This is a genomic window from Mesorhizobium sp. M0166, assembly GCF_040322255.1.
In the GTDB taxonomy this organism is placed as follows: domain Bacteria; phylum Pseudomonadota; class Alphaproteobacteria; order Rhizobiales; family Rhizobiaceae; genus Mesorhizobium.
The window spans coordinates 1-49,090 of record NZ_JAMYTD010000043.1 but is presented as its reverse complement, the minus strand read 5'-3'; the positions used below and the strand labels follow the sequence as shown (position 1 = coordinate 49,090).

Below are 49,090 nucleotides of genomic sequence, written 5' to 3'. Positions count from 1 at the left end.
AAGCGTCATCTTTTTTGGTAAGCGAAGCCTAACCAGCCTCAAGGCGGGATCTTGTCCTGTGCCGATGGCGGTGAGCGCGCGGTTGGAAATGATACGAGACCGGACTCCGGTGCGACTTACAGGTCGAGGTGCAGGTCCGCTCCGGCAGATATTCGCGCTGCATGGGGCGGAATTTTTCCGCAGTGCTTTGACTGGGCATTATCGCAGTGGGACCTGCCTGCGACCTACCATTCGATCACCGGCCGCGCGATCATCAGCCAGAAAATTCCGAGCACGGCAGCGAAGGCGGGGAAGCCGAAGGCGAACCACAGCCAGAAGAGCCGATGATAACGCGGCGGCAACGGCGCGCCTGCAGCCGCGGCTTGCGATGCCAGCTTACGCATCTCCATTTGCATCCAGACGACCGGGAGCCAGAACATTCCGGTGAAGATATAGAGCGCGATCGAAAGTACGATCCAGCCCTCCGACAGCGAGTAGCCTGCCTGCCAGGCGAGCGCGGCTCCGGTCAAAGGTTGCACGACCACAGCCGTCGCGGTGAAAAGGAAGTCGGCAAGGACGACAATGCGCGCCACCGCCGCAACCGTCGCGGCATTGCCGGTCCTGTGGGCGAGCAGCATGAAGAAAGCAATACCGGCGCCGGTGCCAAGCAGCACGGATGCGCCGATGACATGCAGAAATTTCAGCAGGAAATAGAGCATCAACGCTCCTCCAGCACTGCCAGGGCAACAAAGTGCAGCACCAGGATCGGCAACACCTTGAGGAACGGCCCAAGTGGGTCGTTCCACAGATCGGGGCTCAGGAAGCTTCCGACGACCAGGTAGAAGAGCGAGAGCGCGATGCCGCCATAGAGGCCTTTTCGCGTCGCCGGCCGCCAGGCTATGAGCGCGCCGACGATGATGTCGGCAAGAGCACCGGCGATCACGGTCGGCGCCGACAAGATACCGGCGCCCGTGCTTTGCATCAGATCGACGCCGCCGCTATAGCCGGTGGTCAGCGACACAATCCCCGTCATGATCCAGAAGACGGGCAGGACGACGAAGACCGCCGGCTTGATGAAATACAGCCGGGCAAACCATTTTTCCTGCACCGTTGCCGGATTGAGCGCGAGAAAACCCGCCAGGGTTTGCGGGCGTATGCCGGTCGCGGCGGTCCAGTCCGAGGGATCTCCAACCGCTCCTCGGGCGATCTCTCTGGCCGCGTTGGTGCGCATCGGTGGACGCCAGCCGAACATCGCGGCAAGGTCGCCGAGACGGTAGAGAAGCCTTGCAACAGCCGCCGGCAAGACAAGTCTGGCTGCCGGAGTCCAACCGAGCCATCGGCGATAGCTGCCGACGACCTCGTCCATGCTCAGCTGTTCGGGACCGACAAGTTCCAGCACGACGCGAGACGGACTGGCGGGATCGAGAAGGAAGACGACGGTTGAGACCACGTCATCGAGTTGTACCACCTGGAGCCGACCGGTGCCGGGCATGGAGGGCAGCACCGGCAGCGAGGCGAGACCCCGAAACAATGCGCTGGCCCCAAACACCGGCCGGCCGAGCACCACGGATGGGCGCAGGATCACCCAATCCAGATCAAGCGCCATAAGCGCCTGGTCGCCGGCCAGTTTCGTCGCCGAGAACGTCGAAGGCTGCGCCCGATCGACACCTATGGCCGAGAAGTGGATCACCCGGGCAACCCCTGTCCGCGCACAGGCGAGGAAGAGTGCTGCCGCCGCATCGCGATGTACTTCGCGCGTCTTTTCGCGAGGGCTGTCCTGCAGGACGCCCGCACAATTCACGACGGCGTCGACACCCCGGAGATGCGGCAGCCAGTCTTCGGGCTGCAGCGCCACCGTCATGTCCAGCACCAGCAACTGATAATTGTCGGCCCGGTTTGCGCCGGGGCTGCGGACCAATCCGATCACCTCATGCCCATCGGAAAGAAGGCGTGCGACGACGGAGGCACCGATCAGGCCGGTGGCGCCGGTAACCAGGACTTTCACTGGACCCCAATCTCCGACGGCAGGAAAGTATCCTTCATTCCGGTCTATCGCCCGCGATGCCCCCCTTCATACCGGAAAGTTCTTCCTTCGCGCATAACAACCGCGGCTGCGCCGGATCGGAGATGTCGAGCTTGTCCCAGGGAATGCGGTACATGCTGTCGCGACTGCGCAGTCGAAAGGCGTCGAGGACCGCAACGCCGATGGCCGAAGCGGACAGACGCTCGAAGGCCGCGTAGATGCCGACATGGTACTCGGTAATCACCAGGTCGTCGCCATCCGGTTTGGCGCGTATCTCCTCGATACGGCCGATGCTTTTGCCGCGCTGCGAAAGCACATTCCTGCCAGCCAATTGCTCAAGATTGACGGTCGCCATCATCCAGCTCCCGGAATACGCCCAATGACATGATCGCGCAGCCAGTCCTGCCAGTCGAAAATCGCCGTTTCGCGGACGTCGATATCGAACTCGATGTCGACGCCGATGTCGCGCACCTTATTCCAGGCGATGTGGTGTGGCTCGGCATGGCGCTTGCCGCCGAGCCTGGCCGCAAGCCGTGCCATCCAATGCCCGGGCCGCTCGCCCAGTCGGCGCGCCAGCGTGATCGAGCCGAGCTCGACCGCAACAATCTTAGGCGGCTTGCCTTGCCTGAGCTCGGCCACCAGCCCGTCAACCTTGCCGATCTTGACCTGCTCGCGGTCTACCACTTGCTTATCCAGGATGTCGCGCAGCAAATCCATCATGTGCCTCCGAATATCTGCAAAGGAATGGTCACGATCGCGAGCACAAAACCGAGCCCGATGATGAAGATGACCGCGGCATTGGCAATCATGCCATTGCGGTGCTCGCCGACATAGCGCTCGTCGTTCAGCAGGAAGAGGAACGGCACCACGGTCAGCGGCAGGCTGGCGGCTGTCAGTGCCATGGAAAAGATAGTGAGCTTCAGCGGATCGAGGCCCAGCGCGATCGGAATGGCGGCGAGAAACAACGAGATTGTATAGACAGTGCTGAAGCCCGGGTCGTCGCGCGGTTTCAGGTTCTCGCCCCAGGTCCAGCCGAAACCCTGCGCCACGAGATAGGCTTGCTGCAGGCCGATTTCGAGCGCGGCACCGAAGCAGGCAATGCCGAGTGAAGCAACGAACAGGACGAACCCCCAGAAACCGAAGATTTGAATCAGCATCAGCGGCAATTGGTGGTAGTCGTCGACCTGCTCAATGCCGTGCGCTGCCAGCACGAGCGCCGCCACGATCAACACGCCGATCGAGATAGTGCCGCCAAAACTCATGCCCAAGCCGGCAATGGCCCGATTGGCTCCGAGATAGCTTTCGTCCCACTGGTCCTCGATGGCTCCAGACGAATAGAACATGAACAGATAGGGCGAGATCGACGCACCAAGAATGCTGACTGCCATGAACCAATAATTGGCCGCGTCGTGGTCCGGCAGGGTAGGCACGGCACCGGCCGCAACCTGCCCCCAATCGGGCTTCAGCATGACGGCGCCAACCACGAAGCACAGCGTGACCAGGCCGAGGAACGCGACGCCCTTTTCGATGAAGCCGAACGTGCCTTTCCAGAGGAACAGCCATGCCACAAAAGCGACCGGCAGGGCCCACCACTGAAAGCCGATGCCGGTGGCGAGCTCGAGCGCAATGGCAACACCGCCGATTTCGGCTGCCATGACCAGGAAGTTGACCAGCAAGGTCGCAAGCAACGGCCACAGAAAGGCGTTGAAGCCAAACCGTTCCCGGATCCCGTCGGCGATGGTGTGATGGCTGACCGCGGCGAAGCGTCCGGCCATCTCGACCAGGAAGATGATGCAGATCGTGCCCAGGACGACGGCCCATATCAGCTGGAACCTGAACGCCGCGCCGGCCTGAGCTGCGGTCGCCATCGATCCGACCTCGAGAAAGCCGCCGACGCTGGTGACGACGCCGAGCGATATTTCGAGCAGCTTCTTCATGGTTTCGGTGCAAGATATTTCGCGTAGGACGTGCTCAGATCAACGGCGGCGGCCCGCAGATCCTGCTGCGCATGTTCCACTTCCGAGCGGTTGCCGTTCTGCACGGCCGTCGCCGCGCGCATTACCGCTGCTGAAACTTGTCCAATCGCCGTCGTCAGGCCGGCTTGCCGGCTGGGCTCAGGCGACTTGGCGGACTGGATTTGCGCACCGGCATCGGCGAGCGCCTTGCCAACCGATTGCAGAGTGCGCGACGTGTATTTCGGAGGGGCTGTCCCAGCGACCCAGTTCTCCAGAACCAACGATGCGGTCTGTGTGGCGGAAGCCGCGATTTTCGACTGCTGCTCGACCTGGCCGGAAGGCGAGCATGCCGTCAGTACAAACATTAGCAGCAGCAAGCACAGGCGGTGTGGTCGAAGACCAACGGCCGTAACGGCATTTACGATACGTGCTCGTAGCGTTGCTGCCACACGATTGTTCTCCCCGCACCAGGCGACTTCGGCGTGAAGTTTGATCTAGAGCGCTGGGGGATGACGTCAACTGAACCGCGATGAACGGCGCTGGCACCGCGGAACAAACCAGCGATCGCCGGATTAGGGATGAGGAGGCGAAGGCCATGGACAGGGAAGAGCGTATCAGGCAGCGAGCCCATGAGATCTGGGAGCGCGAAGGGCGTCCGCAAGGACGCGAGCACGACCACTGGGATCAGGCCGTGCAGGAGATCGAAGCTGAGGGATCCGAGGCCGAACGCGGCCCGGTCGTGCCCGATCCGACGGTCGAGGCCGGCTCCGATCCGGAGGCACGCGGCAGCAAGCGGCGGGGGAAGTGAGGCCCGATGCCTCGTCTCGTCGCCTGGATCGTTGTCGTACTGGTCGTGCTGTTCGCCGCCTGGCTGATGATCGGGCGCGACAGAACCGGCGGCGCAGGTCAGCCCACGCCGCACGCAATTGATCAAAATGGATAGGAGCCGACATGACGGGAACCGATACTCATCCTGAACAAGACCCGGCGGAAGGATCGCGAGCGATAGTGGAAAAGCAGCTCCGCAAGGAGCAAGGCGGCGAGGGCCAAAATCGCAAAGCCGAGCCAGCTTCCGACAAATCCGGCAGCAAGACTAAGACGCCTTCGGAAGCGCGCAAGAAAGGCTCAGGCTTGGATTGAGCCGGCTGACGGCGGGCTCACGCTGCCGTTTGCCTCGAAATAATAGGGATAGCGCTCCTGGACGACTTCGAGCACCTCGAAGATGCGGCGAAGATGCGTTCGCATTGCTTCTTCCGCCGCAAGCGCGTCGGCCTGCTCGAGCGCATCGACAATCCGCCGATGCTGGCCGAGGACCACCGACATGCTGTCGAGGCGCGGAAAAGACAGGAAACGGAAGCGGTCCATGTGCAGCTTCGCCGCGCTGATGTCGGCCCAGATTCTGCGAAACCCGGCATGGCTGGCGATATGCTGGTGGAACAGCTCGTCCGACTTGAAGAAGCGCCTGTCGTCGGCGATGGAGGCGAACGTCTCCTGGACCGCCAGTTCGCCTTTGAGCACGGCAAGCAGGTCGGCACGGCGCGGGCTCTCGACCGCGCGCTTGATTAGGCCGACTTCGAGCGCTTCGCGCAGGAACTGCGATTTCTCGAGATCGGCGATCCGCAGCGGCGCCACCATGCTGCCGCGCTGCGGATAGATGTCGATCAAGCCAAGACCGGCCAGCCGGGCGAGCGCCTCCCTGACGGGTGTGCGGCTCACGCCGAGGGCCTCCGACATCGCCTTTTCAGAAATCAGCTCGTGCGGCTTCAGGCGGAAGGTCAGGATTTGGTCGAGCAAAACCTCGAACGTCCTGGCCGCAACTGAAGCGCCGGGGGCGGTTTCGCCGAGCCGCCCCTCGGTGATGGTCCGCATTCCCAAAAGCCCTGCCATCGGCAATCCCCTTAAAGGCTCTGCAGCTTCAAGCCGTTCATGAAATGCCTGCGCAAGCAGCAGCGCCGGCGTTATTCCTTGCGCGGAGAACCGCCGATGCGCGCCAGCAGGCCGCCATCGACGCGCACGACCTCGCCGGTGACGAAGGAGGCATCGTCAGACATCAGGAAGGCGACGACTGCGGCAATCTCTTGCGGCTGGGCGGTACGGCCGAGCGGATGCATGTTGTCGAGGATACGCAGGATCTCGTCGGGCTTATCGTTGAGCTTGACCGCATCCCGCAGCATCGGTGTGTCAACCGCGCCCGGAGCGACGGCATTGACGCGCACGCCGAGCGGCGCATAGTCGACGGCCATCGACTTGACGAGGCCGATCAGGCCGTGCTTGGCCGTGGTATAGGCCAGAACCCCTTCCTGGCTGGCCAGACCCTGCACCGAACTCATATGGACGATGGCGCCGCGGCTTTGGCGCAGCAGCGGCATCGCCGCGCGGGAGAGCAGGTAGGCAGCCTTGAGGTTGACGTTCATCACCTCGTCCCAAAGCGCCTCGTCCGTAGTCTCCACCGTTCCATAACGCTGGATGCCGGCATTGTGGGAGAGCATGTCGAGCCCGCCGAACGCGGACCGGGCAAGCTCGACGGCGCGGCCGCACGCTTCAGTGTCGGCGGTCGAGCCAAGCACGGTAAGCACGGTCACGCCGCGCGCCGAAAGCTGCGCCGCGACCTCATCCAGCTGATCGCCCGCCCGGTCGAACAAGATCAGGTCGACGCCTTGCTCGGCCAGTTTTTCGGCGACGGCACGTCCGATGCCCATGGCCGCCCCGGTGACCAGTGCGCGTTTTTTGAATTCAGTCATTTATCCTCCCAAGAACAGCTGCGCAGTGACTACCATGGTAGTGGCCCGGCACCGCTTGACGTGCTCTTTCCACCGAGCCGGCCCAAGCGCGTCCGGCGTCATGTCGATCCTTGCATGAAAGCCAGCGTTTCCGCGCGCGTCGGTGCTCCAAGACGTCCGCCAAAGCGCAGGCATTTCAGTGCGGCGGCGGCGCTGGCCACTGCTATGGCCCGCTCTTCGTCCCACCCTTCGGCCAGACCGAGAGCGAAGGTGCCGTGAAACACGTCGCCCGCCGCCAGGGTGTCGACGGCTTCGACCCGCGGCGACGGCAGATGACGGACATCATTGCTGTCCGAGTAGCGGAACGCGGTGCCGTTCGCCCCATCGGTGACGGCCATAAAGGCGCCGGTCCGTTCGCCGAGAATGGCGACGGCAGAGCCGGCGGATATCTCCGGACCGCAAAGGATGCGTGCCGCCGGCAGCGATGCAACGACATGCGAGGCGAGCGGCAGCAGCCGGTCGAGCACCGGTCGCGATGCGACATCGGCGTCAAGGATCGCCGGAATGCCGTATTCACGAGCTTTCGCCAGCGCCAGGGCGGCGGCTCCGGGCCAGCGGACGTCGACCAGCACGGCGTCGAAGCGGGAAAAATCCGCCGGCGGAAGACGGTCCGGATCGGCTTGCGTGGCGGCATCGTAGAACGGGACAATCATACGCTCGCCGGCGGCATCGACCAGGATCGTGGCAATGGCCGAGCGGCCACCTTCAACCCTGCGCACCAGCGAACAGTCGACCCGCTCCGTCTCCATCTGGCCGATGACATCGCGGCCGACGGCATCGTCGCCGACACTTGCCCATAGCCAGACCTGCCCGCCCTGGCGGCTGGCCGACGCGGCGGCGCTCGCTGCCATGCCGGCCGCGATCTGCACAGCCTCGCTTGGCAGGAACTTGCCGGCGCCGGAGGGCAGGACATCGAGGCGCAAGATCGTGTCGTAGGTGAGCGCGCCGACGCAGAGCAGGCGGGGCGCCGTCATTGCAGCCGGTAGCCGCGCTGATGGGCAATCGCCGTCATCACGCCTCTCAATTCGGCAAGGCCGCGAAGGCGGCCGATCACAGGGTAGCCGGGATGGGTGTGCCGCGCAGCGTCATCGATCAATTCGTGGCCATGATCCGGGCGAAACGGCAGCAGCGCCTCCGGTTCCCCGGCGTCGCGGCGGCGTTGCTGCTCGTCGAGCAAGATCGTGACCACCGACACCATGTCGACATCGCCGCTCAGATGCTCGGATTCCATGAACGAGCCGTCCGGGTCCTTGCTGACGTTGCGCAGATGCACGAAATTTATCTTGTGCGCAAAGCGCCTGGCGATGGCGGACACGTCATTGGCCGGGTTGGCGCCCAGCGACCCCGTGCACAAGGTAAGGCCGCTATTAGCCGATGGCACTGCGTCCAGGATAAAGGCGATGTCGTCCGCGTTCTTGACGATCCGGCACAGGCCGACGAGATCGCGCGGCGGATCGTCCGGGTGTATCGCCAGCGTGACGCCCGCCTCTTCGGCCGCCGGCAGCACGTTTTCGAGAAAACGGACAAGGTTCTCACGCAGCCGGTCGTGCGACAGGCTCGACTGCTCGGCCACCACTTCGCGCAATTCCGCTATGTCGTAGCGCTTGAAGGCGCCTGGCAGACCGGCCATGATGTTGGCAAGCAAACGCTCTTTTGACGCATCCGGCGTCGTCTCGAACCATTCGCTCGCCCGTTGGAGAACATCGGACGCATAGTCGCGCTCCGATCCCTTACGCTGCAGCATGTAGCAATCGAACGCGGCAAGCTCGTGCATGTTCATGCGGAGTGCCCGTCCGCCGCCCGGCAACGGCGCAGCCAGGTCGGTGCGGGTCCAGTCGAGGATCAGCATGAAATTGTAGCAGACCGTACGCACACCGCAGGCGCCGAGATTGCGTAAGGTCTGCCTGAAATTGTCGTAGAGCCGGTCGAGATCGCCGCGGCCGAGCTTGACGTCCTCGTGCACGGGCACACTCTCGACGACGCTCCATTTGAGGCCCATCGCCGGATCTGCCTCGATAAGCGCCTGGCGCTGCCTGATGGCGTCGATCGGCCAGACTTCGCCGTAAGGGATGTCGTGCAGTGCCGTCACGATGCCGGTTGCGCCGGCCTGCCTCGCGTGGGCAAGCGTTGCCGAGTCGCTCGGACCAAACCATCGCCACGTCTGCTCCATTCGACCTCCAGCTGCGGAATTTTCCGATGAGCGTGGTGTATTGGATGCTACCATGGCAGTCAATTGCTTGCAGTCCAGTGCCTGGGTCGGCGTCCGGGTGGCCGCCCTTTAAAAGAGTACAACGATACGTGGCGTTCAGATTGAACGGCTACGCAAGGTCCGCGTTTCGGCTGGCCCAAATCGCGCCGCGTTCGAACATCGTGCCCATTTGCGGCACGGCGAACTCGTCGGCGGTGTGGCCGAGCGCGCTGTAGAAGACGCGGCCCTTGCCGTAGCGGCGCTTCCAGACAACCGGCATGACGACGCCGGCGATGAAATCGAGATGTTCGCCGGTGAAAGTAGTCGTCGCCAACACCTCGTTGGTCGGATCGACATGCATGTAATACTGCTCTGAACGGTAGGCGAAGCCGTCGACGCCCTGCATGACCGGATCGTCTGGCCTGGTGATGTCGACGTGATAGTCGATGATGTTGCCGGGATGGGCTACCCACTGACCGCCGGTCATGAACTGATATTCCGGTTCGTTGCGGAAACTGTCGCACATCGTACCGTGAAAGCCCGCAAGGCCGGTGCCGGCCCCAACGGCGCTGGTCAGGTTTTGCAGCTCCGGCTTTTCGATCGTCGACATGGTGATCACCGGGACTATGAGATCGAGCTTACTCAGCTGCGGATCGGCAAGCGCCGAAGTCCCCTGCTCCAGCTGCACGTCGAAGCCGTTGCCGGCCAGCATCTCCTTGACGATTTCGGCGCTTCGGGCCGGGGTGTGACCTTCCCAGCCGCCCCAGAAAATCAGTGCAGTCTTGCTCATCGCATTATTCCCTATTCCAGAATTCCGAAAGGCAGGTCGGCGCGCATCGGCGCCGGCCGGGCGCAGCCATATCTGAGATCGACACGCTGCCCTGTCTCTGCTGAAGAGATGATCGATTCCATGATTTCCAGGACATGGAGGGAAAGATCGAGACTGGCGCGGTGTTGCCTGCCCGAGACGATCGCCTGCGCCATGTCGGCAAGGCCGAGGCCCCGGTAGTTGCCGTCGCCATAGGAATGGATCTGATCGGCCACCGTCCAGTCGCCCTTGCGCTGGCTGGTCCTGATGTCGCCCTGGAACTGGTTGGGATCGGAGACGATCATCGAGCCCGTGGTTCCGTAAAGTTCGATGTGATTGTGTTCATGCTTCCAGACGTCGAAGCTGGTGGTGATCGAGACCGCGGCGCCATTCTCGAATGCGAGCAGGCCGGAAATATGGGTCGGCATCTCGACCCGGATGGTTTCGCCCTGGCGCGGTCCAGAACCGATGGTGCGGGTGGCGTAGGATGACTTCGCCTGCCCGCTCACGGATTTTACCGGACCCAGGAGATTGACCAGGCAGGTCAGATAGTACGGTCCCATGTCGAGCATTGGCCCACCGCCAGACTGATAGTAGAAATCCGGATTGGGATGCCAGAGCTCGTGGCCGGGCACCTGCATGAAGGCAGAGCCGGCGACGATGGTCCCAACCGTATCCTCATCGACCAGCCGCCGCGCCGTCTGGTGGGAGCCGCCAAGAAAAGTGTCGGGGGCGCAGCCGATACGCACGCCCTGTTGGCGCGCGGCCGCGACCAACCGCTCGGCGTCACTGAGCGTCGTTGCCAGCGGTTTCTCGGAGTAAACGTGCTTGCCTTGCCCGACAGCTTGCAAGCCGACCGGCACATGATGCTGCGGCGTCGTCAGGTTGAGCACGATCTCGACGCGCGGATCGGCCAACAGCGCGTCGACCGGCATGGCAGCCAGGCCGTAGGCCGCTGCCTTGGCCTCGGCCGCCGTAGGGTTGATGTCGGCAACGCCGACAATATCGAGCACCGGGAATTGTGGCGATGCCTTCAGGTAGGCATCCGAAATGTTGCCGCAGCCGATAATGCCGACACCGATCCTCCGCATGGGCTTCTCCTCAAAAGGCGGCATTGATGAAACAGCAGAACTCGTTTGTCACCCCCCTTTCGGCCGGACGAGGTTCTCCCGTGACAAGGATTTACCTCGAGAGCGTCAGAACGCCGCCCGATCACAATCGCGCGCCCATGCGCGAGGCGCTTGCTTTCGAGGTCGAACGGCCGGTACTCAGCAACATCGCTTCATGTAGCTTGCTCGACATTTTTGATGCCGGCTTTGAGCACAGCACCGATTTTCACCCGTAGAAGGACGCACATGATCCGCCCACAAGGAACCATCGCACCGATCCTGACGCCGTTCGAAAACGACGGCCGCATTGCCCGCGACCTCTGGATATCACACGCCAAGTGGGTGCTGGATCAGGGAGCGCATTTCCTGTCGCCGTTCGGCACCACGGGCGAGGCATTGTCCGTCTCGTTGCGCGAGCGCATGCAAGCGCTGGAGTGGCTGGTCGAGGCCGGCATTTCGCCAAGCAGTCTGATGCCCGGCACCGGTGTCACGGCAATTCCCGAGACCGTCGAGCTGACGGCGCATGCGGTCGGTCTCGGCTGTGCCGGGGTGATGGTGCTGCCGTCGTTCTTCTATACGGCCGCCGGCGACAACGGACAGGCCCGCTACTATGGCGAGCTGATCGAACGGGTGGCGAACCCGGCGATGAGGATGATCCTCTACCACATCCCGCAGAATTCCGGCGTACCGGTGAGCCCGGCGCTGACCGCCCGGCTTAGCGAAGCGTTTCCCGATGTCGTGGTGGCTTACAAGGACAGCGCCGGCGATTGGAACAACACCGCAGCGGTGATTGCGGCAGCCCCAAGGGTCGCGGTGTTTCCGAGCTCGGAAGCACAGCTGACGAAAGGCCTCGCCAACGGTGCTGCGGGGTGCATCTCGGCGACGGTCAATCTGAATGCGGCAGCGATCCGGGCCCTCTACGACGCAACGCTGGCGGGAGAGGACATTACTGACGCGGATGCCGCCATCAAGGCGTTCCGCAAAATCATCCAGGACGCCGGCCTCATCTCCGCGATGAAGGCAGTGCTGGCGATACGGTCTGGCGACAGACGCTGGCTGAACCTGCGCGCGCCGCATGAGAACGCGACGCAAGCCACCGGCGAAGCTTTGCTCGCCACTCTCGGCCCGCTAGCCGACCATATCGGCCGGAGCTGACTATCGGGCCGTGTTCAGGGCGGCAGCAGCGCGTATCAGCGCCTTGAACGCATTCTCATCTATGTCTTCGCCCTCACGGATATCGATGGCGCGCCTGGTGTTGCCTTCGAGGCTGGAGTTGAAGAGGCCTGAAGGGTCCGGCAGCGAGGCGCCCTTTGCGAAGGTTACCTTCACGACGTTCTTGTAGGTCTCGCCGGTGCAGATTATTCCGGCGTGCGACCACACCGGAACGCCTCGCCACTTCCACTCCTCGATCACTTCCGGGTCAGCCTGCTTGACGAGAGCGCGGACATGGGAAAGCGTCTTGCCTCGCCAATCGCCCAGCTCACTGATCCTCGCATCTATCAGCTGAGAGGGAGAGCTCTCTGCATTTCCTTCCATCGAGCCACTCTTCATCATCATTGTCGCTTCCCTAGGGTTGTTGCCGCTCGCCCGTCGCATGAATACCGCTAGTCGGCACCGGACTGGCATTCCCGCTCACATTCGCTCGCCAGGCAATTGGCTGGCTTGCTTTACCCAGTCGGCGAGTTGAGCTTCGTCGAGCTGGTCGTCCTCGTAGATATCGAGGTAGCGCACGTCCTTGTGCTTGGACTCGCCGGGTGGGACGGGACGCAGCGACGCGCCGCGGAAGAAAGCCAGCTTGATGTACTTTGTGAAGCAATGGAAGTTGAGGAACCAGCCTTGACCCTCTACGCCATAGAAGGGCGAGTTCCATTTGACGGCCTTGCGGAGGTTGGGAACGTTGCGCTCGATGAGTGCGTCGAGGCGGCGCCCGACGTCGCGTTTCCAGCCCGGCATGGCCGCGATGTAGGCCTGCACAGGAGCGTCACCATCACCCTTCGGGATCTGCGGGTTGCCGCCTGCGAGGAGGACCGGCTTGGCGGCTGCAGGCTTGGCGGCTGCAGGCTTGGCGGCTGTAGGCTTGGCGGCGGGCTGCTTCACGACCGCCGCTGGCTTGATAGACGTCTTGTTGGCCATGCGTTCACTCCAATGCGCCAGAGCCCCCGGCGCTGCGCCACTTGGGCGAGTAAGGCAGCACGAACATGTACAGTCCGGTAAGCAGGAGCAAGCCGAGTGGAAACAGCGGCAAGAGGTATACCCAGTAGGCGGGTTCCTTGCCTGCTCCCAGGCTGATGAAGATGGCGGCGACGACCACCGCAAAGATAATCGACAGCCAGCGGTGGATCTGCCGAACCCATTTGTTCCAATCCATTGAGACCTCCTCTGAAGACGAACCGAGCGGATCGGGCGGCCCGTTTGACGACTCCCGCCGGGCAGCCACACCACTGAACGCACGCTTTACCAGCGCGCCAGCTGAGTGATTTGAACGAGATTGCCGCAGTTGTCGTTCAGCTGGGCGATGGTCGAGCCGGTTACTTCGGTCGGCGGCATCGTGAACTCGGCGCCGCGCGCTTTGATGCGCTCGTAATCGCTCTTGACGTTATCGGTGAAGAACATGACCGCGGGCTGGCCCTGCTGGTAAATGGCTTGCTGGTAGGCCTTTGCGGCCGGGTTGTCATTGAGCGCGAGTTGCAGCTCGGTCCCGTCCGGCTCGTCGGGTGATGCGACGGTCAGCCAGCGAAACGGCCCATTGCTGAAATCGGCCTTTTTCGTAAAGCCGAGCGTTTCGGTGTAGAAACCCAGAGCCTTTTCCTGGTCATCCACGTATACTTTGGTCAACTTGATCTTCATTGGCTTGCCTCCATTATCGCCCCGCCATCTGCCGCTCTGTAACAGAGCCCCTGCTTGAATAGCGCCCGCGGATCTCAGTCCGTCCGCGCCAGAACCTGCTCCAGATCGTCAAAGAACCTCGGCCAGCCGACTTTGGCACCCCGGAAGTAAGGCTGCTGATCCGGCCGGAAGCCCGACTGTTCCATGCGCAAGCGGGCTCCGGTGCTCGTGGGGGTGAGGGTCCAGGAGACGACACTCTTGAGATCCTTGGTATCCCATGTGTAAGTCAGCGTTCTGTTCGGCTCGACCGTCTGCACCTGACACTCGACGGAGCCCCAGGCTGCGTGAAGATTGAAGCGGTGGTTCGCGACAGGTTTGAAGTCATTTTTCATGAGCCACTCCTCGATCAAGTGTGGTTGCGTGAGCGCGCGCCAGATCTTCTCGGGCGGATAAGCGATTTCCCGTTCGACAACGACGGAGAGTGTTTCGGTCGACGTTCGGTTCACTGGTCCATCCTTTTGAGGAGGTCTTCGAGGTCGTCGAACCGGCTCTGCCAGAATCCGGTCATCTGGCTCGTCCAGTCGAGCAAGGGGGCAAGCGCTGCAAGCTGCGCACTATAATGGGTCTGCCGTCCTGCATGGCGGTCGCGCACCAGCCCCGCCTGCCTCAAAACGCCGAGATGCTTCGACACGGCCGGTTGCGAGATCCCGGCCTGAGCCGTCAGAGCCCCGACCGTCTGCTCTCCTTCGCGACACAGTCGCTCAAAAATAGCGCGCCGAGTCGGATCGGCAAGCGTTCTGAACAGTACATCGTGAGCGTTTGGCATTGGGATCGATAACCCTTCGGCTATTGATCGATGTATAACCACCGGGATATGTATGAGTCAAGCGCGAACCGGCATAATTCTCGTTAGTCACCCGCTTCGCTCACGCAGCCAGTTGCTTATTCGCTGTGCTCTGCACTGGAATTGTCACGCGTTATGCGCTACATGACCATCTACATGGTCAGGAGCGTGACATGGACGCGGTCAATCTGGCGGACGCCAAGGCACATCTGAGTGAGCTCGTCGACCGGGTCGAGGCTGGAGACTCGATCGACATAACCCGGCGTGGCAAGCCGGTCGCCAGGCTCACGGCCGTGGCCCGCCCTCGCAAACGGATCGACGCCGTCCTGCTCCAATCCCTGACCGCAACCATGCCTCTGCAGGCCCAGGCTGCCGCCGATCTGGTGCGATCGATGCGAGATGGCGATCGCTATTGATGTTCTATCTCGATACTTCGCTGATCGTCGCGGCGCTATCCAACGAAGCCATGACCGCGCGCGTTCAGGGCTGGCTGGCGGAGCAGGACCCAGCGCAACTTGTGATCAGCGATTGGACCATCACCGAGATGTCATCCGCCATGGCGATCAAGCTTCGGACCGGACAGATCGACCTGGAGCAGCGCGCAGCAGCGCTCGCGATGTTCAATAAGCTGGTCGCTGAGAGCTTCACCATGCTGCCGGTGACGGGCGGGCATTTTCGGGTCGCCGCGAAATTCGCCGATCAGCATATCCTCGCGCTTCGTGCTGGCGACGCCCTGCACCTCGCGACGGCATCGGAGCATGGCGCCACGGTGTGGACCCTCGACCAGCGGCTCGCCGAGGCAGGACCGATACTCGGCGTGCCGACGCAGTTGCTGGCATGATCAAGGCTCCTCCTTCAAAATGAATAAACCGATTGGCTGCAATTCTTGACGTTGACAACTTCTGGATATACATTTCTTGCAGAGTATATCTAATGGAGGAAGTGGCATGCAGGTCGCCAAATGGGGAAACAGTCTTGCGGTCCGCCTTCCCGACGCTGTGGTCGAAGCGCTTGAACTCAGGGAAGGCGATGAGATCGAAATCCATGTCGCTGACGCCCGCCAGCTTGGCGTCGCGCGAAAGCCCGGGCGCGAAGAGTTGCTGAAGCGTCTCCGCGCCTTCCGCGGTCGGCTTCCCGCTGACTTCAAATTCGATCGAGACGAGGCAAATGCCCGTTAGTTTTTTCGATACCAATGTCCTTCTTTACATCGCGTCAGACGATACGGCGAAGGCGGATCGGGCCGAGGCGGTCATCGCTACTGGCGGGGCGATCAGCGTGCAGGTTCTCAACGAACTCACCAATGTCGCGCGTCGGAAGATGCAAATGTCATGGGACGACACACATGCGCTGCTGACCATGCTGCGCGGCCTGTTGACGGTTCATCCGCTCACGCTCGAGACGCACGAAACAGGATTGAGGCTCGCCGAGCGGTACGGCCTTTCCACCTATGACGCGATGATCGCCTCCGCGGCGGTTCACGCTGGCTGCGACACACTTTGGTCGGAGGACATGCAGCACGGAATGGCGCTCGACGAAGGCTTGCGCATCGTTAATCCCTTTCGCGTTGCGAGCTGATCACGCTCATTGAAGGGGGCTGGCCGGGAGCGAACTGGCGGCTTTCGATGTTGCCGGGCGGCGCGTCCAGCACGGAGAGCGATGCTGTCAACCACAAGCGTCTGCGCGGGCGAGGAGAAAGGCCGCTTCGCGTACGTTGCGGGTGAGCTTGGCCGCAGCCTCGAATTCGGCGCGGGCCTCGGCCAGCCGGCCGGCCCGAAACAGAAAATCGCCCCTCGCCGCCGGCAATGGCGCATAATTGCGCAAGGCGGCGGCGTCGGCAATCTCGTCTACCAGCCGCAGGCCCGCTTCGGGCCCGAAAGCCATGCTGTGGGCGATCGCCCGATTGAGATCGACCACCGGCGAGGGCATCACTGCACGCAGCCGGTCATAGAGCGCTGCGATGCGGGGCCAATCGGTATCGCCCGAACTGCGCGCCCGCGCGTGACAGGCTGCAAGCGCGGCCTGCAACACATAGGGGCCATCGCCCCCGAGGGCTTCGGCACGTGCCAGCGCGTCAAGGCCCCGGCGGATCAGTAGCTGGTCCCAGCGCGCGCGGTTTTGCTCGGTCAGGGTCAAGAGGGCGCCGTCCGGCCCGATGCGTGCCGGCAGGCGCGATGCCTGGATTTCCATGAGAGCCAGCAGGCCGAACACCTCGGCATCCTCGGCCATCAGCCCCGCCAGCATGCGGCCCAGCCGTTGTGCCTCCAGGCACAGGCCCGGCCGGACAAGGTCGTCGCCTGCCGTGGCAGCATAGCCTTCGTTGAAGATGAGATAGATGACCTCCAGCACCGAGGACAGACGCGCCGCACGCTCGGCGCCGCGCGGCACCTCGAAGCTGAGCCCGGCCTTTCCGATCGTCCTCTTCGCGCGGACGATGCGCTGGGCGATCGTCACCTCGCTCGACAGGAAAGCACGGGCGATCTCGTCCGTCGTCAGGCCGCCGATGACGCGCAACGTGAGCGCCGCGCGGGCGTCGGCGGAAAGTATGGGGTGGCAGGCTGTGAAGATGAGGCCCAGCAGCTCGTCGCCAAGATCGTCGTTCGTGGCCATTTCGTTTCCCTCGGCCGTACCGCCGCACTCGCCGTCCAGCTCCCGCGCGATCTCCTCATGCTTGCGCTCGCGCATCTTGTCGCGACGGATCGCGTCGATGGCGCGGTGTTTGGCGACTGTCATCAGCCAAGCGCCGGGATTGGCCGGAACGCCGGTCCTGGACCATTCGGACAGGGCTATGACGAGGGCGTCCTGCACCAGTTCCTCTGCAAGATCGACATTACGCACGAGGCGAGCCAGGCCTGCGATGAGCCGGGCCCGTTCAATGCGAAAAATCGCCTCGATCGCCTGCTGCGTCTCGCCTGCCGTCATGCTGCCTTATCGGCCAAAGCCATAACGAAGGCAAAACAGGTTGCGGCCGACAGGTTCAGTTGGCGCTGAGCTTCTCGCGCGTCCGGTCATGGATTTCCGTGACCTCCGGCGTCAGATTCCCATTGCCAATCAGCCATCTCGTACAACGGCCGGATCTCAATCTCGCTCGGTCCCGGCATGGGATTGGGGCAGCGCTTCACCCAGGCGACCGCCTCGTCCATGTCCTTGACTTCCCAGAGCCAAAAGCCGGCGACCAGTTCGCGGGTCTCGGCGAAAGGTCCGTCGATGACCGTCCGGCGTGGACCATCGAACGCAACGCGCTTGCCCTGCGAGGAGGGCTTGAGGCCGTCAGCGTCGAGCAAGATACCGGCATTGCGCAGCTCGTCGTTAAACCTGCCCATCGCCTCCATCGCCTTCTTCGCCTCGGGCGTGGGGACAAAGCCCTTTTCGCTGTCCTCGGTAGCCTTCACGAGCACCATCACACGCATTGTCTGTCTCCTTGTTGAGCCGGCCTCACCGGCCGGCATCGAAACGACGAACGGAGTTTAGGAAATCGACATTGTCCTGCAAATTTTTTTCGAAGTTGAGGAGAAAGACGCCGACGGCCGCTCCTCTGGTCGGGGATCGCGATGGCGCGATATCGGGATTGGGCGCAACGCTGGTCGCCGATTGTAAGTAGTTGAGTGGCCCGCCTAAACCATTTCGGGACGTTTTGAGGCCTCGCGGATCGCCTTGTGCACGCTGCGCTGCAAATCCATGAAGGCTGGGGTTTCCATGACCTCTTCCCGGCGCGGGCGCTCAATGTCGACATTGAAGGTCTGCATGATGCGTCCCGGCCCGATCCCCATCACGACGATGCGGTCCGACAGGTAGACGGCTTCTTCCACATCATGGGTGACGAAGAGCACGGTGAGCCTGTGCTCCTCCCAGATCTGCGTCAGGAGTTCCTGCATCTGATGCCTGGTCAAGGCATCGAGCGCGCCAAAGGGCTCGTCCATCAGAAGCATTTTGGGTCGATAGGAAAGAGCACGCGCTATGGCCACCCGTTGCTTCATGCCGCCAGAAAGCTCAGACGGATAGCGATTGGCGCTGTGCGGGAGCTTGACCAAATCGAGATGCTCGCGCGCTATCCTGCGGCAGGTCGCGCGATCATGACCCGCGGCCTTGAGCGCGAACTCGATATTCTGCTGCGCCGTCAGCCAGGGAAGCAGGGTGTAGGACTGGAAGACGACGCCGCGGTCGAGGCCCGGCTGCAGGATCGGCGCACCATCGATGGCAAGATCTCCCGCGTCGAAATCCTGCAGTCCGGCAACGATCGACAGCAGCGTGCTCTTGCCGCAGCCCGACGTGCCCACCAGCGAGACGAACTCGTTGTCGGCAAGATCGAGATTGATATCGCGCAGCACTTCCGTGCGCCGCGCGCCCGTGCCGAAGCTCTTGTGGAGACCCCCGATCCGCAGTTTGGGCAAACTCATCGGCCCGGCCTCATTCCACGTGGCCCTCCTGCCGGAACAGCACTTTTCCCAGTGCCTTCATGACCTGGTCGGTGATGAGGCCAAGCACGCCCAGCAGCAGGATGTAGCCGATGATGGTGTTTGTCTGGAAATAACGCTGGGACACGGTGATGCGGTAGCCGAGGCCTGATGTCGCCGCGACAAGTTCCGCCAACACCAGCCAGGTCCATGCCCAGCCGAGACTGATGCGCAACGTGTCCCAGATGCCTGGCAAGGCGCTGGGAACCACGATGCGCGTCAGGATCTTGCGATCCGGCAGGCCGAGCGTCCTGCCAAGGCCGATGAAATCAGCGGGAACCCGTTTTACATTGTCCATGATCATCAGCACCTGCTGGAAGAAGGTGCCGATGAAGATGATGAGGAACTTCTGGGCATCGCCGGTCCCCGACCACAGGATGGAGAGGGGCACGAAAGCGACCACCGGCATGTAGCGGATGAAATCCACAAGCGGCTCGATCGCCGCTTCCCAGGTCCTGAAGCTGCCGATCAGCACGCCAATCGGAATCGCCAATGCCGAGGCGATGAGGAAGCCAACAGAAATACGGTATATCGAGGTCCTGAGATCCAGCCACAGCGTGCCGTCACCTGAGAGCTTGCCGAGCTGGGTCACCACGCTTCCCGGCGAGGGCAGGAAAATCGGCTTTACCAGCCCCAGCCCCGTTGCCGCCCACCAGGCGAGGCCGAGGCCGGCAAAGACGGCCACCGCTATCATCAGGAAGCGCGAGCGTGCGATGGGCGCGCCGATCCCGGAGGATCGGCGACGGCGCATCGGCTGTTTGATCACCGGCCCCGGCGCTGCGTGAGACGGGCTTGGCTTGGTCGCACGCTGCTCGGACATTTGCGTCACCACCGCGAGCCGGCCCTCGTCATTTCGCGGCCTTGACGAATGACGGGTCGATCATCTGCTCCGGCGTCACGTCCGCCTGAAGCAGCCCGGCGTTCTTGGCGGCTGCCTCGACATCGGCGAATGTCTTGGTGGAAAACTCGCCCGTCAGCGCATCCTTGTTTTCGGCGAGAGTATAGTAACGCACGCCATCAAAGGCGGTGTTGAGGTCTTCGACGCTCGAACCGACCGCCTTGGAGATGATCGCCCGGCCGTCGGGCGTGTCGGCATTGTATGCCTTCAGGGCCGCATCCCAGGTCTTGATCATGGCAAGCACCTGGCCGGGACGCGACTTGATCACCTCATCGCGCACCACGAACACGTCGCTGATCAGGCCGGGATCTTCGCCTGCGGTGAAGAGCAGCTTGACGTCCTTGTTCTGTGCCCTGGCCGCGGTGAGATAGGGCTCATAGGTCACCGCGACCGGGACCTGGCCGGCGATCAACGCACTGCCGGCATCCGCCGCCGGCATTGGAACCGGCTGGACATCGGCGATGGACATGCCGTTCTTGGCGAGCGCGTATTTGAGCAGGATGTCGCTCGTCGTGCCTTCCTCGAAAGCGACCTGTTTGCCCTTGAGGTCGGCGACGGAGGCGACGTCCTTGCCGGCGATCATGGCGTCTGCCGTCATGCTGACGTCGAGCAGAAGTACGATCTTCACCGGCAGGCCGGCCGCAACCATGCCCATAGCCGTGTGGGTCGCGATGTTGGCGGCATCGAGCTGGCCGCTGGCCAGGGCGGCGTTGATGTCCTTGTCCTCGGCGAAGTTCACGATCTGTACGTCGGACAGCCCGCTTGCCTTGAACAGGCCCTTGGCTTCGGCGACGTGCCACTGGCCGTAGCCAAGCCATGGCTCGATGCCGATCTTGAATGTTCCTGCCTCAGGCGTCGCCGGAATTGTCGCGTCGGCCGCGTAGGCGGCCGGGGCAAACCCGACGGCAGCAGCCATGACGAGTGCCCGAAATTGTCCTGCTAGGTTACGTATCATCTTGTTCCCCTTGATGATCAGGCCGCTTTTTGAACCAAACATCCGGCCTGGTGAGAATGCGGGCTTCTGCTCTTGCGGCACCGTGCCTCGGCATCTTAGCTGTCCGTTCAACGAAAGTGCGACGACACTTCAACGTCAGCAACAGCGGATGTCAAGGCTAAATACATACATGCATATACAAGTTAGACCCCTCCTTGCGACTCTGATTCGCTTCACTGCGATCAGGTTTTTTTGGATGGAGAATATCGACTGCCAAGCGAGTAGCGGCTGCCAACGTAAGTCAGCTTGCTGATCGTGGCAACGACGGCGCCCGTCCATGTCCGGCGATGCAGAAACAGGCAGCAGCTGCCGACATCGATGCCCAGATACCGTGCCGTCTCGGCATCGGCAGGAGTCGCCGAGATGATGTGCTCGACCTCCGTCACCGGGGTTTTCTGCATGAGGTAGTCGTAGGTCGCTGTCCTGGAAAAGTCCTGCTTGTCATAGTCGGGTATCAGGCCCGGGTTGACGAAGCGCTCTTCCAGTTGCACAGGCAGGTCGTTCTCGAAGTTGACGACGATGGAATGATAGACCGACACGCGCTTTGCGAACTCGAACGAAAGCGCGAGCTCCTTTGTCGGCGTGATCTTTTCGAGCACGATAACCTCGGAACGATGCCTGTTTCCCCGCGCGACAATTTCCGCCGCGATGTTGTTGATCTCGATCAGTGCGGATTGCGGTCGAGGTGGCGCGATGAATGTGCCGACGCCCTGGAGCCGGATCAGAAAACCCGCAGAGGTCAACTCCCGCAAGGCACGATGGACCGTCATCCGAGACACGCCGAGTGTCGCCACGAATTCATTTTCGGACGGCAGCTTGCGGTCCTTGCTCCATCGCCCCGATCCGATGTTCGTCAGGATATAGTCCTTGACCTTCTCGTAAAGAGGGCTGGCGGTGTCGGGCAAAGTGATCATTTCAAAAATCCTTTCCGGCAAGGTTCGGAAATCACACGCGCCCGGCAGACCGCATCCGGATGATTGTTTTCAAGCCATCGCCCTGCCCCGCCAACAGCCGCTCATAGGCTGCGGGGACATCATCCAGGCCGATCTCGCGGTCGATCAGTTCGACCATGGGCTCGGTCAATTCGCCGAGCATCCGAATGGCGTCGGGAAGCTCATCGGCAAATGCGTGGCATCCCAGCAACGCTATTTCGCGTTCAACCAGGATGTTGGGATCGATATCGAGGCGGCCATGGAATATGCCGACCATCGCAACGCTGCCGCCGGCATCGAGAACGCCGAGCAACTGGCTGAGTGCTGCGACGCTGCCGGTCGCTTCGACGGCAGCGAGCAAGGGGGCATCCGCGGTGGCGGCGGCAATGGCGTCCCGATTCAAGTCGACGATGCTGGCGCCGGTCACCCGTGCCACGCGGGCGCATCGGCCGGGGTTGCGATCGGCGACGAGCACGGTACCTGCGAATGTCCTGGAAAGCAGCAGTGCGGCAAGCCCGCCGATAGTCCCGCAGCCGACGACAAGAACGGAGCCGGCCGTTTTCGGCAGACGCCGCACTGCGTGCAACGCTACAGCCAGCGGCTCGGCCATCGCCGCGACCCGTTCGTCAAGCGCGGCATCGATGGTATGCAAGAGGCGCGCGGGCAGGACCGCCTGTTCGGCAAATCCGCCGTCGCATATCTCGCCGACGAAGCCCAGCGACGTGCAGAGATGCCGCCTGCCTGCATGGCATTGCGCGCACTCTCCACACCAGAAACGGGAATCGGCGACCACTCGGTCGCCAAGAGCGACGGTGTCCACGCCCTCGCCGATGGCGATCACCGTGCCTGTCAGCTCATGGCCAGCCGTCGAAGGCGACCGGCTTATCCATTGGCCAGTGCGGAAGTTGTGGAGATCGGAACCGCAAATGCCTGCGGCATCGACCCTCAGCTTCACCCAGCCTGGCTCGGGAGCGCCCGGCGCGGCGATATCCTCGACGCGCAGGTCGCCGGGTCCATGGAGTCGCGCCGCCCTCATCGTCATCGTTTCCGCTCAGCCGGCGAGATAGCGATCGCGGATCTCCGAAACCGCGTTCTCATGCGAGCTGAACCCTTCGTAGCGGGCGAGCCTGCGGGCATGCAGGGCGAGTTCCGGATAGGCCGCCGAGGTCACATAGCCGACCGACGATCTCTTGACGAAATCCGTCACGGAAAGCGGCCCAAAGGTTCGCGCCCACCGACTGGTCGGCAGCACCGCATTGGGTCCGAGGACGAAGTTGGCGAGGGTCACCGGCGTGTGCGGTCCCATGAGGATCTCGGCGGCCTCTGTGATACGTCCGAGATGCGCAAATGGCTCGGTTGACAGAATCTCGAGGTGCTCCGGCGCATAGTCGTTGATGAAGCGGTAGCTGTCCTCCAGCGACTCGGTCAGCACGATGCCGCCGCGCTTTCCAGTCAGCACCGCGCGTGAGAACTCCACACGCTGTTCGCTCATCCGGGACCAGTGTTCCGGTATCGCAATCAACGCGGCTTCGGCGACCTTGCGGCTGTGCGTCACCAGATAGGCCGAGGAATCCGGCCCGTGCTCGGCCTCGATCAACAGGTCAAGAGCAGCCAGGCCGCCGTCGACGCTGTCATCGGCAAAAATGATCGCTTCGGACGGACCGGCGGGGAGACCTGTGTTGATGATCGGGGACAACACGCTCTTTGCCGCCACCACCCACGGGCTCCCCGGCCCGACGATCTTGACGGCAGGCTTCACGGTCTCGGTTCCATAAGCAACAGCGGCGACCGCATGGGCGCCGCCGCACTTGTACACGGTCTCCACGCCGGCGAGGCGGGCAGCAACCAGCGTTGCCGCGTCGACGGAACCGTCCGAAGTCGCAGGCGTCACGATCGCGATCTGGGGAACCCCGGCAATCACCGCCGGAACCGACGTCATCATCGTCACCGAAGGGAACGCGCCTTTGCCGCGCGGAACATAAAGCGCGACCGAAGCGATCGGTGTGTATCGGTCGCCCGCATAGGCGCCTGGCCGAACTTCCTTGAGCCACATCGTTTCCGGGCGCTGCTCCTCGTGGAAATGCCGGATATTCTCGATGCCGAACCGGATACTCTCCACGACATCCTTGTCGACCTTGTCGAATGCCGCGTCGAACTCCGCTTCCGAAACTTTCAGTCCACCGTCGGCAACATCGGCTTTGTCGAGTTCGCGTGCAAACCGGAGCAGCGCCGCGTCACCTTCATCCTTGACGGCCTGGATGATTGGACGGACCTTTTCGATGAAGGAAGACAGGTCTCCTTCGGCGCGTTTCAGTAAACTGGCCCGCTGATCGACACCGAGGGATGACAGGCGGTGGAAGCTGACGTCAGACATGGCGGCTCCTTTTCTTAGAACGCAATTACGATTAGCGCTTGTCGATCACTTCTGGGACACGTCTCCAGCCCCTGAAGCTTTCAAATCGATGCGAGAAAGCCTCCATCCACGGGAATGGACTGGCCGGTTATGTAGGCTGCCGCATCCGAAGCGAGGAACACCGCGATTCCGTGCAGGTCCGAGAGATCACCAAAGCGGCGCTGGGGAATCTTGGCGAGCATCGATTGCTGCCATGCCTCGTTGCTGTAGAACACGTCTGTCATCGCTGTCCTGAAATAGCCAGGCGCAATGGCGTTGACCCGGATCCCAAGATCGGCCCACTCCGCCGCAAGCGCCCGCGTCATGCCGAGGAGGCCTGATTTCGACGAGCCGTACGGCACCGCTGTGGGAACCCCGACCTCGGAGGTCAGCGAGCAGAGATTGATAATGACGCCGGGCCGTCCGGCGTCTCTCATCTGCCGCGCGGCGGCTTGGGCGCAGAAGAAGGCGCCTTTGAGATTCGTATCGACAATCCTGTCCCACAAGGCCTCGTCGACATCGAGCGAAGGCCGGACCTCTTCCGTACCTGCATTGTTGACGAGAATATCGAGACCTCCGAGCAGGCTGCCGGCCTCGGCTGTCGCCGCCCGGCAGCGGCCGACATCGGTGACGTCCAGGGCGATGGCATGCGCGACCCCGCCGGCAGTGCGGATTGCGGCCATCGTCTCCTCGAGCGAGGCGACGCTGCGCGCCGTGACCGCGACGTCGGCGCCAGCCGCGCTGATCGCCTCGGCGATGCTGCGCCCGATGCCGCGGCTTGCGCCGGTTACAAGCGCCTTCCTGCCTGACAGATCGAAGAGAGATGCGTTGCGCATGTCATCCTCCTTGCTAATGTCGCGCCTGAACCGATCGCGTCGAGACTATCCGAATGCAGCTTATCTATACAAGCATGTACATCATGGCTGTAGTGCGCCATGCGGAACTTTGCTTGTCGGCACGGCAGCGCACTGGCCGACATCGACCGGTCTATGTGGTTCGCCACAGCCCATCTGGAGTTCATCGGGAGGGATAGATGAAGCGCGCAGTAGACCACGACGCGATGAGCGTGGTTGGCTATACAAGCCCCTGGAGTGCCAAAGCAGGCCAGCGGATCAGCCTCAGCCTGTCATGCGATCGGCCGATAAAGGCCGCACGAATTTGCCGGCTCGACAAGCCGGCTCCGGAATTTCTCGCCTGGCCCATCGAAACGATAGGTGAAGCACAGCGTCGGCATTTCGACCAGGGGTCGTTCCTGTTCGTGCGAGCCGGCGAACTGGCCAAAGTACAAGCCCTCCACGGCATATGTTTTGACCTGTTCCTCACGCGCAACGAAAGTGCGCGCACAATCTTGGAGGCAGGCGCCCTCGGGCTGCGCCTCCGCGACGGCGCACTTGTCGTGGAAATCGGCGGCGAAACCTTTGTCGAGAGGAAGGCGCCAACTGGTGTGTGGCTCACTGTCGAGTTGGATCTGCGGCAGGAACAATCGCGTCTGCGCATCAAATCCCATGATCTTCTCGCGCCTTACGAACTCCATGAAGGTTTTGGCGGCCCTCTACGGAACCTCCAGGCGCGCGGCATCCATTTCGGCGCAAGTGCCACCCACCACGAACCTACCCTCAACGCGAAATTTGCCGCGATCCGGCTCGACACCCCACAGGGGACTGTTGCCTGGGATTTCCCGACGCTGTTGCGAACGCCGCCGATCCTGTCGTCGGGCGGAGCAGATCCGCTGCTCCTAGATGTGATCAATCAGCCAGCCTTCTGCGTGACTTCGGCACGCTGGGACGGATCGAGCTTCGAGCCTCGCTTGGTGCCGTCGCACTACGACGCTATCCATTGCCACGACGACGACATCGGCCCGCTTGAGTGGCCGGCATCGCACCGCGTGACGATCCCTGAAAACGCACACCCAGGCGTCTACGCGTTCCAGATCGAATGGGAGGGAGGCTACGAACGCGTGGTGTTCTTCGTCACCTCTTCACAGGTTTCGTCGCCGCTGTTGTATCTCGTGCCGACGGCCACCTATCTCGCCTATGCGGACGAATATCTCCCCGACCATCTTTATGAATGGAAAGGCGACGACCGGGGACATCGCTTCGCGATCGCCAACAATCTGAAATCTCTTTACGACTACCATTCCGACCTCAGCGGTGTTTCCATCTGCTCCTACAAAAAGCCGAAAGTGACGCTCAGGGACGATTACGATTATCCGCTCTGCGGCTGCCCACACAATTTGCCGGTCGATCTGCACTTCCTCCGATTCTGCCACGACAATGGAATCGTGTTTGACGTCATGACAGATCACGATTTGCACGAATGCGGCATAGACGGTCTGCGTCGACATCAGGCCGTCGTCACCGGCAGTCACCCCGAATATATGTCGATCGAGATGGAGCAGGCACTGCGGCAGTTTGTGGCCGAAGGCGGCAGCCTCGCCTATCTCGGCGGAAACGGCTTCGCTGCCACTGTGGCTTTCAAGGATGACCTGATGGAGCTGCGGCGCTCGCCGCTGGAGGCAGGCCGTACCTGGGATGGCCCGGTCGCCGAACAGGCGCTGTCGATCACCAACGAACCAGGCGGCTATCTCCGCTCCCGCGGCCGAGGCGAATTCTCGCTGATCGGCGGCGCGATCTCACTGATGGGCTTCGAAGGCGCGCACCCCTTCACGCGCACTGAGGAAAGCCATGAAGCAGGATGCGCATGGCTGTTCGAAGGCGTTGAAAATGCAACCTTCGGCACCGACGGCATCGTGCTGGGCGGTGCCGCGGGCTACGAAGTGGATGCGACGGATCCAGCTCTCGGCACGTCCGCTGACACCGTCGTGATCGCGCGTGCGACCGGATTTCCCGACAGCTTCTTCCAGGATCCGACGCGCTGGTATGAGGGTGGGGATACCCAACGCATCGCCCGCCGCTGCGCCGAAATGACCCTGCGAAAGCTCGCAGCAGGCGGCTTGATCTTTTCGGCAAGCTCGGTTGCCTGGTGCGGCGCGCTGCCATCTACAGGCGCCATGAACGACGTCGGCAGGATCACGCTCAATCTGCTTAACCGCCTCGGCGCTACGAAAGGAGAACCCGGCCGAGAAAATCAGTAAGCTGATTGGTGCCGTTACAGAAAGACCTCAGCCGCAACCTTCATGTGCGCTGCTTTGACGAACGGCGCTGAACCAGAATTTGGCGCGGCATCAACGACACCCTCGCCGGCGAGGCAAGCTCGGTATCCCTTCTTCGGCGGCGCGCAAGCATTGTAGGACTATCCCGCAACGAATTGTCGGATCTGACCGATCTGGCCCGTCCTTGGGTCTCACCCGCGCAAGGAAGAAGCGATGAGAGACCTGATCTTGAAGATGTCCATCTCGATCGACGGCTTCGTGAGTGACCTGGATGGCCGAAACACATGGATGTTCGGCGCCGATCAAGAGGCGAAGGCCTGGGGCGTAGAATTCATATGGAACTCGAGCCTGCACATCATGGGCAGCCGCAGCTTCCGTGACATGGCCGCCTGGTGGCCGAACCTCCACCGACCAGTTCGCGGCGCCGATGAACCAGATCCCCAAAGCCGTCTTCTCACGACAGGGACCGGAGTTCCTGAAGAACGGGAACACGACGGCGGCGCTGGATGAGGCGCGCGCCGTCAACGCGGGAACCGGACAGCCGGCGAAGTTGCAGCCCGGTGGTGAAAGTTGGGCGGAGGCCTATGTGGCGAGCGGTGACCTGGCGGAGGAAGTCGCGAAGCTGAAAGCCCAGGAGGGCAAGCCGATCATCGCGCACGGCGGAGTGAGCTTCGCCCGCAGTCTCGTCGCCCAGGGATTGGTCGACCAGCTCGCCCTGTTGGTGGCCCCCGTGGCGCTGGGCAAAGGCCTGCCACTGTTCTCCGACCTCGCCGCGCCGATGTCTCTCAAGCTGGTGAGCTCGAAAGCCTTCCCGGGGGGCGCGGTGGCGCAGATTTACCGGCCAACGTGAACACGTCAGAGAATGTGTGCAACCAACGAACCGACGAAGTAATGGGCAACGTATGAATGAATGCGATCCCTTCGGATCGTCGTCGACCGATAGGAGGCTGTGCATGGCGAAGCTCGTGTTCGGAATGATGCAGTCGCTCGACGGCTATGTCGCTGGCGCCGAGGGCGGGCCCGGGCTGCCGATGCCGGGCGAGGCGCTCCATCGCCACTTCAACGCCCATGTGCGCGGGATCGCCGGCAGCCTCTACGGCCGGCGCATGTACGAGGTAATGCGCTATTGGGACGAGGATCAGCCGGGACAGGACCAGGTCGGGCGCGATTTTGCGGCGGCCTGGCGGGCGCAGCCGAAATGGGTCGTCTCTCGCACCCTGAAGTCGGTCGGGCCGAACGCGACGCTGGTGGACGACGATCTCAAAGGGTTCGTTAGGGCGCTTAAAGCCGAACACGAGGGCGAGATCGATGTCGCCGGACCGGAGCTGGCGGGTAGTCTGACCGAGCTTGGCCTTATCGATGAGTACCGGCTCTACTTCCGTCCCATCGTGCTTGGTCGCGGTAAGCCATTCTTCGCCGGCCCCCGGCCACCGCTGCGTCTGGTGGCCAGCGACCGGGTTGGCGAGGACGCGATCAGGTTGGCGTACGTTCCCGCCTGATCACAACCGACACCCTAACGTTCGTCGGACCGAATTTGAGCTCACTCCCACTCTATGATTTCCGGTCATGGTAACGTATTGATCTAGCAGCGCAAATTTTTTCCGCGCAATGCCTCCGGGCCAGCGCGAACCATGGCTACGACCGCGCGACTGAACCTGTCGAAGGCAGCATAGTCGGTGAGCTGTGTCGTACGGACTCGAAGGCCGAATTGCCTCGCAGCGTATTTTGCTCCGTGATCATGGGGGCAACGTGGCTGTACCAGCCTTCGAGCAAGGCGTGGACGGTAAATTCGCCGGATTCTTGCACTATGTCGCTCGGCAGGCAAATGACTAGCTGGCATTCGGCAATTCGCGGCCCGTTTTGATTGCAAGTGGCTCCAGCTAAGTTGAAATATTTTTAGAACGACGCGAACCGAAACTGCATTCCCAGCCCTCTTACCTTTCGAGCGTGCCGTTGCGCTTGCAACTTTGGAGGGTTTACCGTGCTTTATGTCAAGAATGTACCTGGATGGGAACGCGCGGTTCGTGTCGTTGCCGGTTTGGCTATGATCGCCTGCGGCTTGCTGGGCTTAAGTGGGCTTATGATCGGCTATGCGATTGCTGGCGTCGGCGCCAGCACACTGCTCACCGGCTTCATCGGTTTTTGTCCCATGTGTGCCATGGCGGGCCGCCGCTTGGATGCCGCGAACCGCTGCCTCGACACTGCGAAGTAGGACAGCCGCATGCACACGCCGAAGTATGACCTGGCTCTGGTTGACGACGCGCGCAATGGCGACAAGCAAGCCATCTTGGCTTTGCTGGACCTCGCACAGCGAGACATTCGGCGCTATGCGCGGCGCAGCTGCAGCGCTTCCGACGACGTTGACGACGTGGTGCAGGAGACATTGTGGCTACTGTACCGCCGCGTCGGAACGCTGCGCGCACTGGGCTCGATATCGGGCTGGCTGCTGGCCGTGGTACGCCGCGAATGTTTGCGCATGGCAATGCGCGCGATGGGAAAGCCGGACAATCTGGACGACGCGTTGCTGAATCCGGCCAACGAGGACCGCCTGGCACGTTTGTCGCAGGACGAACTCCGGCTTGACCTTTCACGCGCGATCCAATCCCTGCCCGAACACTACCGCGAGGTGATCATACTGCGCGATATCGAAGAGATGACGATCGACGAGGTCGCCGCTTCACTGAACCTCACCCGCGAGAGCATCAAGGGTCGACTGCACCGTAGCCGGGCCCTGCTACGTGAATACCTCTTGGATTGATTGAACCACTATGAATTGGAGAGATAAATTTCTGTGAACCCATGAACCTGTCATCTACCGCCTCGCCCAAGACAATGTTCGCCAGCAATGGTCTTGTCGAACATCTGGTCCGCGGTATTGTCGGCATCAGCGCTCTGAGTTACGCGATATCGATCTCTGGGCCACATCCATTTTATTCGCTGGCCCTGGCTGGCGTATCGATGGTGGCTTTTCGCGGTTGCCCCATCTGCTGGACGATCGGTCTCGTCGAGACAACCTACCGTAAGTTCAAACGCCACCATGCGGCACCGTGAATGACCATCAGTAACGATCGCAGCGTGTTGAATGTCATGATTGACTATCCAACTGACAAGAAAATTCCCATGAGCAAAACATTTGTCGTCAACGGCGGAGCAAAAGCAGGCCAGTGTGGCGGAGTAAAAACAGGGGCGAGGGACGTCCGATCATTTTCGGATCAAGTCCGAAACGTTTCGCGAGCGCCTCGGCCGTCAGGGCCGCACCCAGAACCGCATTCGGGCTACGACGATTGATCTAGCTGGGTTTTTTCTTGTTTTCGGCCTGAAAAACCGACACAGGGGCCGCTAAAAAGCTACGTATTGATATTAAAGGGAAAATCACCACAAAAATATTTCTGACCTTTCACCAACTATCGGGACCGGTCGGACGATTTATGCCCCTCACGTCGCCCTGCGGGCAGCATAACCCGCCTCCGAAAGTACCGTCACCCAACGCTCATCACGATCTCGGGACGGCTGCCACCGGGTCGCCCACGGCACAGACCCTGACCGCTGCGAGGCGGGTTCGGGGCACGATAATGAAAGCTCGGATCCTGAAGTCTATTCTTCGAGACTTTGTATCACCCTGCCCGCCCCTTGGAACGATGCCCTACCCCGTGAAAGCTTCTTTGCGACCCCGCCAACGCGAGCCCGGTACCTGTCCTCCTTCCTACTACAGAACGAGGATAGACATGACTTCGAAGAAACCAAGGCGGGTGCGCATCCTGATGATGCCATATCAAGAGGATGAGGACAGCGGTCCCGTGGACTACGCCGGTCCCGCAACGGTGTTAACCGGCCTGCCGCGAACCATCAGGCGGCATGAACTCAGATTGATAGTCCCGCTCGCCGACAGCAATATCTATGAGATGGAGAAACGAGGCGAATTCCCACGCCGCTTCAATCTTACGCCCCGTTGCGTGGTGTGGGATCTGGAAGAGGTGGAGGCGTGGCTCGAACAGCGCCGACAGACCTCTCTCGCCGGACGCGCGAAGGTTGCTCTTGGCCCGGATGTCCGTCAGCGGAAGACGCGACCGATGAAAGCGCAGGAGGCAGACGTCTAGTCGGAGCAATTGGAGGCTACCGCAGTGTTAACGCGCTTCCAACGCTAGCTGTGGTGAGAGCGTCCTCAGACCCGAGAGCCCATCCGGAACGGACCGCAAAGATTTGTTTGGGGCAGGCCGATGTCGGCAAACGTCCACTTTGTGGGTGGGCTCGAGGAGTTACTGGCCGATTCCGCTAGCTAAGCGGGCTCGGCGACGGCAGCGCGTCTAGTCACACGCCATAGAAACTGCGCGCCGTTCCGCCGAAGAGCTGCCCATGTTCATCTACACTCAATCCTGCCGTCCAGTCGCGAGAGGCGTCGTACCAATCGCGAAAACTGCACTCTGTGAGCACTGTGGGCCAGTTCGATGCCCACATGGTTTGCTCAGGGCCGAACACGTCCAGCACAATGTCGACATAGCGGCTGAAGAGGTGGGGTTGCCACCGGCCGTCTACCTTGTGGCCGAAACCGGAGAGCTTGATGGTACAGCCTTCCGCAGCGAGCGCTGACAGGTGCCCGATCCAGTCCTGCTCCTCGCGGCCACCATGCGGCCAATCCGGGCGGGGGTATGCGAAGTGATCAATGCAGACGCGCAGTCCAGGTGTCCTCGCGAGCCGGTCGCGCAACGCTCGTAGATTGCTCGAATTGACCAATGCATCATAGGTCAGGCGGCTGGCTGCCAATGCGGCAAAGCCATCATCTAAATCTGCGCTCGCCAACCAAAGCGGATCAGAGCGCGTCATTGCCCAGTTTCGCATCCCGACAACTTCAGGCTGCGATGTCAGCCAGCCCAAACGCTCCGTCGCGTCAGGTCTTACGAGGTCTACCCAGCCAATGACGCCCGCGATCCATTCATGCTCCCCGGGCCAACGCCACCATGCCGGCGGTTTCTGTTTCGTCTTCGATCGCCTGAACGATGATCGAGCGATTCACGCCCGCCTCGCGGAGCAACGGCAGATAGTCCTCGACGGTGAAGTCATGCACGAGTTCCGGCATGCCCTGCAGCCACCGATAGTCGCCATCAGCGAGGCGCCAGAGATGGTGATGGGCGTCAATGATGAGATCGGACAAGATCGTCGGCTCCGGGCTTGATGGCAGCTAAGGCTTAGCCGCGATACCTGAGCGCGTCTACGAAGGCGGTGAAAGCGGGAGAGGCCTGGCGGCGGCTCGGGTAGTAGAGGTGGTACCCCTGCCAGTTGGGCGACCAGTCGGCGAGCACTTCAACCAGCTCTCCGCTGTCGAGGTAGGGTTTTGTCAGATCCTCGGGCACGTAGGCGAGGCCGTGACCATCCAGCGCGGCCCTCAGCACCGGCACCACGCTATTGAACACCAACTGGCCCTCGACTCGCACGTTTAGTTCCCGTCCGTCCTTTTTGAACTCCCACGCATAGATTCCGCCGGCCGTGGTGAGGCGCATGTTTATGCAGCGGTGGTTGGTGAGGTCTTGGGGGACTTCGGGTTTGGAGCGTCGTTCAAAGTAGGCAGGCGTCGCGACCACGGTGAATCGCCAGTCGGGCCCAATTCTGACGGCGATCATGTTCTTGCTGAGTGCCTCCCCTAAACGCACCCCGGCATCAAACCGCTGCTCCACGATGTTGGTGAGGCCATTGTCGATGGCAAGTTCAACGCTGATGTCGGGATATGTCCGCAGGAACTGATTGAGCATCGGGCGGAAGATCGTGTCGATCACATAGTCGCTGCAGGCAATGCGGATGTTGCCCGCCGGCTTGTCACGCAATTCGCTGAGGGCTTCGATCTCCGCCTCGATCTGCTCGAAGTGCGGTCCGATCGACCGCATTAGTCGCTCGCCTGCTTCGGTCGGAGAGACGTCGCGGGTCGTTCTCGACAGTAGGCGGATGTCGAGGCGCTCCTCTAGGCCACGGATGGAGTGGCTGAGGGCTGACGGAGTAACCCCCATCTGCGCCGCTGCCTTGGTGAAACTCCGCTCCCGAGCGACCGCAAGAAATCCGATCATTTCGTTGATGTTGTTCCGCGCCATTGCTGAATCCTGTTCACAGCCACATGCAGATTACTCGTACTAATCCACGGTAAGCAGTTCGCCTAGATTGTCCCTGCGCGAAACGTGGCCTCGACGAACTCGATTGTGGGAATTCTCCCAAGGAGAGCGAAATGGACATCATGCGAGCAGGCTCGCGGCCTTCAGGAAAAGGTCCGACAGACTGGTTCACCGGCACAGTCCGTGTCGACCCCATGTTCAACCCCAACGCCGCGGAACGTGTCCAAGGCGCCAGCGTAACGTTCGAGCCTGGCGCTCGGACCGCCTGGCATACCCATCCGCTCGGCCAAACCCTGGTCGTCACCGGCGGCCTCGGGCGCGTGCAACGCTGGGGCGGGGACATCGAGGAAATCCGGCCTGGCGATGTCGTCTGGTTTCCGCCGGGCGAGAAGCACTGGCACGGTGCTGCCCCAGACGTCGCCATGACCCATCTCGCGGTCCACGAAATCCTGGACGGTAAGGCCGTCGACTGGCTCGAGAAGGTCACCGACGGGCAGTACGCCGCGTCAAGCAAGTAGCCAAAAACGAAAGGAGGTAGTTATGGCCGACACACCCGCACCAGCAAAGAACCCTTTTAGCGACATCGCACCCGCGCTGGGGCGATACACCGATGAAGTCCTTTTCGGCGATGTGTGGAAGCGTGAGGGGCTTTCGCCGCGCGACCGCAGCCTCGTCACCATCACCTGTTTGATCTCGAACTACCGGCAGAACGAGTTGCCGTTCCATCTGAAGCGCGCGCTCGAGAACGGCGTGACGCGCGATGAGATCGTCGAGACCATAACACATCTCGCATTTTACGCGGGCTGGCCGCCTGCGAGCACCGCGCTGGGCATTGCCCGCCGCGTGTTCGAAGAAGCTGGCGTGTAGCGGACGACGACATGAAACAAGGCCACCCAACCATTCGCGGCATGCGAGCACCTCTGGGCGTCGTGCTGACCGCTGGGTTGCTGACAATGGCGGGTTCGGCCTCCGCGCAAGAGGAAGGCGGTCCCATGAAGATCAAGTTCACGCTCGACGGAACGCTTGTCAGCGCGACGCTTGAAGATAGCGCCGCAACGCGTGGCCTCGTCGCCCAGTTGCCGCTCACGCTGACGCTTGAGGATTACGCGTCTACGGAAAAGATCGCAGGTCTGCCCGAGAAGCTGAGTACCGAAGGTGCGCCCGAAGGGATCACGCCCAAGGCAGGCGATGTCACGTACTACGCGCCCTGGGGCAACCTGGCCCTCTTCCAGAAAGATTTCCGCTACTCGGCGGGCCTGGTGAGACTGGGCCGGATTGAGGAGGGCTTCGAGGCGTTGCTCAAGCCCGGCAGCGCGGACGTGACCATCGAACTCTTGAGGAACTGAACATGCTTGGAACAATGCTCTATGCCCCCGGTGACGTGCGCGTGGAAGAGCGCGACGAACCGAAAATCCTGAACCCAACCGATGCCATCATCCGGCTGTCGGCGACTTGCATCTGCGGCTCGGACCTGTGGCCATTCCGTGGCCTCAACGACGTCAAGGCTCCAATGGCGATGGGCCATGAATATTGCGGTGTCGTTGTCGAGGTGGGCAGCGAGGTGAAGACGGTCAAGCCGGGCCAGTTCGTCGTCGGCTCGTTCGTCCTTTCCGACAACACCTGCCCGCATTGCCGCCATGGCTTCCAGTCGTCGTGCGAGCAGCGCGAATTCATGACCGGCGGCCAGGCCGAACTGGCGCGGGTCCCGCTCGCTGATGGCACATTGATCGCAACGTCTGAAATGCCGTCGGACGACCTGATCCCCAGCCTGCTTGCGGCTTCCGATGTCCTCGGCACGGGCTGGTATGCGGCCGATGCAGCACGCGTGCAGTCGGGCTCGACCGTGGTCGTCGTCGGCGATGGCGCCGTAGGCTTGATGGGCGTTCTGGCCGCCAAGCAACTTGGCGCCGGGCGGATCATCGCCATGAGCCGGCACAAGACGCGTCAGGACCTGGCGCTCGAATACGGTGCCACCGACATCATTGCCGAGCGTGGCGATGCCGGTGTCGTCCGCGTCAAGGAATTGACCAAGCGCATCGGCGCCGATGCTGTGCTCGAATGCGTCGGCACCCAGGAATCGATGCAGACGGCGATCAACTGCGCGCGGCCTGGTTCAATAATCGGCTATGTCGGCGTACCGCACGGCGTGCAGTTCGACGGCCAGTCGCTGTTCTTCTCGCAGACCGGCATGATCGGCGGTCCTGCCCCGGTGCGCCGTTTCCTGCCGCACCTGATGGACCTGATCCTCACCCGCAAGATCAACCCCGGCAAGGTGTTCGATCTCGAACTCCCACTGGCGGACGCGGCCCAAGGCTACCGCGCCATGGATGAACGCCGCGCCATCAAGACGCTCCTGCGCACGTGAGCGGGAGGTGTGACAAGCATGTGGAATGAACAAGAGCTGGACCGCATCGCTGATGCAGACGACCTGCATATCGCACCGTTTCGCGACGATGGAAAAACGTATGGCACCCTGACCTGGATCTGGTCGGTGGTTGTCGATGGTGAACTCTACGTGCGCGCCTACAACGGCACGGCCTCGCGTTGGTACAAAGCGGCGGTCAAACAGAAGGCCGGACGCATCACCTCTGCCGGCCTCATCAAGGATGTCGCCTTCGTAACCGTCGACGGTGTGGTCAACGACCGCATCGACGATGCTTACCGCGCCAAGTACGGCTGGAGCAGCTACCTCGCACACATGATCGGACCGCGCGCCCGAGCTGCGACAGTCCGTATTGCCCCACTTTCCTGACTGGAACTCGCTCTAGCCTAGAGACGACGGAGGATCAAAATGCAGAAGCGTAAACTCGGACAAGATTTCGAGGTCTCGGCCCTTTCACTGGGCGCGATGGGTTACGGCAAGTCGCGTGACATTCCCGATCGACCGGAAATGATCGCGCTGCTTCGCGCCGCCTATGACCGAGGCATGGATTTCTTCGATACGGCCGAGTCCTACGGGCCCTGGACCAATGAGATCATGGTCGGCGAGGCCTTTGCCGGCATGCGCGACACGGTGAAGATCGCGACCAAGTTCGGTTGGGACATCAATCAGGATACCGGGGAGCATTATGGCGGCGTCAACAGCAAACCGACGCAGATCCGGCGTGCGGTCGAGGGCAGCCTCAAGCGGCTTCGGACCGACTACATCGATCTCTACTACCAACACCGGGTCGATCCCGACGTGGCGATGGAGGACGTTGCGGGCGTCGTGAAGGACCTGATTGCCGAGGGCAAGGTGCTGCATTTTGGCCTGTCGGAGGCAGGCGCCCAGTCGATCCGGAAAGCTCATGCCGTTCAGCCGGTGACGGCACTGCAGAGCGAGTACTCGTTGTGGACGCGAGATCCGGAGAAGGAAATCCTTCCTACGATAGAGGAGCTTGGCATCGGCCTCGTCCCGTTCAGCCCGCTCGGCAAAGGCTTTCTGACCGGGACGATCAACGTCAACACCCAGCTCAGCGAAGCGGACTTCCGCAGCAAGATTCCGCGCTTCTCGCCGGAAGCACTTCAGGCCAACCAGGCGCTGGTAGACCTGATCCGCACTGTCGGCGAGCGCGTTGGAGCCACCCCGGCACAGGTAGCGCTGGCGTGGCTTCTCGCCAGGAAGCCATGGATCGTACCGCTGTTTGGTACACGCAGGCTCGAGCGGTTCGAAGAGAACATCGGCGCGCTCGAGGTGCGGCTCTCGGCTGAGGACCTCGCCGAGATCGAAACTGCCTCTGCCTCGATCAAGATCGAAGGCGACCGCTACCCGGAAGCAATGCTGAAGCGATCCGGGCTGTGAGCGGCGCTCAAGCCGATGGGAGATCACAGTCGATTGCCGGGCCGGCCGAACCTGGCGGGTTCCGGCTGCTGTTCATTCTGGCGGTACTACTCGGTTTCGCCTCGATCTCGACTGACCTCTTTCTTCCTGCGCTGCCCACCATGCAGGTGGCCCTCGGAACAAGCGAGGGAACCTTGCAGTTCGCGATCTCCGGGTACCTGCTCGGTTTTGGTTTCGGGCAGCTATTTTGGGGCCCGGTCAGTGATCGTTTTGGCCGTCGCGGACCGGTAGCGCTGGGTATCGTCATTTTCGTCATAGGCTCGGCAGGCTGCGCACTGTCGACCGACGCTTGGCAACTCATCGGCTGGCGTATCGTCCAGGCGCTGGGCGCCAGTGCCGGCGTCGCCCTGGCTCGCGCGATGGTTCGGGATCTCTATGAGCGGGATCGCGCCGCCAAGGTGCTCTCGACACTCATGACGGTGATGGTGGTCGCGCCACTTCTTGGACCGAGCGTCGGTGCACAGATTCTCGCGGTGTCCTCTTGGCAGGCCATCTTCTGGACGCTCGTGGCAATCGGTACCGCCACGGCCCTTGCCATCCTCACCGTCCCCGAGACGCTGCCGCGCGCGGAGCGTCACTCCGACACCATAGTGCAGGCCGTCGCCGGCTATGGCGAGGTGCTGCGCAACCGCGTGCTGGTTGGCTATGCAGCGGCGGTGGGCTTCTACTACGTGGGCGTATTCGCCAACATCGCCGGCGGCGCCTTTGCCTATATCGCCTACCATGGCCTCAGCCCCGAGCTTTACGGACTTGTATTCTCGTCCGGTGTGCTGGGCTTGATGGCGACAAACTTCATCAATTCGCGCCTCGTCGTTCGCTTTGGCAGCGATCGCATGCTTTTGGCAGGTGCCGTGGGGGCTGCGGCGTTTGGTGCTGCTCTTGCGCTGGTTACCGCCACTGGCATCGGCGGCGTTGTCAGCCTGATCGTCACGCAGTTTTTGTTCACAGCGATGAACGGACTCATCCTGGCCAACGCAGTCGCCGGCGCTTTGTCGAGTGTACAGCGACGCGCCGGAGCAGCGTCTGCAGTTGTCGGCGCGATCCAGTACGGGAGCGGAATGGTAGGCTCAGCGCTAGTCGGGGTTCTTGCCAACGGAACGCCAGTTCCAATGGGCAGCGTCATGGCGCTGGCTGGCATCGGTTGTTTGGTCAGTGTGGTGCTGGCGAGGAAGATTGCTCGGAGCGGGTAGTAGCTCTCTCAGGGTCGAGAAGCAGACCCGCCTATGTGTGCGCCATTCTACGCTACTGCCCTCTCACTCTCTGAAGCTGCTTTACATCGCCCGAGGATCGGACTCAGATCGGACCTGCAAATTCGAGATGGAACCCAATGCGGCTCAACGGGCGTCGGGACGGAGTGAAAGGCATCAAAACGGCAACGCAAATCGCCGCCGAAACTACGCTATTGCCGCCGTTCTCCCCCTACTCCCACTCGATGGTGCCCGGTGGTTTGCTCGTCACGTCGTAGACGACGCGGTTGATGCCGCGCACCTCGTTGATGATGCGGGTGGCGGCGGCGCCCAGGAATGCCATGTCGTAGTGGTAGAAATCCGCGGTCATGCCATCGACCGAGGTGACGGCGCGCAGCGCGCAGACGAATTCGTAGGTGCGGCCGTCGCCCATCACGCCGACTGTCTGCACCGGCAGCAGCACGGCGAAGGCTTGCCAGATGGCATCGTAGAGGCCGGCCTTGCGGATCTCGTCGAGATAGATGGCGTCGGCCTCGCGCAGGATCTCCAGCTTTTCGCGGGTGATGCCGCCCGGGCAGCGGATGGCGAGACCGGGACCGGGGAACGGATGCCGGCCGATGAAGCTGTCGGGCAGGCCGAGCTCCTTGCCGAGCGCCCTCACCTCGTCCTTGAACAATTCGCGCAGCGGCTCGACCAGCTGCATGTTCATGCGTTCGGGCAAGCCGCCGACATTGTGGTGCGACTTGATCGTCACCGACGGACCGCCGCTGAAGGAGACGCTTTCGATGACGTCGGGATAGAGCGTGCCTTGTGCCAGGAAATCGGCGCCGCCGAGCTTCTCGGCCTCCTCCTCGAACACTTCGATGAACAGCCGCCCTATGGTCTTGCGTTTCTTCTCGGGGTCCGACTCGCCCTCGAGCGCGCCGATGAAACGGTCCGAAGCGTCGACCAGGATCAGCGGCAGATTGTAATGCTGGCGAAACATCTCAACCACGCCGGCCGCCTCGTCCTTGCGCATCAGCCCGTGGTCGACAAGGATGCAGGTGAGCTGGTCGCCGACCGCCTCGTGGATCAGCAGGGCCGCGACCGAGGAATCGACGCCGCCCGACAGCGCGCAGATCACCTTGCCCTTGCCGACCTGTTTGCGGATCGTCTCGACCGCGTGCTCGCGGTAGGCGCGCATCGTCCAGTCGCCTTCGATGCCGGCGATGTTGTGGACGAAGTTTTGGAGCAGCCTGGCGCCGTCCGGCGTGTGCACCACTTCGGGGTGGAACATGAGACCGTACATCTTGCGTTCGACATTACCGAAGATGGCGAAGGGCGAGCCCTCCGATTTTCCCAGCACCTCGAATCCCTTCGGCAGGGTGATGACGCGGTCGCCATGGCTCATCCACACCTGGTGGCGCTGGCCAGGCGCCCACAGGCCCTCGAACAGCGGGCTGTCCTTGGCGATCTCGACGAAGGCGCGGCCGAATTCGCGATGATCGGAGCTTTCGGCGACGCCGCCCATCTGCACGCACATCGCCATCTGGCCATAGCAGATGCCGAGTACCGGCACGCCGGCATCGAAGACGATCTGCGGCGCGCGCGGACTGCCAATGTCGCCGGTCGAGGCCGGACCGCCGGACAGGATCACCGCCTTCGGATTGATGCGCTTGAACGCCGCCTCGGCCGACTGGAAGGGCACGATCTCGGAAAAGACGCCAGCCTCGCGGATGCGCCGGGCGATCAGCTGGGTGAACTGGCTGCCGAAATCGACAATCAGGACGGTGTCGGGATGATTGGCTGTTTTCATGGCGAGCGTTTAGAGAAAGAAACGAGTCGGCGCAATGGGTTGTGAGGTCGCGCGGTCACTTCGATTCCGGCGCGTCGTCCTGAACGCCAGAGGCTTTGTCCAATGCATCAGTTTGCGTTTTATCGAGTGACCGCAAGGCGCCCATCAGCGCCGCGAAGCGCTCATGGCCAAGCCGGGCAACATAGCTCCGTTCGATCTTCAGCTTGATGCGGTCGCCATCGCGCAGGGCGTCCAGGCCCTTGCGCGTGTAGCGAACAAGCTTGCCGCGACCGTCTTGCGGATCGGGCAGACGCTGCAACACACCTTCCGTCTCCAAGCCGTCGAGCAATTGCTGAACCGCCTGCTTTGAGATCGCCGAGCGCTCGATCAGCGCCGACTGGCGCATGCCGCCGCGCGGGATGTGTCCAAGCAGGCCGGCACGCGCTTCGGTGAACCAGTGATGGCCGGCAGCGCGCATCGCCGCGGCGAATTCGGTCTGCCAGGCGCGGCTCGCCTGCCACAGCCGCCAACCTATGTGATCCGGCAGCTTTTCGGATTTTTCGTCAAGGCTCTTGACCAAATTCTTCTCGCCCGATAGATAGTCAAGCATCTTGACTACTAGTTCACTCTAAGTGGCGATGCCGGTCAAGGCAATCGGCGACTTCAATTCAGGAGGAAATCATGGCAGCACTTCAGAAGGAAACCCTTGCGATGCTCATTCCGGACATGACCCATGTCTTGGAACGAAACGGCAAGGAGGCTTACGTCTATTTTGAAAGCGAGGGTGACGCGCACATGCTGCTCGACGATGGCGAGGCGCGAAGCGGGCGCTGGTGGATGCTCGATAACGGTTATGTCGCCGACTGGGACACCGGCGCGACCGGACGCTGGACCCTCGATCACGAGCCCGGGTCAGTCACTTACGTCAATCGCGACAACGCCGTTCGCTTCAGGATGATCGGCGTGCTGTTCGGCAACGCTAAGAACCTGCCGCCCCAACAAGCTTGAAGTCGATCGCGCCGGAGGCGATCGCCCGTTCCAGCAGTTGCACGGCCGCGGCCAGCTTCTCGTCGATGACGTGCAGATATTCGGTCCAGTCGCCGACGTGTCTCAGATCGGCCGCGCCGTCGGAAATGCCGCGCAGGCCAATCAACGGCACGTCGAACAGCTGGCAGGCGCGCAGGCAGGCGAAGGTCTCCATATCGACCATGTCGGCGGCGACCGCGTCGTAAGCGGCGCCGGTGACGATTGCCGCGCCGGTCGACAGCGTCGCCGGCCTGATGCCTGGTATCCTGAACGGCAGCGGCACGCTGACGGGCAGGTCGAGGAACGGCGTGGCGCCCCTCTCGAACCCCAATGGCGAGGCGTCCATGTCGCGGTAGCCAACTGACACGGCCTGGTAGATTTCGGTCTGCTCCAGCGTCCGGCTGCCCGCCGAACCGAGCGACACGACGAGATCGGGCAGCGCCTTTTCGACGCTCAGCCGGGACAGTTCCGCGCCGAGCCTGACGCCGGCCTCGACCGGCCCGACGCCGGTCATCAGCGGTGTGAACAGCCGCTGCAGATGTGGGCCGTATTCGGCTTCGGCCGCCATGACGAAGAGAACGGACTTGCCGGACAGGCGAGACACTTTACCGGTCACGACGATCTACTCCTTTTTCTGGCCCTACCACCGGAGCCGGAAGGTAAGAAGGGCGACGTGCCCTCACCGGTCCCCGGCCCTTCGCTATGGCTCCGGGCGTTCGTCGCTCGAAAAGCCCATTTAGGGGCTTTTCGTCCGCTGCGCGGACCGCTCCTCACCCCTCGATACCGTCGCGGCCGAGCACTGTCATCATCGTTCCGGTCATTGTGGCGATCAGCTTGGCCTCGCCGTCGGTGGCGAACGCATAGGCTTGTCCGTCGGCGACGATGATGGTGCGGCCGGGCTTGGTTACCGAGCCGCGGAACAGGAAGCGCTCGCCCCGGCCGGGCGCCAGCAGATTGACCTTGAACTCGATGGTCAGCACGCCGGAATTTTCCGGCATCAGCGAGAATGCCGCATAGCCGCAGGCCGAGTCGAGAGCCGTCGAAATGACGCCGGCATGGAGAAAGCCGTGCTGCTGCGTCAGTGCCGTCGAATAGGGCATTTCGATCTCGATAATGCCGGGCGTCACCAGCGTCAGCTCGGCGCCAATCGTCATCATCGCGTTCTGGCGCGCGAAGGACGTCCTGACGCGGTCCTCGTAATCGGGAGCAGGAACGATCTTTGCTGCCATGGCCGTCGCCCTTCGTTTCTCGGCAAATCTTATTGCAAAGGCATTTATCGCAGAGGGGTGGGCGGCAGGCAATCGCAAATGCTGCACTGCAGCAATTGGCTAAACCTGCTGATAAGAAGCGAGATCGGCGACATCCGGCAACCGTTCAGCCGACGCGGCGCAGCGCGCAGAAGTAAAAGCCGTCGGTGCCGCTCAGCAAAGGCGACAGCGAAATGCCGCCCGCAGCGCCAATCCGCACTGCCGCTTCGTGGCCCGCAAAACGGCTGTCCCAAAGCTGGCGGTGATCGACCGGGACAAAACCGGGATGGCGGTCGCGGAAGGCCGAAACCTGGTCGCCATTTTCCTCGTCGAACACCGAACAGGTGATGTAGACCAGCAGGCCGCCGGGTTTGACGAAGTCCCTGGCGGCGTCGAGGATCGTCTCCTGCTCGCCCTTGCGGGCGTCGAGCTGCCTCTGAGTCAGCCGCCATTTGGCATCCGGCCGGCGCCGCCAGGTGCCGCTACCGGTGCAAGGCGCATCGATCAGCACGATATCCATATGCTTGCCGAGCGGCGCGAGTTCGGCCGGCTTGGTGACGATCTGCACATTGCGGTTTTCCGAACGGCGTATGCGGTCGAAGATCGGCGCCAGCCTGGCCTTCTCGGCGTCGTGGGCGAAGATCTGGCCGCGATTGTCCATCGCCGCGGACAGCGCCAGCGTCTTGCCGCCGGCGCCGGCGCAAAAGTCGAGCAGCTGCATGCCAGGCTCGGCGCCGGCCAGTTCGGCCGCAATCTGGGAACCCTCGTCCTGAACCTCGAACCAGCCTTTCTGGAAGGCCGGCTCGGCCTGTACGTTCGGGTGCCTCCCGTCGCCTTCGATCGGCGGGATGCGGATGCCGTGCGGCGCGATCCGCGCAGGCTTGGCGCCGGTCTCCGCCAATTCCGTCAGCACTTTTGCGCGATCGGCCTTCAGCGTGTTGACCCTGAGGTCGAGCGGCGGGCGAGTGCCAAGCGCGGCACCCTCTTCCACCCAGGCCGTGCCGAACGCCCGTTCGAACAGCGGTATGCACCAGTCGGGGATGTCTGCCCTGACAGCCGGCGCCGCGTCGGCAAGCCGGCGAGCTGCAAGCGTTGTCAGTTCGTCGGCGGTAAGCAGCGGCGGCGCGAACTTGTCGCCCTCGAGCGCCTCGTTCAGCGACTGCGCCGTCTGGCCCCATTCGAGCAGCAGCGCGCCGAAGCCGATGGCGCGCGGCGTGTCTTCGCCCAAGAGCCAGCCGGCCGAGCGCTTGCGGCGCAGCGCGTCATAGACGATGTTGCCGATCGCGGCGCGGTCGCCGCCACCGGCGAAGCGGTGCGACAGGCCCCAGTCCTTCAGCGCATCGGCCACCGGCCGGTGGCGCCGGCCAATGTCGTCAAGCACTTCGATGGCTGCCGCCAGCCGCCCGCCCAGTCTCATTGTCGTCTTCCATTACTCAGCAAACTAATTGCGGCCCTGCTCTATCGCATCGGCCCGACAATCGGAAACCGATTTTCGGAAAGCACGATACGTGGGTTCCAAAGTGGCTAGAGCGTGCATTGTGCGCTCAAGTGAACGCATGCCGCTCTAAAGCGCGCAACTGACACGCACAAGCACGACGGCAGGTGCAACCGCTCTGCTTTGCAACTTTTGCGGTTGCGAATACTCTTTGCGCGGTGATTCGCGTCGCAGAAAAATGCGATGCCGCGGGTCGATACGAGGAGAGGGCAATGAAAACTTATCTGGCGGAAGTTCTAGGCACGTTTCTATTGGTGTTCATCGGCACGGCTTCGGTTGTAACGGGCGGCTTCGGCGGCGCGCTGCCGCTTGGCCAGGAAGGTATCGGTCTGGCGTTCGGCATCGGCCTGATCGCGGCGGCCTATGCGATCGGCCCGATTTCGGGCGCGCATCTCAATCCGGCGGTGACGCTCGGCGTTTTCCTCGCCGGGCGGATGCCGGCCAGGGACGTCATTCCCTATTGGATCGCGCAGGTCATCGGCGCCATCATCGCGTCGCTGGCACTGTGGATCATCGTCTCCGGACAGGTCGGCGGCCACACCGGCGGCTTCGGCGCCAATGGCTGGGACGTGACGAAATGGGGCGTCAGCTCGGCCTTCCTGTGGGAGCTGATCGGCACCTTCACCTTCGTCACGGTGATCCTCGGCGTCACCAACGCCAAGCACACCACGGCCTTCGCCGGCCTCGTAATCGGCCTGACGCTGGCGGGCCTGCACTTCGCCATCATTCCAGTGACCGGCACATCGCTCAACCCGGCCCGTTCGATCGGACCGGCGCTGTTTTCGGGAACTGCGGCGATCGGCCAGCTGTGGCTGTTCATCGTCGCGCCGCTGATCGGCGGCGCCGTTGCCGGCGTCGTCGCCAAGGCCGGCATCTTCGAGAAGGACTGACTTTTCGCAAGCCCAACGAAAAAGGCGCGGGTCGAGGCCCGCGCCTTTTTTGTTGCGTCGAGAACTTCGCGTGCCCGGATCAGGCCGCGAGGTCAAAACGGTCGGCGTTCATCACCTTGGTCCAGGCAGCGGCGAAATCCCGGGCGAATTTCTGCCCGGCGTCCGCCGATCCGTAGACCTCGGCAAGCGCACGCAATTGCGCGTGCGAGCCGAAGATGAGGTCTGCGCGGGTGCCGGTCCACTTGACCGCCCGGGTCTTGCGGTCGCGCGCTTCGTAGACTTCATCGGAACCGCCGGCCGGATCCCAGACCGTGTTCATAGAGAGCAGGTTGACGAAGAAATCATTGGTCAACGTGCCCGGCCTGTCGGTGAACACGCCGTGCTTCGACTGGCCGGTGTTGGCGCCGAGCACCCGCAACCCGCCGACGAGCACCGTCATCTCCGGCGCCGTCAAGGTCAGCAGCTGCGCCCGGTCGACCAGCATCGCTTCGACCGACATCGGCGGCTTGCCCCTGACATAATTGCGGAAGCCATCGACTTTCGGCTCGAGCGCGGCGAAGGACTGGACGTCCGTCTGTTCCTGGGAGGCGTCCATGCGGCCCGGCGTGAACGGCACCTTGACGTCATGGCCGCCGTCTTTGGCCGCCTTCCCGACGGCGGCGACGCCGCCGAGAACGATCAGGTCGGCAAGCGAGATCTTCTTGCCGCCGGACTGCGAAGCGTTAAAGCCCTTCTGGATGCCTTCGAGCGTCTCGAGCACCTTGGCCAGCTGCGCCGGCTGGTTGACCTCCCAGTCCTTCTGCGGCGCCAGGCGGATGCGGGCGCCGTTGGCGCCGCCGCGCTTGTCGGAGCCGCGGAACGTCGAGGCCGAGGCCCAGGCGGTCGAGACCAGTTCGGAAACGGACAGGCCGGAGGCCAGGATCTTCGCCTTCAGCGAGGCGGTGTCCTGGTCGTTGACCAGCTCGTGATCGACTGCCGGTATCGGATCCTGCCAGATCAGCTCTTCCTTCGGCACGAGTGGGCCGAGATAGCGGACGGCCGGGCCCATGTCGCGATGGGTCAGCTTGAACCAAGCGCGGGCGAAGGCATCGGCGAACTGATCCGGATTCTGGTGGAAACGCCGCGAAATCTTCTCATAGGCCGGGTCGACGCGCAGCGCGAGGTCGGTCGTTAGCATCGCCGGCGCGCGGCGCTTCGAGGCATCGTGCGCGTCGGGCACGGTGCCTGCACCGGCGCCGCCCTTCGGCGTCCACTGATGGGCGCCGGCCGGGCTCTTGGTCAGCTCCCATTCGTAGTTGAACAGATTGTCGAAGAAGTTGTTGCTCCATTTGGTCGGCGTCGTGGTCCAGGTCACCTCGAGGCCCGAGGTGATGGCGTCTCCGGCAATGCCGGTGGCATGTTTGCTCGACCAGCCGAGGCCCTGCGCCTCGATGCCTGCGCCTTCCGGCTCCGCGCCGACCAGCGATGCATCACCGGCGCCGTGGGTCTTGCCGAAAGTGTGGCCGCCGGCGATCAGCGCCACGGTTTCCTCGTCGTTCATGGCCATGCGGGCGAAGGTTTCGCGGATGTCGCGTGCCGCGGCCAGTGGATCGGGCTTGCCGTTCGGCCCTTCCGGGTTGACGTAGATCAGCCCCATCTGCACGGCGCCGAGATGGCCGTGAAGTTCGCGGTCGCCGGAATAGCGCTCGTCGGCGAGCCACTTGGTTTCCGACCCCCAGTCGACGTCCTGCTCGGGCTCCCAGACATCGGCGCGGCCGCCGGCGAAGCCGAAGGTCTTGAAGCCCATCGATTCCAGCGCGACGTTGCCGGTGAGGATCAACAGGTCGGCCCAGGAGATTTTCCTGCCGTATTTCTGCTTGACCGGCCACAGCAGCCGGCGCGCCTTGTCGAGATTGGCGTTGTCCGGCCAGCTGTTGAGCGGCGCGAAACGCTGCTGGCCGGCGCCGGCGCCGCCACGGCCGTCGCCGATGCGATAGGTGCCGGCGCTGTGCCAGGCCATGCGGATGAAGAGCGGGCCGTAATGGCCGAAATCGGCCGGCCACCAATCCTGCGAATCGGTCATCACCTGGTGCAAGTCCCTGATCACAGCATCGAGATCGAGGCTCTTGAATTCCTTGGCGTAGTCGAAGTCCTCGTCCATTGGGTCCGAGAGGCTGGACTGCTGGTGGAGGACGCCAAGATCGAGCTGGTTCGGCCACCAGTCACGGTTGCCCCTCCTGGCCGATCCATGTGGGACCGGGCATTTGCCGGCGCTGTTGTCGTCGGTTTTCGCGTCCATCTTTGCCTCCGATTTAGTTGATTTTCCGGGATTTTGTTGATTTTCCGGGCAGGGCCAGCGGCCGCGCCATTCTGGAATGGTTCCAGACTAGCCTGCCCGGCCGATAAAGACAAATTGCCTTTGCTGTTTATTCTGATAGGTTTTCCTTATGATCGGTTTGACCGTCCGGCAGATGCATTATTTTGAAGCGCTGGCGCAGACGCTGCATTTCGGCCGCGCCGCAAAACTCGCCGGCGTCAGCCAGCCGGCGCTGTCCGCGCAGATCGCCGAGATGGAGCTGCGGCTCAATTGCCGGTTGTTCGAGCGCGGCGGCAAGGCGGTGCGCATGACCGACGAGGCGCAGGCGCTGCTGCCGCGCATCGAGCGCATTCTTGCTGACGTCCGCGACGTCGAGGCGACCGCCCGGCGCGGCCGCCCGGCGCTGGAAGGCCGCTTCCGGCTCGGCATCATCCCGACGGTGGCGCCCTATCTCTTGCCGCATGTGCTGCCGGAGCTGAAACGACATTTCCCGGCCTTGCAACTCGAATTGCGCGAGGCGGTGACCGCGTCGCTGGTCGACGACACCAGCTCGGGAAAGCTCGACGCCTTCGTCGCCGCACTGCCGCTCGACTACCCGGGCCTTGTCACCGAGGAACTTTTCTCCGACCGGTTCTTCCTGGCCGTGCCGGCCGGCGATCCCGCCTTCGCCTCGCCGCCGGTGCCGCCGGAAAGCCCGGCGCTGGAGCGGCTGATGCTGCTGGAGGAAGGCCACTGCCTGCGCGAACAGGCGCTCGCCGTCTGCGGCAGCGTGCGGCCGGTGGCGATGGCAAGCTACGGCGCGACCAGCCTGACGACGCTCTTACAGATGGTGGCGCACGGGCTCGGCGTCACGCTCATCCCGGAAATGGCGGCAGGGCCGGCCAGCACTATCCCCGACTTGAAGATCGTGCCGTTCCAGGAGCCGATGCCGCAACGCACGATCTGCCTCGCCTGGCGGCGCAACAAGGTGCGCCACGACGAATGCGTCGAGCTGGCCAAGATCATCCGCGGGCTGGATGCGGCGGTGCTGGCAGCGTGAGCTGCGGGTCAAGGATGCGGTTTTAGCCCCAAGCCAACCCGCAAGCCCCTTCGAAAGGAACGGCTTTAATCCTTGAATCCTTGCTCCGGGCTGCGAGCAAGCCGCCATGCGGCTCCACACCAAGGTCCGGCACGATGAATGTATCGAGCCGGCGAAGATCATCCGCGAGTTGGAGGCGGCGGTACTGGCTGGGTGAGGTACGCCGTACCATCCAGCGGAAGTTTGGTGTTGACCCGAAGTCGACCTTCGCAGACCCGAATGGCTGCTTTGCGCCGTTGGGTAGGGAAGATGGTCATCCCGAAAGCCGAAAGTTCCGTTTGTTCGAATGATGACAACTAAGGAAATAGGAAACAGCCTTTGCGCGCAATTCCGTGCTTTGGCGTTGCCGAGGGTGCTTCACTAGCATTGATCTTTGATGCGGCATCCACGGTGCCGCGGCGTGCAGTAAGTGGAGAATACAATAGCGGTGAGGGCCGCGATCGGTGAGGTTCAGTGATGAATCATGCGCAGAGTACCAGGTCAAAATCCCTCCGCTGTGACTTCACCTTTATTAAACGACGGCCCTTGATTTTACTTCATGAGATACGCGGCAGGGGGTGTAACGCCATGCCGTCCCTCATTCCGTTATGCCTCGTTCTGCTGTTGGCATTTCCGGCAAATGGTCAGTTGGCGCCCGAAGCGCCAGCGGTTGCCACGGCTAACGACAGCTCGTCGGTCGTGGTTTCCGAACACACCGAGGTCGGCAAAGAACCGGGCAAGTCACAACCGAGCGCGCTCGGATCCCATACATCTAGAGAGCTGGTGCTCAGCGAAACACAGGCACTCAAGGAGGGCGCGCAAACGCCGCTCGGCGAGCATGAGGAGGCTTTACGCCGCGAATTGGCCGCAGCACGAGCGGAGCTAGAGGTTATGCAGCGCGGCGTCCGTGAG

The 49,090-nt window shown here is 62.5% G+C and carries 64 protein-coding genes; 28 read left to right on the top strand and 36 right to left on the bottom strand.

What is annotated here, in order from left to right; genetic code table 11:
- Positions 1–224: 224 nt before the first annotated feature.
- Genes NKJ46_RS29170 through NKJ46_RS29145 form a run of 6 tightly spaced genes read right to left on the bottom strand, consistent with a single transcriptional unit; the run spans position 225 to position 4,322 of the window.
- Positions 225–698 (bottom strand): DUF2269 family protein, encoded by a 474-nt coding sequence (locus NKJ46_RS29170; protein ID WP_352669841.1) that lies wholly within the window; start codon positions 696–698, stop codon positions 225–227.
- Positions 698–1,984, bottom strand: a complete 1,287-nt coding sequence (locus NKJ46_RS29165; protein ID WP_352669838.1) for an SDR family oxidoreductase — start codon at positions 1,982–1,984, stop codon at positions 698–700. Before NKJ46_RS29165 ends, NKJ46_RS29170 begins: the two co-directional genes overlap by 1 nt.
- Before the next feature lie 34 nt (positions 1,985–2,018).
- Positions 2,019–2,357: a hypothetical protein gene (locus tag NKJ46_RS29160; protein ID WP_352669836.1), complete on the bottom strand. Its 339-nt coding sequence runs from the start codon at positions 2,355–2,357 to the stop codon at positions 2,019–2,021.
- Entirely contained in the window at positions 2,357–2,719 is a 363-nt protein-coding gene (locus tag NKJ46_RS29155; protein ID WP_352669833.1) for a hypothetical protein, read from the bottom strand. The genes NKJ46_RS29160 and NKJ46_RS29155 overlap by 1 nt, the downstream gene beginning before the upstream one ends.
- A complete protein-coding gene (locus NKJ46_RS29150) occupies positions 2,719–3,939 on the bottom strand; it encodes an NRAMP family divalent metal transporter (protein WP_352669831.1) in 1,221 nt (406 codons plus the stop codon). Before NKJ46_RS29150 ends, NKJ46_RS29155 begins: the two co-directional genes overlap by 1 nt.
- Positions 3,936–4,322: a hypothetical protein gene (locus tag NKJ46_RS29145; protein ID WP_352669830.1), complete on the bottom strand. Its 387-nt coding sequence runs from the start codon at positions 4,320–4,322 to the stop codon at positions 3,936–3,938. Before NKJ46_RS29145 ends, NKJ46_RS29150 begins: the two co-directional genes overlap by 4 nt.
- Before the next feature lie 230 nt (positions 4,323–4,552).
- Here NKJ46_RS29145 and NKJ46_RS29140 point away from each other — a divergent pair, with 230 nt between their 5' ends.
- From NKJ46_RS29140 to NKJ46_RS29130, 3 genes are read left to right on the top strand one after another with little or no spacing between them, the layout of a single operon-like run.
- Positions 4,553–4,765 carry a DUF2934 domain-containing protein gene (locus NKJ46_RS29140; protein ID WP_352669828.1) on the top strand — a complete coding sequence of 71 codons (213 nt, stop codon included), beginning with the start codon at positions 4,553–4,555 and terminating at the stop codon, positions 4,763–4,765.
- Positions 4,766–4,771: 6 nt separating this feature from the next.
- Positions 4,772–4,900, top strand: coding sequence for a hypothetical protein (locus NKJ46_RS29135; protein WP_352669826.1), 129 nt, complete (start codon positions 4,772–4,774; stop codon positions 4,898–4,900).
- 8 nt (positions 4,901–4,908) lie between these two features.
- Positions 4,909–5,097, top strand: a complete 189-nt coding sequence (locus tag NKJ46_RS29130) for a hypothetical protein (RefSeq protein WP_352669823.1) — start codon at positions 4,909–4,911, stop codon at positions 5,095–5,097.
- Here the strand turns inward: NKJ46_RS29130 and NKJ46_RS29125 are convergent.
- The 6 genes from NKJ46_RS29125 to NKJ46_RS29100 form a co-directional block, all read right to left on the bottom strand.
- A complete protein-coding gene (locus tag NKJ46_RS29125; RefSeq protein WP_352669820.1) occupies positions 5,083–5,844 on the bottom strand; it encodes a GntR family transcriptional regulator in 762 nt (253 codons plus the stop codon). The two genes, NKJ46_RS29130 and NKJ46_RS29125, sit on opposite strands and share 15 nt — an antisense overlap.
- 71 nt (positions 5,845–5,915) lie before the next feature.
- Entirely contained in the window at positions 5,916–6,698 is a 783-nt protein-coding gene (locus NKJ46_RS29120; RefSeq protein WP_352669817.1) for an SDR family NAD(P)-dependent oxidoreductase, read from the bottom strand.
- Between the two features lie 98 nt (positions 6,699–6,796).
- Entirely contained in the window at positions 6,797–7,711 is a 915-nt protein-coding gene (locus NKJ46_RS29115) for a PfkB family carbohydrate kinase (RefSeq protein ID WP_352669814.1), read from the bottom strand.
- The gene (uxuA, locus tag NKJ46_RS29110) at positions 7,708–8,907 is read right to left on the bottom strand and encodes a mannonate dehydratase (protein ID WP_352669812.1); all 1,200 of its coding nucleotides are present in this window, start codon (positions 8,905–8,907) and stop codon (positions 7,708–7,710) included. The genes NKJ46_RS29115 and uxuA overlap by 4 nt, the downstream gene beginning before the upstream one ends.
- Before the next feature lie 148 nt (positions 8,908–9,055).
- A complete protein-coding gene (locus tag NKJ46_RS29105; RefSeq protein WP_352669809.1) occupies positions 9,056–9,715 on the bottom strand; it encodes a ThuA domain-containing protein in 660 nt (219 codons plus the stop codon).
- Between the two features lie 11 nt (positions 9,716–9,726).
- Positions 9,727–10,824, bottom strand: a complete 1,098-nt coding sequence (locus NKJ46_RS29100) for a Gfo/Idh/MocA family protein (RefSeq protein ID WP_352669807.1) — start codon at positions 10,822–10,824, stop codon at positions 9,727–9,729.
- Positions 10,825–10,850: 26 nt separating this feature from the next.
- On the opposite strand from NKJ46_RS29100, the gene NKJ46_RS29095 reads away from it, so the two are divergent.
- Both NKJ46_RS29095 and NKJ46_RS29090 read left to right on the top strand, forming a co-directional pair.
- Entirely contained in the window at positions 10,851–11,078 is a 228-nt protein-coding gene (locus NKJ46_RS29095) for a hypothetical protein (protein WP_352669804.1), read from the top strand.
- A 10-nt stretch (positions 11,079–11,088) separates the two neighbouring features.
- Entirely contained in the window at positions 11,089–11,997 is a 909-nt protein-coding gene (locus tag NKJ46_RS29090) for a dihydrodipicolinate synthase family protein (protein WP_352669801.1), read from the top strand.
- Here NKJ46_RS29090 and NKJ46_RS29085 read toward each other — a convergent pair whose 3' ends face one another.
- From NKJ46_RS29085 to NKJ46_RS29060, 6 genes are all read right to left on the bottom strand, one after another.
- A complete protein-coding gene (locus NKJ46_RS29085) occupies positions 11,998–12,396 on the bottom strand; it encodes a DUF1801 domain-containing protein (RefSeq protein WP_352669850.1) in 399 nt (132 codons plus the stop codon).
- Positions 12,397–12,474: 78 nt separating this feature from the next.
- Positions 12,475–12,975: a DUF1801 domain-containing protein gene (locus tag NKJ46_RS29080; protein WP_352669799.1), complete on the bottom strand. Its 501-nt coding sequence runs from the start codon at positions 12,973–12,975 to the stop codon at positions 12,475–12,477.
- A 4-nt stretch (positions 12,976–12,979) separates the two neighbouring features.
- Positions 12,980–13,210: a hypothetical protein gene (locus NKJ46_RS29075; protein ID WP_352669798.1), complete on the bottom strand. Its 231-nt coding sequence runs from the start codon at positions 13,208–13,210 to the stop codon at positions 12,980–12,982.
- A gap of 86 nt (positions 13,211–13,296) precedes the next feature.
- Positions 13,297–13,689, bottom strand: a complete 393-nt coding sequence (locus tag NKJ46_RS29070; RefSeq protein ID WP_352669796.1) for a VOC family protein — start codon at positions 13,687–13,689, stop codon at positions 13,297–13,299.
- 74 nt (positions 13,690–13,763) lie between these two features.
- The gene (locus NKJ46_RS29065; RefSeq protein ID WP_352669793.1) at positions 13,764–14,174 is read right to left on the bottom strand and encodes an SRPBCC family protein; all 411 of its coding nucleotides are present in this window, start codon (positions 14,172–14,174) and stop codon (positions 13,764–13,766) included.
- Positions 14,171–14,494, bottom strand: a complete 324-nt coding sequence (locus NKJ46_RS29060) for an ArsR/SmtB family transcription factor (protein ID WP_352488427.1) — start codon at positions 14,492–14,494, stop codon at positions 14,171–14,173. Before NKJ46_RS29060 ends, NKJ46_RS29065 begins: the two co-directional genes overlap by 4 nt.
- A 191-nt stretch (positions 14,495–14,685) precedes the next feature.
- Between NKJ46_RS29060 and NKJ46_RS29055 the strand changes: the two genes are divergently transcribed.
- From NKJ46_RS29055 to NKJ46_RS29040, 4 genes are all read left to right on the top strand, one after another.
- On the top strand, positions 14,686–14,928 hold the full coding sequence (locus NKJ46_RS29055) for a type II toxin-antitoxin system Phd/YefM family antitoxin (RefSeq protein ID WP_352468031.1): 243 nt from the start codon (positions 14,686–14,688) through the stop codon (positions 14,926–14,928).
- Entirely contained in the window at positions 14,928–15,353 is a 426-nt protein-coding gene (locus tag NKJ46_RS29050) for a type II toxin-antitoxin system VapC family toxin (protein WP_352669790.1), read from the top strand. The genes NKJ46_RS29055 and NKJ46_RS29050 overlap by 1 nt, the downstream gene beginning before the upstream one ends.
- Positions 15,354–15,459: 106 nt before the next feature.
- Positions 15,460–15,690, top strand: a complete 231-nt coding sequence (locus NKJ46_RS29045) for an AbrB/MazE/SpoVT family DNA-binding domain-containing protein (RefSeq protein WP_352669787.1) — start codon at positions 15,460–15,462, stop codon at positions 15,688–15,690.
- Complete coding sequence (locus NKJ46_RS29040) at positions 15,680–16,087, top strand: PIN domain-containing protein (protein ID WP_352669785.1); 408 nt, start codon at positions 15,680–15,682, stop codon at positions 16,085–16,087. Before NKJ46_RS29045 ends, NKJ46_RS29040 begins: the two co-directional genes overlap by 11 nt.
- An 87-nt stretch (positions 16,088–16,174) precedes the next feature.
- Here the strand turns inward: NKJ46_RS29040 and NKJ46_RS29035 are convergent, their stop codons facing one another.
- The 9 genes from NKJ46_RS29035 to NKJ46_RS28995 all read right to left on the bottom strand — a co-directional run bounded on the left by NKJ46_RS29035 (position 16,175) and on the right by NKJ46_RS28995 (position 25,015).
- On the bottom strand, positions 16,175–17,431 hold the full coding sequence (locus tag NKJ46_RS29035; RefSeq protein ID WP_352669783.1) for an RNA polymerase sigma factor: 1,257 nt from the start codon (positions 17,429–17,431) through the stop codon (positions 16,175–16,177).
- A gap of 86 nt (positions 17,432–17,517) precedes the next feature.
- Positions 17,518–17,919, bottom strand: coding sequence for a YciI family protein (locus NKJ46_RS29030; protein ID WP_352669780.1), 402 nt, complete (start codon positions 17,917–17,919; stop codon positions 17,518–17,520).
- A gap of 204 nt (positions 17,920–18,123) precedes the next feature.
- Positions 18,124–18,906 carry an ABC transporter ATP-binding protein gene (locus NKJ46_RS29025; protein WP_352669777.1) on the bottom strand — a complete coding sequence of 261 codons (783 nt, stop codon included), beginning with the start codon at positions 18,904–18,906 and terminating at the stop codon, positions 18,124–18,126.
- Positions 18,907–18,916: 10 nt separating this feature from the next.
- Positions 18,917–19,714 (bottom strand): ABC transporter permease, encoded by a 798-nt coding sequence (locus tag NKJ46_RS29020; protein ID WP_352669847.1) that lies wholly within the window; start codon positions 19,712–19,714, stop codon positions 18,917–18,919.
- Between the two features lie 97 nt (positions 19,715–19,811).
- The gene (locus NKJ46_RS29015; protein ID WP_502903471.1) at positions 19,812–20,816 is read right to left on the bottom strand and encodes an ABC transporter substrate-binding protein; all 1,005 of its coding nucleotides are present in this window, start codon (positions 20,814–20,816) and stop codon (positions 19,812–19,814) included.
- 221 nt (positions 20,817–21,037) lie between these two features.
- Positions 21,038–21,769, bottom strand: coding sequence for a histidine utilization transcriptional repressor HutC (gene hutC / locus NKJ46_RS29010; protein WP_352669772.1), 732 nt, complete (start codon positions 21,767–21,769; stop codon positions 21,038–21,040).
- A gap of 31 nt (positions 21,770–21,800) precedes the next feature.
- Entirely contained in the window at positions 21,801–22,823 is a 1,023-nt protein-coding gene (locus NKJ46_RS29005) for a zinc-dependent alcohol dehydrogenase (RefSeq protein ID WP_352669770.1), read from the bottom strand.
- 15 nt (positions 22,824–22,838) lie between these two features.
- Entirely contained in the window at positions 22,839–24,161 is a 1,323-nt protein-coding gene (gene hisD / locus NKJ46_RS29000; protein WP_352669768.1) for a histidinol dehydrogenase, read from the bottom strand.
- Positions 24,162–24,241: 80 nt separating this feature from the next.
- Positions 24,242–25,015 (bottom strand): SDR family NAD(P)-dependent oxidoreductase, encoded by a 774-nt coding sequence (locus tag NKJ46_RS28995; RefSeq protein WP_352669765.1) that lies wholly within the window; start codon positions 25,013–25,015, stop codon positions 24,242–24,244.
- Positions 25,016–25,437: 422 nt separating this feature from the next.
- Here NKJ46_RS28995 and NKJ46_RS28990 point away from each other — a divergent pair, with 422 nt between their 5' ends.
- The 8 genes from NKJ46_RS28990 (at position 25,438) to NKJ46_RS28955 (ending at position 31,388) form a co-directional block, all read left to right on the top strand.
- Positions 25,438–27,273, top strand: a complete 1,836-nt coding sequence (locus tag NKJ46_RS28990; protein ID WP_352669764.1) for a N,N-dimethylformamidase beta subunit family domain-containing protein — start codon at positions 25,438–25,440, stop codon at positions 27,271–27,273.
- Positions 27,274–27,504: 231 nt separating this feature from the next.
- Positions 27,505–27,801: a dihydrofolate reductase family protein gene (locus tag NKJ46_RS28985; protein ID WP_352669761.1), complete on the top strand. Its 297-nt coding sequence runs from the start codon at positions 27,505–27,507 to the stop codon at positions 27,799–27,801.
- Positions 27,719–28,141, top strand: a complete 423-nt coding sequence (locus NKJ46_RS28980; RefSeq protein WP_352669759.1) for a dihydrofolate reductase family protein — start codon at positions 27,719–27,721, stop codon at positions 28,139–28,141. The genes NKJ46_RS28985 and NKJ46_RS28980 overlap by 83 nt, the downstream gene beginning before the upstream one ends.
- Positions 28,142–28,244: 103 nt before the next feature.
- Complete coding sequence (locus tag NKJ46_RS28975) at positions 28,245–28,790, top strand: dihydrofolate reductase family protein (RefSeq protein WP_352669756.1); 546 nt, start codon at positions 28,245–28,247, stop codon at positions 28,788–28,790.
- Positions 28,791–29,272: 482 nt separating this feature from the next.
- Positions 29,273–29,503, top strand: a complete 231-nt coding sequence (locus NKJ46_RS28970) for a YgaP family membrane protein (RefSeq protein ID WP_352669753.1) — start codon at positions 29,273–29,275, stop codon at positions 29,501–29,503.
- Positions 29,504–29,512: 9 nt separating this feature from the next.
- Positions 29,513–30,049, top strand: a complete 537-nt coding sequence (locus tag NKJ46_RS28965) for an RNA polymerase sigma factor (protein ID WP_352669750.1) — start codon at positions 29,513–29,515, stop codon at positions 30,047–30,049.
- Positions 30,050–30,090: 41 nt separating this feature from the next.
- Complete coding sequence (locus tag NKJ46_RS28960) at positions 30,091–30,342, top strand: hypothetical protein (RefSeq protein WP_352669747.1); 252 nt, start codon at positions 30,091–30,093, stop codon at positions 30,340–30,342.
- A 674-nt stretch (positions 30,343–31,016) separates the two neighbouring features.
- Positions 31,017–31,388 carry a helix-turn-helix transcriptional regulator gene (locus NKJ46_RS28955; protein ID WP_352669744.1) on the top strand — a complete coding sequence of 124 codons (372 nt, stop codon included), beginning with the start codon at positions 31,017–31,019 and terminating at the stop codon, positions 31,386–31,388.
- Positions 31,389–31,599: 211 nt separating this feature from the next.
- Here the strand turns inward: NKJ46_RS28955 and NKJ46_RS28950 are convergent, their stop codons facing one another.
- The 3 genes from NKJ46_RS28950 to NKJ46_RS28940 are packed head-to-tail and all read right to left on the bottom strand — an operon-like array spanning position 31,600 to position 33,368.
- On the bottom strand, positions 31,600–32,205 hold the full coding sequence (locus NKJ46_RS28950) for an amidohydrolase family protein (protein WP_352669844.1): 606 nt from the start codon (positions 32,203–32,205) through the stop codon (positions 31,600–31,602).
- 16 nt (positions 32,206–32,221) lie between these two features.
- Positions 32,222–32,440, bottom strand: coding sequence for an amidohydrolase family protein (locus NKJ46_RS28945; protein WP_352669741.1), 219 nt, complete (start codon positions 32,438–32,440; stop codon positions 32,222–32,224).
- Between the two features lie 34 nt (positions 32,441–32,474).
- Complete coding sequence (locus tag NKJ46_RS28940; protein WP_352669738.1) at positions 32,475–33,368, bottom strand: LysR family transcriptional regulator; 894 nt, start codon at positions 33,366–33,368, stop codon at positions 32,475–32,477.
- Between the two features lie 131 nt (positions 33,369–33,499).
- Here NKJ46_RS28940 and NKJ46_RS28935 point away from each other — a divergent pair, with 131 nt between their 5' ends.
- From NKJ46_RS28935 to NKJ46_RS28905, 7 genes are read left to right on the top strand one after another with little or no spacing between them, the layout of a single operon-like run.
- Entirely contained in the window at positions 33,500–33,904 is a 405-nt protein-coding gene (locus NKJ46_RS28935; RefSeq protein ID WP_352669735.1) for a (R)-mandelonitrile lyase, read from the top strand.
- A 22-nt stretch (positions 33,905–33,926) separates the two neighbouring features.
- Positions 33,927–34,253, top strand: coding sequence for a carboxymuconolactone decarboxylase family protein (locus NKJ46_RS28930; RefSeq protein ID WP_352669732.1), 327 nt, complete (start codon positions 33,927–33,929; stop codon positions 34,251–34,253).
- 11 nt (positions 34,254–34,264) lie between these two features.
- Positions 34,265–34,732, top strand: coding sequence for a cyclophilin-like fold protein (locus NKJ46_RS28925; protein ID WP_352669730.1), 468 nt, complete (start codon positions 34,265–34,267; stop codon positions 34,730–34,732).
- Between the two features lie 2 nt (positions 34,733–34,734).
- Entirely contained in the window at positions 34,735–35,751 is a 1,017-nt protein-coding gene (locus tag NKJ46_RS28920; protein WP_352669728.1) for a zinc-dependent alcohol dehydrogenase family protein, read from the top strand.
- A gap of 18 nt (positions 35,752–35,769) precedes the next feature.
- Positions 35,770–36,138, top strand: coding sequence for a DUF2255 family protein (locus tag NKJ46_RS28915; RefSeq protein WP_352669726.1), 369 nt, complete (start codon positions 35,770–35,772; stop codon positions 36,136–36,138).
- A 39-nt stretch (positions 36,139–36,177) separates the two neighbouring features.
- On the top strand, positions 36,178–37,167 hold the full coding sequence (locus NKJ46_RS28910; RefSeq protein WP_352669723.1) for an aldo/keto reductase: 990 nt from the start codon (positions 36,178–36,180) through the stop codon (positions 37,165–37,167).
- Positions 37,164–38,396, top strand: coding sequence for a multidrug effflux MFS transporter (locus tag NKJ46_RS28905; RefSeq protein WP_352669720.1), 1,233 nt, complete (start codon positions 37,164–37,166; stop codon positions 38,394–38,396). Before NKJ46_RS28910 ends, NKJ46_RS28905 begins: the two co-directional genes overlap by 4 nt.
- A gap of 229 nt (positions 38,397–38,625) precedes the next feature.
- On the opposite strand, the gene guaA is transcribed toward NKJ46_RS28905, so the two are convergent.
- Positions 38,626–40,188, bottom strand: coding sequence for a glutamine-hydrolyzing GMP synthase (gene guaA, locus NKJ46_RS28900; RefSeq protein ID WP_352669718.1), 1,563 nt, complete (start codon positions 40,186–40,188; stop codon positions 38,626–38,628).
- Between the two features lie 55 nt (positions 40,189–40,243).
- The gene (locus NKJ46_RS28895; RefSeq protein WP_352669715.1) at positions 40,244–40,777 is read right to left on the bottom strand and encodes a MarR family winged helix-turn-helix transcriptional regulator; all 534 of its coding nucleotides are present in this window, start codon (positions 40,775–40,777) and stop codon (positions 40,244–40,246) included.
- A gap of 71 nt (positions 40,778–40,848) precedes the next feature.
- On the opposite strand from NKJ46_RS28895, the gene NKJ46_RS28890 reads away from it, so the two are divergent.
- Positions 40,849–41,175, top strand: coding sequence for a hypothetical protein (locus NKJ46_RS28890; protein ID WP_352669712.1), 327 nt, complete (start codon positions 40,849–40,851; stop codon positions 41,173–41,175).
- On the opposite strand, the gene NKJ46_RS28885 is transcribed toward NKJ46_RS28890, so the two are convergent.
- From NKJ46_RS28885 to NKJ46_RS28875, 3 genes are all read right to left on the bottom strand, one after another.
- Positions 41,147–41,809, bottom strand: a complete 663-nt coding sequence (locus NKJ46_RS28885) for a 5'-methylthioadenosine/S-adenosylhomocysteine nucleosidase (RefSeq protein ID WP_352669709.1) — start codon at positions 41,807–41,809, stop codon at positions 41,147–41,149. The genes NKJ46_RS28890 and NKJ46_RS28885 overlap by 29 nt on opposite strands.
- 154 nt (positions 41,810–41,963) lie before the next feature.
- Entirely contained in the window at positions 41,964–42,422 is a 459-nt protein-coding gene (locus tag NKJ46_RS28880; RefSeq protein WP_352669706.1) for a PaaI family thioesterase, read from the bottom strand.
- 145 nt (positions 42,423–42,567) lie between these two features.
- Positions 42,568–43,857, bottom strand: coding sequence for an RsmB/NOP family class I SAM-dependent RNA methyltransferase (locus NKJ46_RS28875; RefSeq protein ID WP_352669703.1), 1,290 nt, complete (start codon positions 43,855–43,857; stop codon positions 42,568–42,570).
- A gap of 290 nt (positions 43,858–44,147) precedes the next feature.
- Between NKJ46_RS28875 and NKJ46_RS28870 the strand changes: the two genes are divergently transcribed.
- On the top strand, positions 44,148–44,825 hold the full coding sequence (locus NKJ46_RS28870; RefSeq protein WP_352669701.1) for an MIP/aquaporin family protein: 678 nt from the start codon (positions 44,148–44,150) through the stop codon (positions 44,823–44,825).
- 79 nt (positions 44,826–44,904) lie between these two features.
- Here NKJ46_RS28870 and katG read toward each other — a convergent pair whose 3' ends face one another.
- A complete protein-coding gene (gene katG / locus NKJ46_RS28865) occupies positions 44,905–47,103 on the bottom strand; it encodes a catalase/peroxidase HPI (RefSeq protein ID WP_352669698.1) in 2,199 nt (732 codons plus the stop codon).
- 148 nt (positions 47,104–47,251) lie between these two features.
- Between katG and NKJ46_RS28860 the strand changes: the two genes are divergently transcribed.
- Together NKJ46_RS28860 and NKJ46_RS28855 are read left to right on the top strand one after the other, a co-directional pair.
- Positions 47,252–48,160 (top strand): hydrogen peroxide-inducible genes activator, encoded by a 909-nt coding sequence (locus NKJ46_RS28860; RefSeq protein WP_352669695.1) that lies wholly within the window; start codon positions 47,252–47,254, stop codon positions 48,158–48,160.
- 606 nt (positions 48,161–48,766) lie between these two features.
- On the top strand, positions 48,767–49,090 hold a 324-nt coding region (locus NKJ46_RS28855; protein WP_352669692.1), incomplete at its 3' end, for a hypothetical protein.

Coding starts and splice junctions, on each gene's coding strand:
- NKJ46_RS29170 (WP_352669841.1), bottom strand. CDS start 698: ATGCTCTATTTCCTGCTGAAATTTCTGCATGTCATCGGCGCATCCGTG.
- NKJ46_RS29160 (WP_352669836.1), bottom strand. CDS start 2,357: ATGGCGACCGTCAATCTTGAGCAATTGGCTGGCAGGAATGTGCTTTCG.
- NKJ46_RS29155 (WP_352669833.1), bottom strand. CDS start 2,719: ATGGATTTGCTGCGCGACATCCTGGATAAGCAAGTGGTAGACCGCGAG.
- NKJ46_RS29150 (WP_352669831.1), bottom strand. CDS start 3,939: ATGAAGAAGCTGCTCGAAATATCGCTCGGCGTCGTCACCAGCGTCGGC.
- NKJ46_RS29145 (WP_352669830.1), bottom strand. CDS start 4,322: ATGTTTGTACTGACGGCATGCTCGCCTTCCGGCCAGGTCGAGCAGCAG.
- NKJ46_RS29140 (WP_352669828.1), top strand. CDS start 4,553: ATGGACAGGGAAGAGCGTATCAGGCAGCGAGCCCATGAGATCTGGGAG.
- NKJ46_RS29135 (WP_352669826.1), top strand. CDS start 4,772: ATGCCTCGTCTCGTCGCCTGGATCGTTGTCGTACTGGTCGTGCTGTTC.
- NKJ46_RS29130 (WP_352669823.1), top strand. CDS start 4,909: ATGACGGGAACCGATACTCATCCTGAACAAGACCCGGCGGAAGGATCG.
- NKJ46_RS29125 (WP_352669820.1), bottom strand. CDS start 5,844: ATGGCAGGGCTTTTGGGAATGCGGACCATCACCGAGGGGCGGCTCGGC.
- NKJ46_RS29120 (WP_352669817.1), bottom strand. CDS start 6,698: ATGACTGAATTCAAAAAACGCGCACTGGTCACCGGGGCGGCCATGGGC.
- NKJ46_RS29115 (WP_352669814.1), bottom strand. CDS start 7,711: ATGACGGCGCCCCGCCTGCTCTGCGTCGGCGCGCTCACCTACGACACG.
- uxuA (WP_352669812.1), bottom strand. CDS start 8,907: ATGGAGCAGACGTGGCGATGGTTTGGTCCGAGCGACTCGGCAACGCTT.
- NKJ46_RS29105 (WP_352669809.1), bottom strand. CDS start 9,715: ATGAGCAAGACTGCACTGATTTTCTGGGGCGGCTGGGAAGGTCACACC.
- NKJ46_RS29100 (WP_352669807.1), bottom strand. CDS start 10,824: ATGCGGAGGATCGGTGTCGGCATTATCGGCTGCGGCAACATTTCGGAT.
- NKJ46_RS29095 (WP_352669804.1), top strand. CDS start 10,851: ATGAAACAGCAGAACTCGTTTGTCACCCCCCTTTCGGCCGGACGAGGT.
- NKJ46_RS29090 (WP_352669801.1), top strand. CDS start 11,089: ATGATCCGCCCACAAGGAACCATCGCACCGATCCTGACGCCGTTCGAA.
- NKJ46_RS29085 (WP_352669850.1), bottom strand. CDS start 12,396: ATGATGAAGAGTGGCTCGATGGAAGGAAATGCAGAGAGCTCTCCCTCT.
- NKJ46_RS29080 (WP_352669799.1), bottom strand. CDS start 12,975: ATGGCCAACAAGACGTCTATCAAGCCAGCGGCGGTCGTGAAGCAGCCC.
- NKJ46_RS29075 (WP_352669798.1), bottom strand. CDS start 13,210: ATGGATTGGAACAAATGGGTTCGGCAGATCCACCGCTGGCTGTCGATT.
- NKJ46_RS29070 (WP_352669796.1), bottom strand. CDS start 13,689: ATGAAGATCAAGTTGACCAAAGTATACGTGGATGACCAGGAAAAGGCT.
- NKJ46_RS29060 (WP_352488427.1), bottom strand. CDS start 14,494: ATGCCAAACGCTCACGATGTACTGTTCAGAACGCTTGCCGATCCGACT.
- NKJ46_RS29055 (WP_352468031.1), top strand. CDS start 14,686: ATGGACGCGGTCAATCTGGCGGACGCCAAGGCACATCTGAGTGAGCTC.
- NKJ46_RS29050 (WP_352669790.1), top strand. CDS start 14,928: ATGTTCTATCTCGATACTTCGCTGATCGTCGCGGCGCTATCCAACGAA.
- NKJ46_RS29045 (WP_352669787.1), top strand. CDS start 15,460: ATGCAGGTCGCCAAATGGGGAAACAGTCTTGCGGTCCGCCTTCCCGAC.
- NKJ46_RS29040 (WP_352669785.1), top strand. CDS start 15,680: ATGCCCGTTAGTTTTTTCGATACCAATGTCCTTCTTTACATCGCGTCA.
- NKJ46_RS29035 (WP_352669783.1), bottom strand. CDS start 17,431: ATGACGGCAGGCGAGACGCAGCAGGCGATCGAGGCGATTTTTCGCATT.
- NKJ46_RS29030 (WP_352669780.1), bottom strand. CDS start 17,919: ATGCGTGTGATGGTGCTCGTGAAGGCTACCGAGGACAGCGAAAAGGGC.
- NKJ46_RS29025 (WP_352669777.1), bottom strand. CDS start 18,906: ATGAGTTTGCCCAAACTGCGGATCGGGGGTCTCCACAAGAGCTTCGGC.
- NKJ46_RS29020 (WP_352669847.1), bottom strand. CDS start 19,714: ATGCGCCGTCGCCGATCCTCCGGGATCGGCGCGCCCATCGCACGCTCG.
- NKJ46_RS29015 (WP_502903471.1), bottom strand. CDS start 20,816: ATGATACGTAACCTAGCAGGACAATTTCGGGCACTCGTCATGGCTGCT.
- hutC (WP_352669772.1), bottom strand. CDS start 21,769: ATGATCACTTTGCCCGACACCGCCAGCCCTCTTTACGAGAAGGTCAAG.
- NKJ46_RS29005 (WP_352669770.1), bottom strand. CDS start 22,823: ATGAGGGCGGCGCGACTCCATGGACCCGGCGACCTGCGCGTCGAGGAT.
- hisD (WP_352669768.1), bottom strand. CDS start 24,161: ATGTCTGACGTCAGCTTCCACCGCCTGTCATCCCTCGGTGTCGATCAG.
- NKJ46_RS28995 (WP_352669765.1), bottom strand. CDS start 25,015: ATGCGCAACGCATCTCTCTTCGATCTGTCAGGCAGGAAGGCGCTTGTA.
- NKJ46_RS28985 (WP_352669761.1), top strand. CDS start 27,505: ATGAGAGACCTGATCTTGAAGATGTCCATCTCGATCGACGGCTTCGTG.
- NKJ46_RS28980 (WP_352669759.1), top strand. CDS start 27,719: ATGAACCAGATCCCCAAAGCCGTCTTCTCACGACAGGGACCGGAGTTC.
- NKJ46_RS28975 (WP_352669756.1), top strand. CDS start 28,245: ATGGCGAAGCTCGTGTTCGGAATGATGCAGTCGCTCGACGGCTATGTC.
- NKJ46_RS28965 (WP_352669750.1), top strand. CDS start 29,513: ATGCACACGCCGAAGTATGACCTGGCTCTGGTTGACGACGCGCGCAAT.
- NKJ46_RS28960 (WP_352669747.1), top strand. CDS start 30,091: ATGAACCTGTCATCTACCGCCTCGCCCAAGACAATGTTCGCCAGCAAT.
- NKJ46_RS28955 (WP_352669744.1), top strand. CDS start 31,017: ATGACTTCGAAGAAACCAAGGCGGGTGCGCATCCTGATGATGCCATAT.
- NKJ46_RS28940 (WP_352669738.1), bottom strand. CDS start 33,368: ATGGCGCGGAACAACATCAACGAAATGATCGGATTTCTTGCGGTCGCT.
- NKJ46_RS28935 (WP_352669735.1), top strand. CDS start 33,500: ATGGACATCATGCGAGCAGGCTCGCGGCCTTCAGGAAAAGGTCCGACA.
- NKJ46_RS28930 (WP_352669732.1), top strand. CDS start 33,927: ATGGCCGACACACCCGCACCAGCAAAGAACCCTTTTAGCGACATCGCA.
- NKJ46_RS28925 (WP_352669730.1), top strand. CDS start 34,265: ATGAAACAAGGCCACCCAACCATTCGCGGCATGCGAGCACCTCTGGGC.
- NKJ46_RS28920 (WP_352669728.1), top strand. CDS start 34,735: ATGCTTGGAACAATGCTCTATGCCCCCGGTGACGTGCGCGTGGAAGAG.
- NKJ46_RS28915 (WP_352669726.1), top strand. CDS start 35,770: ATGTGGAATGAACAAGAGCTGGACCGCATCGCTGATGCAGACGACCTG.
- NKJ46_RS28910 (WP_352669723.1), top strand. CDS start 36,178: ATGCAGAAGCGTAAACTCGGACAAGATTTCGAGGTCTCGGCCCTTTCA.
- guaA (WP_352669718.1), bottom strand. CDS start 40,188: ATGAAAACAGCCAATCATCCCGACACCGTCCTGATTGTCGATTTCGGC.
- NKJ46_RS28895 (WP_352669715.1), bottom strand. CDS start 40,777: ATGCTTGACTATCTATCGGGCGAGAAGAATTTGGTCAAGAGCCTTGAC.
- NKJ46_RS28890 (WP_352669712.1), top strand. CDS start 40,849: ATGGCAGCACTTCAGAAGGAAACCCTTGCGATGCTCATTCCGGACATG.
- NKJ46_RS28880 (WP_352669706.1), bottom strand. CDS start 42,422: ATGGCAGCAAAGATCGTTCCTGCTCCCGATTACGAGGACCGCGTCAGG.
- NKJ46_RS28875 (WP_352669703.1), bottom strand. CDS start 43,857: ATGAGACTGGGCGGGCGGCTGGCGGCAGCCATCGAAGTGCTTGACGAC.
- NKJ46_RS28870 (WP_352669701.1), top strand. CDS start 44,148: ATGAAAACTTATCTGGCGGAAGTTCTAGGCACGTTTCTATTGGTGTTC.
- katG (WP_352669698.1), bottom strand. CDS start 47,103: ATGGACGCGAAAACCGACGACAACAGCGCCGGCAAATGCCCGGTCCCA.
- NKJ46_RS28860 (WP_352669695.1), top strand. CDS start 47,252: ATGATCGGTTTGACCGTCCGGCAGATGCATTATTTTGAAGCGCTGGCG.